A 57,671-nucleotide genomic window follows, 5' to 3' on the forward strand; every position below is an offset into this window, starting at 1 on the left:
TGCCAAATCAATTGATAATGTGCTAATTTTCATGACGGACGTTCCCTTTTAACTGAGTGAGTTCAATTACCAGTTTGGCGCATTGACGCCGTTTTGGGGAGCGTCCATCTCATCACCCATCTTAAATTTCAGCTTAGTCAGCAGTGCAGAGCAAGTTTTCGGAGTATTAAAAAATGGACTTTGTTATATACTTAATTTTATTTTTATTGTTCTATATTTTAGTCAATTATATCCAAAGCATTATTGGGTATTACCCTAAACTAGCTAGAGAATATAAAACGGATTTAATTATTTCTGATTCCTCACTTTTAAAATCAAGCAGTATGTACTTGACGAATGTGGCAGATATTTCTCGTGAGAAAAACAGTGAATATCGGACTTGGCTAAATATTAAATCATTTCAGCAAGGTATATTTATAAGCCAAAAACGGATGTTGATTCTACTATTTCCCAGGAGTTTTTTAATACCATGGGAGCAAATTAGTTTAATAAAAGAAAAAACTAATTTTCTTAAAAATCAATATCTTTATAAAGTCGAATGTAAAAAAGAACCTGTTTATATCATTACGAAATTCGATTTATTAAAAAGCGTAAGTAACAAGAATTTACGAGAATAAATGAAGTCAAATCTTGACTTCACACACCAAAGCTTAACTGAGTTAAATCGCTTTGATATAAGCCATTATCCTCTTTAAAAGCGAAGCGCCTTATATCCTCTTTGTGAATTAGTCTTTAGATTACTAAGAGGGAACAAACTAGGAATGCGCTGAGCGTATACTTTAAACGTAAAACATCGGCGAATTAGATCTCTAATACACGCCGATGTTTATAATTTATTTAAGTAAGCACATTACTTGTAAGGTATTAAGCCTTAGTCTTGTTTGCGGTTAAGACTAATCAAACATATTGCTAAAAGTAACGTTGCAATCATGCCTGAAGCGCCAGCAACACCTGATGGAAGGAATCCATCACGGCCAAAGATGATTAATATAGCATTGGCAAACATAGCAACCACACCAGCTAAGGCAGTAAGGCCGCCAATTGCTTTGCCACCTTTAGCGATAAAAGACAGGCCAAAAACAAGAGCTGCTAATCCCAATAATAATTTAGCTGCGTAGTAAATCATGAATGACAAAGAAACCACGCCACTTATTAAAGGTTGTGCGCCTTCTACGGCACCCGCTACTTTTCCAAATGTAGAAAACAAAGTAAGGCCAATGCTTACCTGCACTATGTTAAGAATCGCGCTAAATGTTATAGCCGACCATCCTAACTGAGCGTTTTGTGCTTGCACCATAGCAGAACCCGCAAAGGCAACAAGTAGAGTGAAAACTACGGCTTCTAGTCCCCATGCATACTGCCTTGAAAAACTAATTTCTGCACTGTAAAGGGCAGTAAAAACGGCCTGTGTTAACGCTAATACCAACAATAAAGATGCCGTAATTAGCATGGTGCGTTTATTCGTAAATTCCATTATGTACCTCTTATAATTTTATATTTTATACTTTTGAAAAACTGTAATAGCTCTCATACTTGGGTAGAAGACAGGTAAAGCTATTTAATTATTTCACTCAAACCTACAAAAGTAATAATTAATAACAAATAAGCTCAAGCTACGGATTTTAATTAAAACTTAAATCGGCAAAGTCGCTTTGATTCAAGCCATTTATGCCTCTAAAAGCGCAGGGTCTCACACTCTCTTTGTGAATTAACTTTTAGATTACTAAGAGGGCATTTTACACGTATTCTAGTAATGGACATAAGCGACTTTTAAAAAGTCACTTATTGTAGTCAGGTAATGCTGTAAAAAGGCTTAAAACCTACTTTGTTAAGATAGAAATATAAAGTGAGACCAATCACTTAATGCTGTGATAGTTTGTTCTGTAGGGGGCGCAACATAGATTAAACCTGCAATTGCAATAATTGAAGCTAGCGTAATTAACTTATTATCGAAGTCAGCTATTTTTAAAGCGGTGCCAAAAGAGCGTTTAATTCTGACATTACTTAAATCTACACTGTAAATTTCATCCAGCAATAAATGAATTAATCCACCTAGTAAAATAAACCCACCCGTTAACCAGGCAAAGACGGCAGCTTGTGTGGTTGATTGGTCATTCAGTTTCCATGTTACTTGAGTCGTTAATAGCGCGCATAACAGTATAAATAGTAAAGAGTGGCAACTACCTCTATGTACTGTGATCCATTCAAAAATTGGTCTAATAATATATTTCATAAATCCGTAAACCAATAATGGCACTACGATTAACTCGATAAAGCTAATTTCAATAATGAGCTCGGTGGTTATGTAATGCAGTACCAGTAATACAGCGCTGAGTGCGAATAAGTTAAAAATAGTATCGAGTGATGTTGAGTTATCTGAATCTATATCTGGTAATAAGCCGCCGATTGAGCCTAAAAACCATAACCAGAGTGCGCCCTTTAATTCAATATGTCCTGCAGATAATAAGGTGGCTGAGGCTAAGCCTGTGATGATTACGGCAGTATTAAGATGAGTATTGAAGTTTGCCATTGTATCTCTTGATGGGAAAAAGTAGGGCATTCTATCAATTGAAAAGTTTATTGTTCAATGTTCTTTAAAAATTGGGCTTAAATAACCTTGGCTCTGCTTATAAATCACTCTCTAGTAGCCATTTTTAGTGCTAACTGCGTTGAAAGAGCTCAATTAACCATCTTACTTTTTAAACTCGTCATAAAATGCAATTTGCCCTCGACCTGTTTCTTTTACGTGGTAGAGCATTTTGTCACCATTGATCATTAATTCGAGTAGCTCTTCACCATCATTAGGGCCTACTGCAATACCAATGCTTGCACCCACGGCGCATGTTTTATTTTGTGAAATATAAATGTCTTGTTGTAACTCGTTTAGCAAAGCGATGGATTGCTCACGCGTTGTTGCTTTGTTGTAGGTATTAACTTGCCTTGCAACAATAAATTCGTCACCGCCTAGTCGGATACATATATCGGTTTCTTGATTAAAACGCTTTTTAAATCGGTGCGCTATTTCAATAAGTACTTTATCTCCGGCTTCGTGGCCGTAGGTGTCATTTATTGGTTTAAACTTATCTAAATCAATCATCATTAGTACAAGGTGCTGATTATGTTTAACGCATTCACGAAGCACTTTTTTAAGGCGTTTTTCTCCCGCGCGGCGGTTAAGTAGGTCGGTTAGTGGGTCGTGATCGGCTTCAAAACGGGTTTGAAATTCGCGTTCTGCGCGCTCAGTTACATCATGTAAAATTACTTCAACTAAGTGTTCTTGATGGGCGCCTCGCTTTGTTTCACGTTGCTCTGTTAATCTAACAAATAAGCAGTGCAACCAAATGGTTTTATGGCCCACTTTACACTCTATATCTAGGGTCGCTTGTGGCGGGTTTTTATCACAACGAATATCTGCAAGCAGGCTTTGTAACTCATCAACGTTATTTAATAGAGCGGGAAAGTGCAAGGTTGATAATTCTTCTTCGCCGGGTACGGTAAAGTAATGTTTAAACGCGGGGTTAAAGGTGGTGATAATATTATTGTCATCTAATAAACAAATACCGGCGCTGGCTTGTTCAAAAATAAGTCTAAATTTTGCTTCTAGTTCTTGGGTTTTTTTACGAAGGGATTGCTCATTACTAATGGTTAGCTTTAACTCATGCATTAGAGCGTTTATACCATGCGTTAGCCTGCTTATTTCGTCTCGCTTACCTTGTTTAAATTCTAGCATTGTCATGGTTTCGGGATTAGTGGGGTCAATTGTCGCAAAGCTGTCTGTTAGGTTTTGAATAGGCTGAGTAAGCCATTTGCGTACAACTAACGATACAAAAAAAGCGATGACGATTGATTGAATCAGCATTAAAAGAAATTCTTTTATAAGTGATGACTTTGCTTGCTGTTCAATAAATTTATCGTCGGGGTATATGGCAAGTACACCTATGAAGGAGCCTTCTATAAAGGGGTGAATTAATTTAATTAAAACAGCTTCATTTTTTTTGTTAGTAGAGCCACTTGCAATAAATAACTCCATTTCGCCTTTTGCGTTTGCTTCTCCTTCTAGGCTTGCGCCTTGCACTAAATCGTTACTTAGTAAGCCATTAATAATTTCTTGGCTTAATTCACGATCGTTTAAGTAGGCAGCTATTGCGGCTGTTTTTCCCATTGTTTGTGCTAACTGCTGCACGAGTAGGTAATTGGTGTTTTTCTTTTCTTTAAAACCCGAGTAATAAGAAAGAGTTGACGATACTAACGTAACTACAATAGCGACAATGGCGATTGATAGAGCAACGCGTACGTAGAGTGCTTGGCTAATTTTTATCAAATGTGTATACCACTTTTACTGCGTCTGTAACCTGCGATTGGGGAATATAGCCAATTGCAAATTGTGATGCCGCTATTTTGTTTAACGCGTCTTCAACGGATGTTGAGGGTGTTGGGGGCTTTGCGCGCCCTGAAAACAATAACCTAGCCCAATAAGCATTAATTTTTTGCTCATCTTTGTTGACCAGTTGTAGGTAAAAGTCATTTTTTAATGTTGATTGCGCCGGCAAATCGAGTGGTTTAGAGGTTTCACCATCAGGGAACGTTAAATAACGGCCCATGTAAATATCAATAACTTCGCGCTTGGACAAGGCGTTAATTGTATTGCTTTTATTTACCACCACTACAAATTCTGTAGATTTTGCATTAACACTAACAAGGAGCAGGCATAGCGGCTGCAACAGATAAAGGAGTACGTTACGATAGCTCATCATTGTTAAAACACCATACTAGCGTTCAAACTTAGCATATGTACTTTGTGGCCTTCGTCTACATCAGCCGGATTACTAAGGCTCCATAACCCCGCGCCTACGGGCTTTATATCAAAGCGGTCTAGTTGGGCTTTTAGCACTAAGCGCTCCGATAGCTGCCATTTTACACCTATGTTAATTGAATGCTGATGAACATAAGGCACTTTTATAGCAGCTTGTGTTGCAAGTGTTAGCTGTTGTATTGGTTCTGAAATTTGCTCGGGTGTGCCTGGTGAAAAAACAGGAGCGTTTACTTGTATAACATCATGACGATTTCTTGCTGCTGAAAAGCTCGTGTAAAATATTGCATTGTTTACCCTATACCCAGCGCTAATATAAGTGCTGAAAACTGAGGGGGCAATTATCCAATCGGATTCTGAAATACCTACTTCAGATTGAATAAGCCAATTATCATGATCGTAGGTAAGTCCAAACGCGGCATATTCTATACTGTGGCCTTTGGTATTAAATTTGTTAGATATAGTCTCTGCTTGTGGCCATATACTTTGTGGGACAGCGTCTAGTAAAGCTAAAAACTCATCTAGTGAGTCTAGCTTATAGTCACCAAAATCAGACTTTGAAAGTGAAAAGCGCACTGTCCAAGAATCCAGTGAATAGGTAGCACTTAAGGTTGTTAAATTATCAAAATCTATAAAAAAGTCTTTGTTGTATGCTTGCAGCTTTGCAGTAGAGCTCCCATAGGCGAGCTTTAAGCGTAAAAATCCTTCATCAATGGCTTTACTGTATTCAATATCCACGCCGTCGTAATTTCCTGCAATGTTTGCAAAAGAGTAGTATTCGTGAGGAGGGCGTATCCATAAGTAGGCGTATCCTACATAAGGATATTCAGAGAGTAAGTAAAGATCGCTATTTAGCCGACCAGCACGGATAGCCCAATGGCGTGAGGGGCGGTAACGTACAAAGGCGAGCTCTAAAAAGTTATCAAGACTTTTAAAGGTATGATCTTGTAAAACGACTTGTACCACGGAGTCCCAGTTTTTTGAGAGTGAGATATTAGCTTGCCCACCTAAAATTGAATCACGCGTTGCTGAAAAGCCTGTATCGTTTTCGTTTAAGTAATTAGATGCAAAGGCGATATCTGAATCGTCAGTGTAACTGAGTGTTAAGGATGCAAAACCGCTAAATTGCACGTCTATTTCATTTGCATAGCTTTTATTAGCAGCAGAAATAACCAATATAGCTATGGCAATTGTACCTCGGAACAACATGTTAGCGCTTATTTTTATGATATAGATAATAAAAAGATAGCACATTTTTTTAAATTACCAACTTTACTAACATACGTTTTTACCATAGGCATTAGGATGGCATGGACAGGCAGCTTACATTCTTTAGTGTTGGTTTTTAATTTAACTTAAATTGTAAATTTAAAATATAACACTATTCTAAGTTTCACATAAAAGAGGCTATTTTAAGTTGCTTTAATTTTTACCTCTCAAAGTAATATTATATTAACTACGTAACGTTATTTATCTTATTTGTTAATTTACAATGTTATATTGTTGCAATAAGCATTTGATATAGTATAACATTCATTCCTATGTAATTTCCCTAAATAGAGTTTTAGTGTGACAACACCTACCGCGATTAATAAAACACCACCAATTGAACAAAAAACGTTTGATAAACACGTTAGCAACACAGGCGCCGCTTTAAACGATACGATGATTGAAGTGAGCTCTTTAAATTTTAATATTAAAAATAACGCTATTTTAAAAAACTTAAGCTTTAGTGTGGCTGCAGGCGAGGTGTATGCGCTACTCGGTGGTAATGGTGCAGGTAAATCAACTACATTAAAAACGTTACTCGGATTTAATAAACCAACTCAAGGCTCTGTAAAAGTAGCCGGTAAAGAGGTTACACAAGCGCTTGATTTTGTACGTGGCAAAACCGCGTATTTGCCAGAGTCGGCAACACTTTACCCGCATTTAACTGCTCGCGAAAATGTTGAATATTTTTTATCACTTGCTGATATTAAAAAATCAGATGAACAAATTAACGCGGCTTTTAATCGTGTTGCATTACAGCGCGATGCGTGGGACCGCCACATGCAAACTTATTCAAAAGGCATGAGGCAAAAAACAGCAATTGCACTTGCGATACTGCGTGAAGCTCCGATATTTTTACTAGATGAGCCTACATCGGGCCTAGACCCTGTTGCCATTGATGAATTTAATCAACTTGTACGCGAGCTTGTATTAACTGGTGCGACTATTTTAATGGTTACGCACGATGTGTATGGCGCGTGCCAAGTGGCAAATCGTATTGGTTTACTTAAAAATGGTGAGCTGGTGGGAGAGTATGATGCGCCCCAAAGTGGGCGTATTGATACCGAGCAAGTACACGCTGCATTTGGGCATCACGCTAATAGAGGTGCTTAATGAGTATAAATAACTTTTCAAAGGTGGTGATTGTTGCCAAAGATGAGTGGCGTTATTGGCTTCGCTCAAAATTAGCAATGACCGTGCTTGCTATTGGTTTGGTGCTCACGGTTGCCTCGGTGATTGTAACGGCTATTACCATGATGGAGCTAAGCCACTCACGGCATGAATTACAGGCAACTAGCGATAAAAGCTTTGTTGATCAACCCGACCGCCATCCACACAGAATGGTGCATTACGGGCATTATGCATTTAGAACGCCTTCACCACTTAGTACGCTTGATCCGGGTATTGATGCCTACACGGGCAACTCTATATTTTTAGAAGGGCACAGACAAAATAGCGCAATGTTTGCAGATAGCCGCCAAGGTACTGCATTAACTAAATTAGGCAGTTTAACGCCTGCATTTATTGTACAGACACTCGCACCTTTATTACTGATATTAATTGGCTACAGCGGTATTAGCCGCGAGCGTGAGTCACAAACGCTCTCGTATTTGTTATCGCAAGGTACATCGGGCGCAACGCTTATTGCAGGTAAAGGATTGGCGCTACTTTCTGTTGTGGGTTTAATTTTAACTCCGCTGACGGTATCGGCTTTATTTACACTTGGCTCAGGCGAAGGCTTACTTGCGGTTGTAAGCTTTGTGCTTGGCTACGCTTTATATTTAATTGTGTGGGTGCTGCTTATTTTACTGGCATCGAGTGTGTTTAGTAAAAACAGCGGAAGCTTTACAGCACTTGCCTTTGTTTGGATTTTACTGTGTATTGTAATGCCACGTGTAGCAAGTACAACAGCCTCCACGGCAGTGCCATCAGCAGGAAAAATAGAAACCGACTTTGCTGTAAAAGCCGAACTTAGAAAACTAGGCGACGGCCACAACACAAACGACCCCGCATTTAAGCAATTTAAACAATCGCTCCTTAATAAATACAACGTGAGCAGTATTGATGAGTTACCCGTTAATTTTAGAGGGCTAGTGGCAAGCGAGTCTGAGGCTAAACTAACGAGCGTACTCAATAAGTTTGCTGAGCAGCGTATGCAAGCTGAACTTAAACAAACACAGGTATCGCGTTATTTTGGTTGGGTTTCACCTATGGTGGCTATTCGGTCGTTATCGATGATTGTGGTAGGTACGAGTATTGAAACCCATCATCGCTTTTTACGCGAAACCGAGCAGTTACGCTTTGATTTTGTGCAAGGGCTTAACAAAGTTCATGTAGAAAAGCTTAGCTACCAAGACGACATGAACCGCAATGCTGATACTGCTGCAACCCAAAAGGCACGTGTAAGTGCTCAAAATTGGCAAATACTGCAAGACTTTACTTTTAATGTAGACAGCTCAAAAGCGAGAGCGCAGCGAAGCATACCTGCTTTTTTACAGCTACTACTTTGGATTGCGGTGCTGTTAGGCGGTATTAAATTTGTAGAGAGGCGTTTGATATGAGTTACCTATTAAAACAGCTTGCGCGTGAATGGCGTTTTTTACTTCGTCAAAAATACTTAGTGGTATTACTGGTGTGTACCTTTGTAATGTCGGGGTTTGCAGTTTTCAGCGGGCTTAGTGAAGTAACACAGCAAAAGCAAACCATTGAGCGCTTAAAAGCCGCCGATTTAACTGACCTAACTAACGTTCAACATAAATACGAAGACCCAGGCTCGCTTGCCTATTACAGTTTTCACTTAACGTATTCATCGCCTTCAAATTTAGCGTTTGCTGCTTTAGGCGAGCGCGATATTTACCCGTGGAAACACCGCTTAAATTTACTTGCCCTAGAGGGACAAATATACGAAAGCGATGCGCAAAACGCAGAGCTAGCGCAGGCAGGTAAAATTGATTTTGTATTTGTAGTAAGTGCATTAGCACCGCTGATAGTTATTTTACTATTTCATGATTTATTTGCTAATGAGCGAACAAGCGGTAGGCATGATTTATTAGTAACTACTGCTAGGTCTTACTTTGCATTATGGGGGGCGCGAATAGCAGTGAGGTTGATTGCAGTAATAGTGTGTTTAATGCTGCCATTTTATATAGGTACATTGCTTAGTCATTCGGCCCTTGCTGATGTGGGGTTTGTTACTTTTATTTGTGTAATTTACATTGCGTTTTGGACTGCGCTCAGTGTGTGGTGGGGTAAAAACGCCAGCAGTGCGCCGCGTGTTGCTTCAACGTTAATTGGTTTTTGGGTGTTAGTTGCTTTTATTATTCCTATTTTAGGCGATTTAGTTATAAACAAAACGGTGCACTCACCAAAGGGCGGCGACATTGTTCTTACTCAAAGAGAGGCCGTTAACGATGCATGGGACTTACCAAAGAAAACAACAATGGATGCTTTTGTTGCTTCAAATCCACAGTGGAAAGATCACGTTGATATGCAAAGCGAGTTTGAGTGGAAATGGTATTACGCATTTCAGCAAGTTGGAGACGAAAAAGCAGGTGAACTTTCACATGCGTATCGTGATGCAGCGCATACAAAGTATCAATTAGCGGGAATTGTATCGTGGTTTTCACCGCCATTGCTGTTACAACGCAGTTTTACACGACTGGCGAGCACTGATGCTTTAGCTGCATTTAGATACGAATACCGTATGCGAGGATTTCATAAAAGTTTAAGGGAGTTTTACTACCCCTGGCTCTTTATAAAGGGTAACCCACCAAAAGCGGCGCTTAAGAATATGCCTAGCTTTAAAAAAACAATGCTTAATGAAATGGATGAGCCTGAAGTTACAGGCGTTAAGCTAAAAGAAAATTTATCAGTTAACTAATTAACAAGGTTTATAATGAATACCAATAATAAAGGGCTAAAGCTCACCTATTTAAGCGCATGCTTAGTCAGTTTATTTAGCAGCCATGCTATGGCAGTTGAGCAAAACCAAAAAGATGACAGCGTTAATAATAGCCCTATTGAAAGATTGGCTGTAATGGGTTCGCGCCAAGCGTATCAAGGTGAATTTAGTGCGTTAGAAACACCGCAATCAGAACTGAAAATAGATTTAGAAGCCCTTGAAAACGCAGGTGCGATAGATTTAAACCAAGCACTTGATTTATCGGCTTCGGTTGCTCGTCAAAATAACTTTGGTGGGCTTTGGAATAGCTTTGCACTACGTGGTTTTGTAGGCGATGAAAACTTACCAAGTAATTACCTTGTAAATGGGTTTAATGCCGGGCGTGGTTTTGGTGGTTCGCGTGATTTGTCGGGTATTGAGTCGGTTGAGGTTTTAAAAGGCCCACGCGCGGCTTTATTTGGCCGAGGAGAGCCTGGTGGTACAGTAAACCTTGTTACCAAACGCCCAACGTTTGATACAAGTGGCGAGCTAAAGCTAAGTGTAGGCAGTTTTGATACCTACCGTGCTGATGTAGATTACACAACGCCCCTTAACGACGATGTAGCAATTAGACTGGTTGGTTTTTATGAAGACGCGAAAAGCTTTCGCGATACGATAGAAACAACTAAACAAGGCTTTAGCCCATCAATAACGTGGAATATTAATGATAATAGCCAACTAATATATGAGCTTGAATACAGCGACCAAGAAGTCCCTTTTGATAGAGGTGTATTAGCTATTGATGGTGAACTTGGTTTAATACCAGAAAGTCGCTTTTTAGGAGAACCAGGTGATGGCCCAATAGAGGCAGATGTACTTGGTCATCAACTAGAGTTTATTCATGACTTTAATGATAACTGGAGCGTGTTATTAGGCGCTAATTACCGAGATACATCGCTTGAAGGATTTGCTACCGAAACCGGTTTTGCAGGAGTTGTTGATGGCGAAATAAATCGTTTTAGGCGTTATCGTGATTACGATGCTACATACCAAGTATACCGTGCAGAAGTTACCGGTAATTTAGAGGTTGCTGGGTTAGAGCATAGTTTAATAATTGGTGTGGACTCTGATAAATTCGAAAATGATCAATTTGTTCTTCGCGTGCGTGGCGATCAGTATATTAATGTATTTAACCCCGTGTATGGTGCGTATGAGTTACCTACGCCAACGGCCAATACCGATAAGTTAGAAGTGCAAGAGTCGTTAGGTATATTTATACAAGACCAAATAAGCCTCACCGATAAGCTAGATATACGTATTGGTGCACGTTTTGATGACTACGAACAAACACTTAATAACCGTTTAGCTGATACTCAATCAAAGCAAAACGAATCGCGAGTTAGCCCGCAGTTTGGTGTTGTGTATGAGGCGAGTGAGTTTGTATCTGTTTATGCCGCTTATGGCGAAAACTTTAGGCCTTTATCAGGCACTGATACAAATGGCGATGGTTTTGAGCCAAATCAGTCTACGTCGTCAGAGGTAGGGGTTAAATTTACTTTAAACGATGGCGCTCTGTTTGGCACCGTTGCTGTATTTAAAGTAGAGCAAGACAATATGCTGGTAGTTGACGATCCTACTGCATTTACTTTTGCTGCAATTGGCGAAGCACAAAGCAAAGGCATAGAAATTGATATAAACGGTGAGCTAACTGATGACGTAAGCCTATGGTTATCTTATGCGTATGTTGATGCAACTATTGAAAACTCATTTTTTGATGCGAACTTTGGCTATACAGTAGAAGCGGGAAGCTCTTTATTAAATATTCCTGAGCATCAATTTAGTTTACAGCTAGTTAAATCGTCTGAGTTATATGGTAAAGCCGTTAAATTTGGTGGAGGCTTGGTTTATGTAGGCTCACGAAACGGCTTTTTTGGTACCGATTTTGAGCTGCCAAGTTACACAACAGCGCGTGTATTTGTTGATGTTGATGTAACTGAGTCAATTGGCATGCGTGCAGAAGTAGACAATCTGTTTGATGAAACCTATTACACTAACTCATTTGCTGATGCGTGGGTTCAACCGGGGACACCGCGTAGCGTAAGGTTAAGTGCGACTTTTAAGTTTTAAACGTACACATTAAAATGAAAAGGCTGCTTTTTTTAAGCAGCCTTTTTTGTGACTTAAGACGTTTAATAATAAATACTAGTGAGTTGCTCTGTCGCCCCAAATATCTTCTAGGCGGCTGTCGCGACCACAACGCCAACGATAGGTGTTGTATCGGATTGGATTGTTTTTGTAATAATCTTGATGAAAGCTTTCCCTCCCTTTTATAGGGTAAAAGGTGCTTGCGTTTAGTATAGGTGTAACCACAGTTTGATTAGGGAACTCGGCAACTACTGCTGCTTTTGTTTTTTCGGCTAATTTACGTTGTTCGTCGTTTTGTACAAATATAGCGCTTAAGTAACTAGGGCCTTTATCGCAAAATTGGCCTTTGGCATCAAAGGGATCAATATTAACCCAGTAATGATCAAGTATACCTTGATAGCTTACTATGGCCGGATCGTAAGTAATTTCTACCGCCTCGTAATGGCCTTTATGATTACCATTGTATGTTGGATTTTTAAGTTTACCGCCAGTAAAGCCCGATATTACATCGGTTACGCCTTCTAGCTTTTCAAAGTCACTTTCCATACACCAAAAACAACCTCCAGCTAAAACGGCTCTTTCGGTTTTAGCTGCATGAGTAAATGTGCTAAACAATATTGCGGCAGATGTTAATGCGAGTGCGAGTGATTTTTTCATAAAATTATCCACCTGAAGTGTGAGTTTAAATACTTATGAAGTTAGACCCGCTAAGTGCTAATACTATTTCATTGTAGAGGCATAGTTTTAGCGGGTTAACTTATATATGGTGCAAACTAATGTGCTTATGATGTTTTATAAACGTAAAGCGGGTATTTAGATCACTTTTTAGTTAGCAGCATTGTTTAATTAGTTTAGCCAAATAAGCGTTATTTAATGGGGTGTTGAATTATGCTGGCTTGTTCATTAAAGTGACAACATTCGAGATATAAATTAGCAGGTGATAAATGAACCAGTTAACTGAAAAATCAATAAGCTGCCCTTATTGTGGAGAAAGTATAGAAGTATTACTTGATGCAGCAGATATTGATGAGCAATACATAGAAGACTGCCAAGTATGCTGTAAGCCTATTTCGTTTGTAGTATTTGAAGATGAGGACGAGTTAAATGTTAATGTTTACAGTGAAGACGAAGCATTTTAACTAGTTGATTAGATAGTAGGCTGCAAAATTGCAGCCTTTTTACTGTGTATGTGTTTGGTTAGCTATTTTGCTCACGCGCTAGCTGGTTAGGGAGAAGTTCTTCTACTATTTCGCGTGCTGGAAGTGTATAGCGTGTGCCGTCAAACATTACTGAGGTAAACTCGTTAATATTAGTAATGCCTGTTAAGGTCCAGCCTTCGCCGCGCTTTGGGCAATATACTGTGGTAGTGGGTTGTATTACTTTAAAATCGTCACTCATTACGTTATCTACTCTTTTTGCTTTAAAGATAATGCTTGTTAATGGGGTATGGTAAGTTAATAATGCCTGCCCATAAAGAGCTAATTTAACTAACCACTTAAATAAAATGTTTAATACCACAAAGCTTGAACGCGTTACGCTGCGTTTAATTACCCACAAACACGCAGCGTGTTTATTTAATATTTTAAACCACCCGCATGTGTCAGAATTTAACGACTACGAAACACCGCTCAGCAAAACTCAAATCAAACAATTAATACAAGATGATATTAGTGCCTACTACGAAGGCGAAGTGATTAGAGTCGCAATTGAACATAATACATCTGGGAAGTTAATGGGTACTTGTGGGCTTTATAATTTAACACCGTGTAAAAGTAGTGCGTTTATAGGATTTGAGCTGCACCCCGACTTTTGGGATAAAGGCGTAATGTTTGAAGTAGTCACCGGTTTTATTGAAACGCTACTTAAGGATATTGCGCTTAAACATTTATCGGCTGAGGTGAGTGCACACAATGCACGTTCCCATAATTTACTTATTAAGTTAGGTTTTAGCTTAAGAGAAAATTCTATTTGGCATAAATCACTTTAACGAAAGACGGCAATTATAAGTGCTTATCTTTTTTCAATCCTGAAAGGTCAACGCCTCCAAGTGTAAATTAAATACAAAAAATAACGGCTTTCTATTATAGTTAAGCGTAAGCAAATGAATTTGTTACCCGTGTTTTATTAAATATTTACGCTTAACAAGGATTTTATATGCTAGAAAAACTATCTCAAGATGCGCTTGTTATTTGGGCTACCATTGACCCAATAGGCACTATGGCGCTGTTTGCTGCGCTTACTTCTCATTTAACAGATCAACAACGTCGTAAAACAGCCTTTAAAACGGTGCTTTATGCTGGTTGCGTACTATTGGGTTCTATATTAATTGGACAGCTAATACTTAATGCGATGGGAATTAGGTTGGTGTCGTTTCAGTTAGGAGGCGGAATTATATTGTTTTTGTTTGGCCTGCAAATGATATTTGGAAACGATTCTAACAAAGCTAAACAAGATCCCGATCACGATATAGCAGTGTTTCCGCTAGCTATACCAGCAACTGCAACCCCTGGCGCTATTTTGGCGGTGATACTACTTACCGACAACCACATACACCCAATTACCACACAAATAGGCACAGCGCTTGTTACACTTGGTGTGTTGGGTATTACACTAATACTGTTGCTGCTTTCGGGTAAAATAATTAAGCTTATTGGTACTGGCGGCGCGTCTATTTTAACGCGTGTGATGGGGATGATTTTAGCCGCGTTTTCGGTTGAGCTTATTATGACCGCGCTTGAAATAAAACAATGGGTTAAGCTCGATTAAATAACTCCTAAACATTTAAAGGAATGCCGCATGGCAATAAAAATAACAAAACACTATTTTATTAATTTAAGTTTAGCCGTAGTCATTTTTGCTATAGGTATTTTAGCCATACGTTATTACAACCATTATGTATCGGCCTATACAGATGTAACAATTAACTCAAGTGTGCTTAATGAGTCGCGCAAAGTGTTTATAAGATTACCCGCTAATTACAATCCTAAAAAAGCGTATCCGTTAATTATTAAAACCGATGGTAACTTTAATTTAGATACATGGGACAAAGCACTTACAAAACAAGCTAAGAGCGAAAAAGGGGATAAGGCTATATTGGTGTCTATTCCTAATTTGTTTTTTACAGATACACGTAATCGCGATTTAGTGCCTCCTTATGCTCGCCAAGATGTAAATACACAAGCGCGCCCAGAGGGCGAAACACTTATAGAGCCTAATGGTGAAGCCGACAAGTTTTTAGCGTTTATTGAAACTGAGTTATTCCCGTATTTATCGGCAAAATATAAGCTTAGTAATAACCGTGTATTAAGTGGTTTTTCGGCCGGTGGCAGCTTTGTACTTTATACACTGCATACAAGGCCTGAACTGTTTAATGGCTACTTTGCATTTAGCCCAGCGGCTTGGTATGACGACATGACAGTGGTTAATAATGTAGAAGCGTTTTTAACTACCCAAGCTAACAAAGTTAAGGCGCCTACTTATTTATATCTTTCGGTGGGTGGAGCAGAGCATCCGTTAATGTTAAAAGCGTTTAATAATTTAGAGTCAGCTTTAAAAGCAAATCCTAATAATAACCTTGCGTGGCAAAGCGCTATAAACGAAGGTGCTGAGCATTCAGATAATCCACCACTTAGTGTATCAAAGGCATTAGCTGGTTATAGTGCGTTTATTAAAAAGTAGGTTAGATAGGTTTAAGTGGTAACTGTATGCATATACAGTTACCACTATTTTGTGTATTTAGAATGCTCAATCAGCTTTATAGTACTTTACTTAGTTTAATATTATTAACGACTTACAAAGGGAAGTTGGTTTAAGTTATTTTTGACAGGAAATACACGCACTGTTTTTATATACAGTGTTTAACTATTGAGTTAGAATACAGTCAGTACCTATGAGCATATACACATCTATTTGTTACTGCTTTTAATCAGCCTTACGCCTTTGTGATCAGCAATAATCAGTGTAAGTACTTTGCAATTTCAATATAGTTTCACCATCTTTTTACACTCTTAATGCAATTAATATAGATTAGCTGGTGGCTTTATAGCAAAAGAACACATCATACTAAATGTTGCTATAACGCTAAACTTAGCAATAGAGTTAAATTAGAAAAAAAGTAATCAGTAAGGTAGTGCAAATAATAAAGCGGGAGGTTTAGATAAAAAAGAGCATTTATAAAAATGCTCTTTTTTAAGTTACTACTACTTTGCTTTGGTCGGTTTAAAAAACAATACCAGTGCAATTATAAATGCTGAAACGCCACAAATTATAAATACGTTTTTCTCACCACCAGGTATGTACTGCATAAATGAGGTAAAAAACTGACCCGAGAATACAGCCATCGTAAAGTACGATAAGTTACGGCCGCGTACTTTCACATCACTGAGCTCTACCGTCATATGGTTTAAAAGCGGGATACTAAAACCAAATCCTATACCTATTAATATTGCGCCTAAAATTAAAAGTAGAGTGCTTACTTGTGTAAAACAAATATACGATAAACTAAACGCTAAAAAGGCAAATGCCAAAACCTTGGGCTCACCAAGCTTCTTTGTTATTTTAGGCATAAAGCCTGCGGTAACTACAGCCACTAAAGATATAAATGCGAGTAGTTGGCCTATTTGTGATTCGTTAAAGTTTTCTTCGTTCATTGTAATGGGTAGTAACACAGTAGACGTAAAAAATATGGTCATCGCGAGTGTTGAAATTACATAAACGCTTTTTAACGAGAGACCATTATTAGCTTTGTGGTGTAGATGTTCTGACACTTCATCGCTATTACTAGCCAGTGAGTTTTTACTTGGCACAAACAATAAAAGCATGGCCAAAAATACCCACGCTATTAAATAAAGTGAAAATGGCAGCGCCCAAAATTGCGACGCTAATAATCCGCCTAAAAATAAAAATATAACACCGCCTAACTCTATCGCCATGCCTTGTTTTGCAATCATGCCAAGGCGTGCTTCGCCTGTGTACCAAGCAGAAATTAAAACCGTACAACTTGCCATTACCACAGCAGTTATACCGCCGAGTAAAAATCGATTAGCAAATACAAGCGTTGGGCCTTTTAAAAAGTAAGCACTGGCACCTGCAACCCCATATAAAAATAACCCAATTACTAAAAGTTTATAAGCTCCGTATTTATCTATTAATTTTCCTGCTAGCGGCGCAAAAACCACAGCGCCTAACGATGGCAACGTAATTAAAAGTACAGTGTTATCGGTTATACCTAATCCTTGTGAAATACTTACTAAACCTGGCGCAAGTAGGGTTCCCACCATAATAGTTAAGCTGGCGATACACAGTAATGTAAAGCTACCCGCTGTTTTTAACATACCCATTTTTACTCCTTAAGTTTTAAGCGATTACTTTTTAGCAAATGAATTAAAAATGCCACTTAGCAAAATAAATATAATGCTTACAGCAACAACGCCAGGCCATTGATAAAGTGCAAATGCTTTAACACCAACCATTGAGCCAACAGCGCCTCCAATGTAATAACCCAGCATGTAAATTCCATTTATGCGACTTTGCGCAGTGGGGTCAATACTAAAAACACGCACTTGGTTAGCCACTTGCGCACTAAATATGGCAAAGTCGATTAGAATAATGCCAATAACTAACGACGCTAAACTGCCATTAAACAAACCTGTAATAGCAAAGCCGATTGCCGCAAGCGTAAGTGCAATCATAATTAGAGCTTTAGATCCCAGTTTGCTGACCCATTTACCCGATGACTTAGCCCCAATTACGCCAGCCAATGCTATTACACCAAATAAACCGGCTTGTTGAGCGTTGTAGTTAAATGGCTCGTTACTTACATAAATTGCAAGTGTTGCCCAAAGCACGTTAAATGATGCAAACCAAAATGCGCCCGAAAGTGTAAAGTGCTGCAGTGATTTATGTTTAATAAACAACGCCAACGTACTTTTAATGAGAGGCCAGTAACGCAAATTAGTGTGTGGCTTATTGCCAGGTAAAAACACGCGCAGTAATATACCAAATAATGCTGCGAGTACTGCCGACATTAAAAATACACTTCGCCAACCAAATTGCTCACCTACAAACCCACTTAACGTTCTTGAAAGCAAAATACCGATGGTTAAACCCATCATTAATGTGCCTAACGTGGCACCTTTTTGCTCGCTCGATACAAGCGATGCTGCAAAGGGTATTAATTGCTGGGTTATATTGGCGCTTACACCAATTAAAAATACCGATATAAGTAATAAAGGTAAGTTAGGTGCAAGCATTGCTGCACTACAAGCCACTACTAATAAGCTCGACAAAATAGTAATTAAATGCCTGCGAGCAATCGAGTCACCCAAAGGAGAAATAAATAATAACGCAAACGCGTAACCAATTTGTGTAAGCGCGGGAATACTCCCAAGCTGCGAATCAGTTAAATTAAATTCGTTCGCTATAAGCGGTAAAATAGGCTGGTTGTAGTACAAGTTTGCTGCTGTTGCTGCAATTGCAGTGGTCATTAGTAATAAAATAAATCGACTTAATGACTGATTTTGTTTGGGTTTGGTCATAGCTGTCTTGTGTTGTTAACTCATATAGCTATGGTATGAGTTCTTTACCTATAACAAAAATGATATTATTTTATAGAATCTATGCAAATAATGTATTTAAGGTGCGTAATGGATATTAAAACATTAAAAAGTTTTGTCAGCGTGGCTAAGCATCAGAGTTTTTCAGAAGCGGCCAAAGAGCTACACACCGTGCAACCTGCAATAAGTAGGCATATTGCACAGCTCGAAAGCGAGCTTGATGTTGTGCTGTTTATAAGAAATTCACGCGATGTTGCAATAACTCAAGCGGGTGAGCAGCTATTAAAAGATGCACGCGCTATTTTGGCTCTAGCTGACAAAGCTAAAACTCAGGTTAAACGTGCCCACAACGGGCAGGTAGGTACACTTAATATTGCGCACTTAAGCTCGGCATGTTTAACCTTTATGGCAGCACTGGTTCGAGAATATAAACAGCAATACCCAAGCGTGCACGTTACATTGTTTGAAATGACTGCAACTGAGCAAATACATGCGTTTAAAAACGATTTAATTGATGTGGGTTTTTCACGGCCTTTACCTGATTCAATTAATGATGAATTTGTAAGTCATACTATTTATGTAGATTCATTGGTGGCCATCGTTAATCAAAACCATGCGCTGGCAAATTATAAAAATATTGATTTAGCTAAGCTAAAAAATGAACCCTTTATTATTTTTAATAGAGAGGAAGCACTTGGTCTTTTTGATGAAACCATTTTGCAATGCAAACAAGCTCATTTTTCACCGAACATTATTAGCCAACCTAGGCATATGCAAACATTAGTTACTGAAGTGGCTGCTGGCCTTGGTGTGGCAATTGCGCCTTATTGCGTACGTAAATTATATAGTGAAGGGTGCTATTTTATAAAACTGAGCGACGTACTCACGCAAATCCCGGTGCTATTACAAATTAAAAAAGCAGATACCAATGCGGCTGTTAATGCATTTGTTGAAATAGCCTTAAATGCAAAATTGAGTATTGAAAAAAGTATGGCGGAATAAAAAAAGCCCAGTTAAAAAAGTTAAAAGGGCTAAAAGGGTTGTGCTTAGGGAAGTTGTAGTCGTTTTTAAACTTATATTTAGAGCTTATATTTAGAACTTATATCTAAAACCAAATGCTATACCGTCGTCTTCCGACTGCTCCATTTGTGCTTGTTGATCGTCGTTATCACTTTCGAAGTCACTAAAGTCCTTACGCGCTTCTATGTAGGCAATAGTGGCTTCGTCAATTAGGTAATGAAGGCCAATAACAGCAAACTGACGCTTAAATACATCGTCAGGATCGGCGTTAAAGTTTGGCTGAATTACGTAATCATCGCCGGCATCAAACACGTTGTAGGCAATAAAAGGGCGAAAGTCGTTATCAAAACGGTATGATGCAAATGTTTCTATACCTATTGCGTCTTTAATTAAGCGACCAATATTATCTGTGTCGTGGTTTTTGTTTTTATTTATGTTGGCAGCAACGTAAAGGCCGGGCTTATCAATGTTGCCCCACATAATGCCTGCACCGTAAATTAAATCTTCAACATTGCGAGTAGAACCATCGCCAAACGTTAAATCAAACTCGCCACGGTTAATGCCCGCTGTAAGCGTGAGCATATCTGTAGGGGTATATGTTACAGATGCACCAAATGTGTAGTTAAATTCAACTTCTTGGGCTGCACTATCGCCAGAGTTCCATAGCGTTTCGCATTCTTCTTCTGAAATATCGCTTACGTCACAGGTATAAAATTCGCTGTTTTTAAGCTGCGCTTGTACTGCAAAACTAAAATCGTTATAGCTATTGCGGTACTGCACTAACTTATCACCACGGCCAGTGCCATTTACAGCGCCATCGTCTTTGTTATAGGTGTAAACGCCAGCTGCATTACCATCCCATACAAAGCTATTATTTGTGCCATAAACTACGTCGTACCATGCACCCCATTGTTTACCAATGGTAAGTTGACCATACTTTTCATGTGAAAGGCCTGCGTAACCTAAACGGTTATACAAAAACTCGTCCTGAATTGACTCAAAACGATTGTTATAAATTATATCGCTACTGCCTACAGGGTTTACACCCCATTCTACGAGTGCAAGGGCAGTCCAATCTTTCTTGAGCTTTCGGGTAAAGCCAAAATTAATGCGCGAAGTACCGTTAACAACTTCGGTTTCGTTTTGTGTGTTAATTACACGCACATCAAGATATCCACCTACTTTTAGAGTGTTTTTATCATCTTTGTATAACTCTACCGCTGAAACAGCGGGTGCTAATACAATACTTGCGCTAATCAGTGTCGCTAATTTTTTGCTCATCTTGTGTGTTGCCCTGTGTAAATTTCAGTGTTTTTACGTAGGTAAAAATTCAGGTTCGAAGATTAACAAAGCAATAAACGGCTAAAAAGTGAAAAAAAATCAACAAAATTGAACGGCAAACTTAATTGACATTCACTTGAGGTTAATTTTGTTTTTCAGGTGTTGCTGAGGTTTGTTTTTTTAGTTGTTTTGTAGGTAAAAAGGATTGGTAATAGGTGGTGTGTAAAAATTCTAATTTGAATTAATTTCATCTTGGTTAAAAAATAGCGACTAGTGCAAAAGCTCTAAAAGTGCTTTATTTTCATAAATATAACTTTTTATTGTTACTGCGTGTACAAAAATGAGTTAAGTAAACACACAAACACGTTAAAAGTGTTTTTACTCTAATTCAGTATACGTAATTCTAAACTCCCTAGACGTATTAAAGTGAATATATTGATGAATTTTTACTTGTGTAAGCTGAATAAAAATTTACAAAACCATTTAATTTAATCTGTTATTTGAGTTACCCACTATACAGTGCTAATAAATGGCTAAAACGCGTTAGTTTGCCTTTAAACTTTCATAGAAAAACAGGCCATTTTGGTTTAAACTGCGCGCAATTTAAATACATCATTACTCCTTTGGAGGGTAGCGCTATTATTAGTACAGCTAATGTCACCATGCAATTTGGTGCTAAACCATTATTTGAAAATATCTCAGCAAAATTTGGCGACGGAAACCGTTACGGTTTAATCGGTGCAAATGGTTGTGGTAAATCAACATTTATGAAGATTCTAAGTGGTGAGCTCGAAGCGTCTTCAGGTAATGTAAGTACTGATCCAAATGAACGTGTTGCTAAACTAAACCAAGACCAGTTTGCCTACGAAGAATACTCAGTAATTGATACTGTGATCATGGGTCACAAAGAGCTGTGGAAAATAAAACAAGAACGCGACCGTATTTACTCTTTACCAGAAATGAGTGAAGACGACGGTATGAAAGTAGCCGATCTTGAAACTGAGTTTGCTGAAATGGATGGTTACTCTGCTGAATCTAAAGCAGGCGAGCTTCTATTAGGCGTAGGTATTGGCACAGACCAACACTTTGGCCCAATGTCAGAAATTGCACCTGGTTTTAAACTACGAGTGCTACTTGCACAGGTGTTGTTTTCAGACCCAGATATAATGCTACTTGATGAGCCTACCAATAACTTGGATATTTACACCATCAAGTGGTTAGAAGACGTGTTAAACCAACGCGACTGTACCATGATAATCATCTCGCATGACCGTCACTTTTTAAACTCTGTGTGTACTCACATGGCCGATATTGACTACGGTGAGCTACGTATTTACTCAGGTAACTACGACGAATACATGTTTGCAGCAACGCAAGCACGTGAGCAGCTACTTAGCGAAAACGCGAAGAAGAAAAACCAAATTGCTGAACTTCAACAGTTTGTATCACGTTTCTCTGCTAACGCATCTAAAGCTAAGCAAGCAACATCGCGCGCTAAACGTATCGACAAAATTCAGTTAGACGAAGTTAAAGCGTCTTCACGTCAAACACCGTTTATTCGTTTCGACCAAGAAAAGCAGTTATTCAGAAACGCGCTTGAAATGAATAACTTAACGCAAGGTTTTGACGACAACACGTTGTTTTCTGGACTTGAAGGTTTAGTAGAAGTTGGCGAACGTATTGCTATTATTGGTGAAAACGGTGTTGGTAAAACAACATTACTTAATACATTGGCAGGGCGCTTAGCACCTAAAGCCGGTGAGTTTAAGTTCTCAGAAAATGCGAATATTGGTTACTACGCGCAAGATCACGCAGATGAATTTGCAACCGACATGAACTTGTTTCAGTGGATGGAACAATGGCAACAAGAAGGCGACGACGAGCAAGTGGTTCGCAGCTTCTTAGGTCGTATGCTGTTCTCTCAAAACGATATTAAGAAGTCAGTTAAAGTAATTTCAGGTGGTGAGCAAGGCCGCATGCTGTTTGGTAAAATTATGATGCATAAACCAAACATATTGCTAATGGATGAGCCAACCAACCACATGGATATGGAATCTATTGAAGCGCTTAACTTAGCACTTGAAGCCTACGAAGGTACATTAATGTTTGTATCGCACGATCGTCAATTTGTATCATCGGTAGCTACCCGTATTTGGGAAGTTAAAGATGGTAAAATCATTGACTTTAGAGGCAACTACGCAGAATACCTAGCGAGTAAAGAAGCTTAATTAGCTATTTACCCGTTAACCCTAAAAAGCCATGTTTAAACATGGCTTTTTTGTTTTTGTAGCTTTGTATTAGTCGCAATTAATATGGCTTTGGGTATAATACCCGGCTTAAACAGGACATAAGTCCGCTATTTTAAAAATATATTACTGAGGAGTATTTATGACTGTTGGCATTATTATGGGTTCTAAATCAGATTGGCCAACCATGGAACATGCAGCACTTATGCTAGAGCATTTTGGCATTAAGTACGAAACTAAAGTCGTGTCTGCACACCGCACTCCTCAATTACTTGCTGATTACGCAAGTTCAGCCGCAGAACGTGGTATTAAAGTTATTATTGCTGGCGCTGGCGGCGCTGCGCATTTACCTGGCATGGCAGCTGCTTTTACGTCACTTCCTGTACTGGGCGTGCCTGTAAAATCAAAAGCATTAAATGGTGTTGATTCACTTTTATCTATTTGCCAAATGCCTAAAGGCGTTGCAGTGGGCACACTTGCAATTGGTGAGCCGGGCGCAGCAAACGCAGGTTTACTAGCCGCACAAATTTTAGGGTGTCAAAATCCAGAAATTTTTGCAAAAATTGAAGCGTTTCGTAAAGCTCAAACCGACACTATATTAGCTAATCCAAACCCTGCAGAGTAATAATGAATATTTTAATATTAGGTGCAGGGCAACTTGCACGTATGATGAGCCTTGCAGGCGCGCCGCTTAATTTAAACGTGGTTGCATACGATGTAGGCAGCAAGCAAATTAAGCATCCGCTAACTGGTGAGGTTTATAGCACGTCACTTGAGCAAGCAATATTAAACGCTGATGCAATTACTGCAGAGTTTGAGCACATTCCTGATGACGTACTAACACTTTGCTGTAACAGCAATAAGTTTTACCCAGGGAAAGCCGCTATTAAAACCGGTGGCGATCGCTCGCTTGAAAAAGCATTGCTTGATAAAACAAACGTAACTTGTGCGCCGTATCAATTAATTACTGAAAAAGCGCATCTTGAACACGCAGTTAAAACCCTAGGAAAGCCACTTGTTATTAAAACATGCCAAGCGGGTTACGATGGAAAAGGCCAATGGCGTTTAAAATCGGATAGTCAAATAGACGAAATTTGGTCACAAATGTCTGATTTTATTGCATCGGGCACCGAGCTTGCGCCACATACAATTATTGCTGAAAAAATGATCCCGTTTGATCGTGAAGTATCTATTATTGGTGCGCGCGATAAACACGGTAATGTTGCTATTTATCCGCTAACAGAAAACGAGCACACAAATGGTGTGTTAACGCTTTCTATTGCCGGTAAAAATAATCACTGCGTTGAAGCGCAAGCAAACGATGCATTTACAAAAATAGCAAACGAGCTTAACTACGTTGGCGTATTAGCAATTGAGTTTTTTGATGTACAAGGCACGTTACTCGTTAACGAAATTGCACCGCGTGTACATAACTCAGGCCACTGGACGCAACAAGGCTGCCATTGCTCACAGTTTGAAAACCACATGCGTGCTGTTGCAGGTTTGCCGCTTGGCAATACAGAGCTTAAACACATTACCGCGATGATAAACGTACTAGGGCAACCTAATATTCCAGCTGACGTACTTAAATATGCAGATGTGACTAGCCATTGGTACGGTAAAACTGCAAAACCAGGTCGTAAAATGGGCCATATAAACGTATCGGCCACTAGCATGAACGACCTAGTAGATAAATTAGGTGAGCTTACTGAATATTTACCTGAGCAAGACTACCCTGGTATTTTAAAAGCGGCGGCAAATTTAATCCTTCATTAAATGGCTAACCGTTTTATTAAATGCCGAGCTTGCTCGGCATTTTTTTGTACTTAAAAAAAGCGCAAGGTTACCTAGATTGTGAAATAATGATTGAGTCTAAAATTTTACAGTGAAATTATTTAATGAAACTTAAAGCAATTTATAGCGCACTACTTGTTGCCGCTTCTTTTAGTCCTTTTTTTAGTAACAGTGCATTTGCATCAGACTCTCTTCGTGTTGCTACTTTTAATGTAAGTATGGATGCAACTAATCACACACCTAAAGGTGAGCAAGTTAAAAGTGATGCTTTAGTTAATGCACTTAAAGCAAACCACCAGCAAATTAAGAATATAGCGGAAATTATTCAACGTGTTCGCCCTGACATTATTTTACTTAACGAATTTGATTACATCCCAAAAGAGCAGGGAATTGAATACTTTAATAAGCATTATTTAAATGTAGGTCAGCAAAAACAAGCCGCTATTAATTACCCTTACTCTTATATTGCCCCTGTAAATACAGGCCTAGCTACCGAGTTTGATTTAGATAACGATGGCAAGAAAAATGGCGTGATGGGCGATGCACAAGGTTTTGGTTTTTTTGAAGGCCATTACGGTATGGCTATTTTGTCAAAATACCCAATCGATTTTGATAAAGTAAGAACCCTTCAAACCTTTAAATATAAAGACATGCCAAATGCACAAATGCCCGTAATGCCTAAAACAGGCGAAAACTGGTATAACGTACAAGAATGGCAAGCACTTAGACTTAGCTCTAAATCGTTTTGGGATTTACCTATTAACGTAAATGATAAAACCATTCATGTTATTGCATCTCACCCAACACCCCCTGTATTTGACGGTGAAGAGGATAGAAACGGCAAACGTAACCACGATGAAGTAAGGTTAATTGCCGATTACGTTTCAAACGCTAAGTATATTTACGATGATAAAGGCGAAAAGGGCGGTTTAAAAACTTACTCTCGGTTTGTTATTTTAGGCGATTTAAATGCCGCACCAGAGGGCGATAAAGCCCGCACAAATACCACCGACCAACTACTTAAAAACCCATTGATAAACGCTCACTTTGTTCCAAAAAGTGAGGGCGCTAAAGAGCAGTATGCTGTGCCTTATGCACAAAATTACAGTGCTAATTGGCAAGCGCGTGTTGATTACGTTTTACCGTCAAACTACGGCTTAAAAGTTAAAGACGGTGGTGTGTTTTGGCCAACTAAAACGAGCAATGAATATCGTTTAATTAAAGACAGAAACGCATCGAGCGATCATCGACTGGTGTGGCTTGATTTAATAGTTGAATAACGCCTATTAACAGGGGATGCGCTAGTAAACTGAGCTTTACCCTGTTTAATGGCTATTTATCTTAAAAAATTGCAATAACTTGAGTGCTTCTGCTTAAATACGGCTTAATTATAATAACCGTATAGAAGCACTATGATTTTTAATTTTTCTTCATCTAAAACGTTAGTGGCCTTAGCTGTTGCCTCAAGTGTCATGCTTGCAGGTTGTAGCGCGACCGCTAACACCTCATCAACACAGCAAAGTGCTTTACCAGCAACATCGGTTGCTGCGGTTGTAAACACGCCAGCAGATATCGGCTCACAAAAAATAACGCTAGAACAAGCAATGGCCGATCCCGATTGGATGGGCAATCAGCCAGAGAGCGCTTATTGGGCTAGCGATTCGGCTACTATTATTTATGCTCAAAAAGAGCAAGGTAATACACTACGCGATTTATTTAGCCAATCGGTTACTAGCCAAACAGCAGAGCAGGTAGCACTTAATAAACTTCATACTGTGGGTTCAAATAAAGCTGTTTATTCAAAAAATAAAACAATGGCGGCCTACACGTTTAAAGGCAATGTGTTTGTTAAAAACCTAAAAACCGGTGAACTTAAACAAATTACAGCGACATCAGCAAGCGAATCTAAACCACAATTTTTAAATAATGGCGATTTAGTTTACCGCCAAGGCAATGTATTTTTTAAAGTTGATTTAAAAACAGGCTTAACGAGCGAGCTTGCTAACTTAAAACTTGCTGATGAGCCAAAAGGGATTGAAGAGCCAAGCACGTATATTGCTAAAGAGCAGCATAAATTGATTAAGTTTGTGGCGCTTCAACAAAAAAATAAAAAAGATAAGCAAGCACGTAATGAGCAAATTAATGAACAAAACAATTCAATTGCTAACACGGCTTACTACTTAGGTGATGGTAATAAAGTTGCAGAAGCACAGCTTTCGCCAAATGGTGATGCGCTGTTAGTCGTTGTACAAAAGCAAACAGATTGGCGCGGTGATGGCGATATTATGCCTAACTACATTACAAATGACGCCACTATAGAACCTAAAAAAGCACGCCGCCGTGTAGCCGATGCTAAAGAAGAAACCTCAAAGCTTGTGTACATCAATTTAACTAACAAAGAGCAAACATCACTTAGCTTTAATACCTTACCGGGCTTTGATGAAGATGTTTTAGCCGCAGTTAAAAAAGAAAATTATGCACGCAAAGGTAAAACATATAAGTCTAAAAAGGCGCCTCGTGGCATTAACCTTATTATGGACTGGGGTTTTGAGCAAAGCCCAATAGTATGGAGCGATGACGGCTCGCAAGTAGCTGTCATGCTTGAAGCATGGGACAACAAAGACCGTTGGCTTGCTACCGTTGATTTTAAAAACAACAAACTTGTGTCGCAACATCGCCTGCATGACGATGCATGGATTGCTTACGCATTTAACGACTTTGGGTGGTTACATAACTCAAACACGCTTTATTACCTATCGGAAGAGTCAGGTTACAGCCAGCTTTATAAAAAGCCTGTAAATGGTAGTGCAACCGCACTAACACAAGGCCAATTTGAGGTTTCTAACTTAACGCTTACCAGCGACGACAGCGCAATTTATTACAAAGCGAATGTTGAGCATCCAGGGCTTTACGAAATTTACCGCGTTAACCCGCAAACAGGTAATAGCGAGCAAGTAACTGACTTAAATGGCATGACTGACTACACGTTAAGCCCAGATGAAAATAAGTTACTCCTTAAGCACTCTACAATTACTATGCCTAATGAGCTTTACGTAGCAGATGCCAAAGCAAATACAAAAGCAACGCGCTTAACGCATACTGTGTCGGATGAGTTTTTAGCTAAAAAGCTAACAGCCCCTAAAATTGTTGCCGTACCATCGAGCCATACTGATCAACCAATATATGCAAAAGTATATTATCCAGCAGATTACGTTGAGGGTGAAGTAGGCAAAAACCGTAAAGCGGTTATTTTTAACCACGGCGCAGGTTACTTACAAAATTCACACATGGGGTTTTCGGTTTATTTTCGTGAATTTATGTTCCATTCATTGCTCGCTGATGAAGGTTACATAGTAATGGATATGGATTACCGCGCATCTAAAGGTTACGGGCGTGATTGGCGTACTGCGATTTATCGTCAAATGGGCACGCCTGAAACACAAGATTTAGCCGATGGCGTTAAATGGATGGCGCAAAATGCCAACGTTGATACCAAAGCCGTAGGCACTTATGGTGGCTCTTACGGCGGTTTTATGACCTTTATGGCATTGTTTACCGCGCCTGAGTTATTTCAATCGGGTGCGGCACTTAGACCTGTTACCGATTGGGCGCATTACAACACAGGTTATACGGCTAATATATTAAACCACCCTGATGTTGACCCGATTGCGTATGAGCGCAGCTCGCCAATTTATTATGCTGAGGGTTTAAACAAGCGTTTATTAATTAACTCACCAATGGTTGACGATAACGTATTTTTTCAAGATTCAGTGCGTTTAGTGCAGCGCTTGATAGAGCTTGAAAAACAAAACTTTGAAACAGCTATATTTCCTGTTGAACCACATGGTTTTGTACAGCCTTCAAGCTGGTTAGACGAATACCGCCGTATTCATAAGTTATTTAAAGAAACACTTTAATCTTTAACTCTTAAAGTATAAAAACAAAAATGCCGCATTAGTTTAGTTAACTAATGCGGCATTTTTATTGGATTGAACAAAATCTAACTTTATTTTTGCTTTTTAAAGTTCTTTTTAAAGAGCTCTATAGCCAATGGTATGGCAAGCAGAGTCCCGCCAATAACACCAATTAAATGTGCATCAATAGCTACAGTGGAGTTAATAAGCTTTCCTATATCAGCATTAGGGCCGCTAAATTGTTCAAACCCTATTTTAATCCATACGCCTATGAATAATAAATAACCCGATTTGAGCCCTACAGTTATATCTTTAACCGCACCCCAAATAATTACACCATGTAGTAGGGCACTTAATCCGGTATAAATATGTATGCTTGGGCAAAACCAATACACGCCGAGTCCGCACCACAGTGCTAGCGCAGTTGTATTAAAAGCGTAGCGAGTAGGTGATGTGTATTCGCCATGTAAAAGCCATATTAATAAAACACCACTGGCATTTAATCCCAAATGAGCCCAATTAGCATGAACAAATTGGCTTGAAAAGATTCGCCATAGTTCACCTTCATCAATTAGACTTCGGTTAAATTCAAGTAAATTATTTAAATCAAATGCAGCAAAAATGGTACTAAAAAGCAGCAGAATAATAGGCGGTAATATATAACGAGGTTGAATAGGTAAATTAAGCATTTTATTATATTTTTTTAGTCAAAATTTTTGCATATTGTGCCCGTTTAACTTTAAGATGCCAAATACAACTACGTAATTAAGTGTTTTTAGTATTTTTATGCATTTTAAACTTAACTCATTATTTGCCATTGGACTGTGCGCAGTATCGCTGCCTTCATTTGCACAGCAAGCAACTCAAATTGAAACTCGCGAACCTGAAGCCGCTACCGGATTAATCCATAAAGAAGTAGTGCAGGGTAATAAATACATGGTTGCTGCGGCAAATCCATATGCCTCAAGAGCCGGTCAACGAATTTTAGCCCAAGGTGGCAGTGCCGTAGATGCTGCGATTGCTACTCAACTAGTGCTTACTTTAGTTGAACCGCAATCGTCAGGTATTGGCGGTGGTACATTTATGATGTATTACAACAAAGCTAACAATAAATTGACTAGTTTTGATGGCCGCGAAACAGCACCTGCAAATGCAGACGAAACACTGTTTTTAGATAAGCACGGCAAAGCCGTTAAATGGATTGAAGCCGTAGTAGGCGGACGCTCTGTTGGTGTGCCTGGTATTTTACATGCCTTTGCAAGCGCGCATAAACAATACGGTACATTGCCGTGGGAAGCGCTTTTTAAACCGGCTATTGAACTTGCAGAGCAAGGCTTTGTAATTTCACCGCGTTTACATGGCTTATTAGCACGCCAGTTAAACCCAGGCGTGTTGAGTATGCCGATTATTAACGAATACTTTTACCCGAATGGTAAGTTAATTGAAGTAGGTAGTGTTAAAAAGAATCAACCGCTTGCTGATTTATACAAAGACATTGCAAAGCAGGGCATTGATGCATTTTACAAAGGCGAAAACGCTAAACAAATGGTTAATGCTGTACAGCACTCTAAAATAGCCCCTGGTAAATTAAGTGTGCAAGATTTAGCAGATTACAAAAGTAAAGAACGCGAAGCGGTATGTATACAATACCGTGCTTATAACGTGTGTTCTATGGCGCCACCAAGTAGTGGCGGTGTAGCTGTGCTACAAATGCTTGGCCTACTTGAGCATAAAGATATGAGCGCACTTAAACCAAATGGCGAAAAGGCGATTCATTACTTTAGCCAAGCTTCGCGTATTGCATTTGCCGATCGCGATATGTACATGGGCGATCCCGATTTCACGCAAGTACCTACAAAAGAGCTATTAAACAAAGATTACATTGCATCACGCGCTAAATTAATTACCGAAACAGACCAAAAAGCCGTAGCCGGTAATCCAGTAGGGTACCTAAGTTATGCAATGGATGATTCATACGAGTTACCTTCTACTTCTCATGTCTCTATTGTAGATAGTAAAGGTAATGCAGTTTCGATGACTAGTTCAATTGAAATGGCGTTTGGCTCCACGGTTATGGTTAATGGCTTTATTTTAAATAACCAACTAACTGACTTTTCGTTATCGCCACGTAAAAACGGCAAGCTAGTAGCAAACCGTGTAGAGGCTGGTAAACGCCCGCGTAGCTCTATGTCACCGGTAATGGTATTTAATAAAGATGGCAGCTTACGTTTAATTGTAGGCTCACCTGGCGGTAGTCGTATCATAGATTACGTTGCACAAGTTGTTGTGGGTGTTATTGACTGGAATTTATCAGCGCAAGACGCTATTAACTTACCACGTACAACAAATCGTAACGATTACACCAGCCTTGAAAAAGGCACAGCCATTGAAGCCATTGCGCCTGAACTTACTAAACGCGGCCACAATGTACGTATTATTGACTTAAACTCGGGCTTACACGCAGTTGAAGTTAAAAATGACAAACTTTACGGTGGAGCTGATCCGCGCCGTGAAGGTGTTGCGTTATCTGATTTAACTGATAATAACGCCACTATACAATTTTAAATTATGTATAATATGCATGCGAGCAGTGAAGCCCGCATGTATTTTCTCTCAATGGTCTGACTAGCTTAATTGTCGTTGCAATTAAACCTTTAACACTGATAATGACAGATCATAACTTAAGACTCCGTTAAAGCCTGGAAATATGACAACTAATACTGATCCTAACTACTTATATATTCATCATTCTGGCCCTGGCCTAATTGAAACACCGCTATTAAATAAAGGCAGTGCCTTTAGTAAAAAAGAACGCGAAAATTTCAATCTTGCTGGTTTACTTCCTCCTCGCTTTGAAACAATTGAAGAGCAAGTTGAGCGTTGTTATCAGCAATATTCTAGCTTTACCGACAACCTTAATAAGCATATTTACTTACGTGCGATTCAAGATAACAACGAAACACTTTACTACCGTTTAGTGCGGGATCATCTTGAAGAAATGATGCCAATCATTTACACGCCTACAGTTGGGGATGCTTGTGAAAAATTCTCAGACATTTATCGCAGCGCGCGTGGCTTATTTATTTCGTATGAAGACAGATACCAAATTGACGACATTTTACGCAACGCTACCAAAGGTAAAGTAAAAGTTATTGTTGTAACCGATGGCGAGCGTATTTTAGGCCTTGGCGATCAAGGTATTGGCGGCATGGGTATCCCAATTGGTAAATTGTCACTTTACACTGCGTGTGGTGGTATAAGCCCAGCATACACATTACCTGTAATGCTTGATGTGGGTACTAATAACGAAAAGCTTTTAAACGATCCTATGTACATGGGTGCACGCCATAAGCGTATTGCCCAAGACGAATACGATGAGTTTTTAGATTTATTCATTAAAGCGGTTAAACGTCGCTGGCCAAATGTGTTACTTCAGTTTGAAGATTTTGCACAACCAAATGCAATGCCGTTACTTAAGCGCTACCGCAATGAAATTTGTAGCTTTAACGATGACATTCAAGGTACTGCGGCTGTAACGGTAGGTTCTTTACTTGCAGCGTGTCGCGTTAAAAATTCAACCCTTAGCCAACAAAAAGTAGTTTTTGTGGGTGCAGGCTCTGCTGGTTGTGGTATTGCTGAGCAAATTATTAGCCAAATGGTTTTTGAAGGTATTAGTGAAGCTCAAGCGCGTAGCCAAGTATTTATGGTTGACCGTTTTGGCCTACTTACAGAGGGTATGGAAGGCTTACGCGATTTCCAACAAGCACTTGCACAACCTCAAGGTTCAGTAAGTGATTGGACTTACAGCGGTGAATACGCATCACTTCTTGATGTTATGCACTGTGCACAACCAGACATTTTAATTGGTGTTTCAGGTCAACCAGGTTTGTTTACTGAGCAAGCTATTCGAGCAATGCACGCCGGTTGTGAACAGCCAATTATTTTCCCATTAAGTAATCCATCTAAGCAGGTAGAAGCGCATCCTGCTGATGTGATTAAGTGGACTGACGGTAAAGCACTTGTTGCAACAGGTAGCCCATTTGATCCGGTAGAACACAACGGTGAAATTTTTCCAATCCCACAATGTAACAATAGCTATATTTTCCCGGGTATTGGTTTAGGGGTTATTGCCGCTAAAGCGACACGCATTACAGATGCAATGTTAAGTGTGTCTAGCGAAATGCTTGCAGAGTCGTCGCCACGTGCAAACACAGGTAAAGGTAGTTTATTACCAGCCCTTACGGAAATTGAAACGCTAAGTAAGCGTATTGCATTTGCCATTGCTAAAAAAGCAATCGAAGAGGGCGTTGCTCTTGAGATTACTGATGATGCGTTATGGGCAGCAATCGACAAAAATTACTGGTTACCAAAATACCGTAACTATAAACGTTGTAGTGTTTAATAACGGTACCCGTAATTTAAAGTAAATGAAGCTGTACGTTAAGTTACAGCCATTAACAAAAAACAGGCAATTGCCTGTTTTTTTGTGCTTGTTCATATTTAATTAACCACGTAAGGTCTTTAATAGCATTTACAAAATTAAAGGATCGACTTAATGAAAACACTGACACTCGTTTTAGGTAGTGCACTGGCTTTTAACGTACTTAGTTTTGATGCACTCGCGGCAGCGACTCCCGATGCTCCTCATATTTATGTTAAAGGCGAAGCTACTCTTACCACAATGCCAGATTACGTGCAGCTTAGCGTAGGTATTACCGAAGTTGATAAAGACTTAATTGCTGCTAAAAATAAAACCGACTTAACCATCGCTAAAGCAATTAAGCTCGTAAAAGAAATTGGTGTTAAAGAGGGAGATATAAACGCCGGGCAAATCTCAATAAACCGTGATAGCCAATATAACCGCACTACCGGTAATCAAGAATTTAAAGGCTTTAAGGTTTCTCGTACATTAACTGTAAAACTTAGCGATATAAATAAATACCCTGAATTACTACAAAGCTTAGTTAACAACGGTATTAACGAAATTAATCAAACGCAATTTTTAGCAAGTAACTACAACGAGCTGCACAAAAAAGCGCAAAAGTTAGCAATTAAAGATGCACGGGATGCAGCAAAAGAGTTTAGTGAAGATTATGGCGTGGATTTAAAAGGATTGTACAGCGCATCACTGAGTCCACTCAATGTGCAGTCGCAGCCTTATATGCGCGCAGAAAAAGTAATGATGGCTGATAGCGCACCAAGTAACTATGTACCTGATGCCTACCATGCTGGAGAGATTAAAGTAACGGCTTCAAGCTATGCCGTGTACTACATAGATTAAATTTATTTTTGGTGGTGCTCAAAACGTGCCACCAACTTCTCACCTTGCTCTTGGCTAATGCGCGCTATTGAGTTAAGCATATTAGTCACTTCGCGTCTGTCGTATTCATTAGTTACATGTTCATTTATGTCATCAACGATCGCATTTAAGTAATTAAATAAACTGTTTCGTGCATCGGTATCTTTATGGGCAATAAACAAAATATTTTTAAATGCCTCAAGCACATTTGTCATTACGTATGCATCGCCTTTGGCGTAATTACGCAGCGGTGTAAAGTTGTCGTGTAATAACTCATCAAAGCTTGTTTCATGAAGGTATAACAATGGGGCATTATCACTGTGCTTAAACGAGTAGTTAATATCGTTAATTGAAAGTCGTTGAATAAGTAAAATACTCAGCATATCAATTGATTTAACCGCAGTACCGGGATCGTTGATACCCGGGCTCATTGCCTTAACTGCAATTTCTGATATTTGCGTTAACCCATAACGGTAATGATCGCTAATGTACTCCTCTATATAAAAAATAAAGCAGTCGAGAATTTTATTTATCAACTCTTCATCGTTTGATATGTCTTTATTACACTTTAAAAACGGATAGCCTTTAACTGTAAAATAGCCTTGGTTAACAGAGATATAAACCTTTATATCTTGCTCTGCCAAAATGGCACACAGCTTATCGGTATGTACGCCTTTATAATACCCTTCCGTTTTACTGCTAACCGAATGCCACTTGCTAAAGTCTGGAAAGTCTTCAACTGGGTTCTCTTGTTGTCTTAGTATTATTGTTTTAATTTCGTTTTTAGTTTGGCTAAACAAGCCATTTAATACGTTATCAACCTGAATGGCGCGAGAGATTGAATGTATAAAAAATACAAATAAACCTAATGAAATCAAGCCAAAAATAAGTGCAAACAGTACACCAATTGAAGGAATAGCCGTACTGCCACCTTCAAGTTTATTAATATTTATAAGCATAATAATTGAGTAAATTATGCTGCCTAAATAAAATCCCAAAACCATTTGGTGTGATTTACGCGTAATAAGCCCAGGCACTACGCGGGGCGATAAACTCGCACTGGCCGAATTTAAAACCACCATTACCATCGAAAAACTAAACACAGTAAGCGAAATAATACTCCCCGCTAAAGTGCTTAAAATAGTACGCGCGTTTTCGGCGCTATCAACAAGTACAACCGATATAAACGATTTCAGCTGCTCAATAGGGGCTAAATATTCAACCGACATAGTTATAATGGCAAATACTAAAAAGCCCACTGAAAGCATAGAAGGGTAAAAGCCAATACTGTTAATCATTTCACGGTAACTGTCGGCTACTTTGCGAGGTACAAACATAAAATCCTTATGTGATTTTCTACTAACTTAATACCCTTAGCTTAGCATAGGCATTTATTAAACTTCTGATAATGCTGCTCAAATTTATATGTTATTATCACGCCCACAATAATAAAGCGCATGCTTATGCGATAAAAATAACAGGAAAACGCCGTGATCATTTCAACTTATGCTGCATTACTTGCATTCTTTTACATTTATTTGAGCTTTAACGTAATAAAAGTGCGCCGCGCGGAGCAGATATCACTTGGTGATAATGGTAACGCAACGCTGCAACGTGCTGTGCGTGCCCACGCTAACTTTATGGAGTACGTGCCAATTGCTTTAATTTTACTTTTTTTGGCAGAGTACCAAGGGCTTGCTAGCCATTACTGTCATATATTAGGTGGTGCGTTATTAGTAGGGCGTGTGTTTCAAAATTTAGGCATAGTAGAAAAAAGCCTGAAATATCGCCAAATTGGTACTATTACTACATTTTTAGTGATTATTGTTAGCGCCTTTGTATTGCTAGTAACACGTGGCTAATTAAAGAAAAGTTAATGAGCAAAATATTTATAATAGGTTTACCGCGTACCGGCACTACTAGTGTGTGCCACGCATTTTTAGAGCTTGGTATTACAACGGCGCATACCGCGTATACTAATGCTTGTTTTGAAAATGCTAACGCGATTGCCGACACTCCCATATTTAATGACTTTAAAGCGCTTGATATTCATTACCCAGACTCTAAGTTTATTTATTTAGAGCGCGAACCTGGTGCATGGCTTGTATCAATAAAACAGCTTTTAACGCGTATGCACACTAATTTAACCCGTGCAGACGGGGGCTTTAATATTCATATAAAACGCTGTTATTTAAATACGTTTAGTGAGCTTTCGCTTAATAATATTAGCGACGATAGTTACTTAGCAGACTGTTATAAAAAACATTTTAATGATGCTCAAACGTATTTTAATAACCGCGACAACGATTTTTTATCCATTGATATAGCAAAGCCTGATAGCTATAAAAAGTTATGCAATTTTTTAGCGTTAAAAAGTGATAAAACTGATTTTGAAAAAATGAATATGGGCGGCAAAGTTACCGCGTGGAACGATATTAAACACCCGTTAAAAGTTGAATCTACGGCTAAAGGGCGGATAGATAAATTACTGCCTTACAAGATTTTTTAAATCAAATACGTTAAAATCCCCGCATTATTATTTAAGTTGTACAGAACATGTTTGAATTAAAATACCACACCCCATTTGAATGGACCGAAGTTGTCCTTGCTGACTTTAATACTTTTTTACAAGATCACGCCGCTGCAGAAAAAAAAGCATCGGGTATGGCTATGTCTATGCTTTCGCATTATCCAGACAAACGTAAATTAGTAAAAGCTATGACCGACTTAGCGCTAGAAGAATTAATACACTTTAAACAAGTACTTAAATTGCTTTTAGAGCGCGATGTAAACCTAGGTGACGACAAAAAAGATCCGTACATAAAACAAATACGTGCACTATTTAGACACGGTCGTGATGGTTTTTTAATGGACCGATTACTAGTAGGTGGTGTAATTGAAGCACGTGGCCACGAGCGTTTTTCTTTAGTTGCACAAGCACTTCCTGAGGGTAAAGAAAAAGACTTTTATGTTGCTATTGCTAAGTCAGAAGAAAAACATAAAAACCTATTTGTAGAACTCGCTTACGAATACTTTGAAAAAGAAGAAGTTGATGTTCGTCTAGAAGAGCTGCTTATAGCTGAAGCTAAAATTTGTGAAAGCATTCCGTTTACAGCCGCTTTGCATTAACTAAAACTAGCGTAAAGCGTATTTTCACTCGCTTTGCGCAATACACCTCTGCTCTTATTTCTTTGTTAACCTCTTCATGAATTGTTGATTTGCAATTTGCGAATCAAAATAATAAAAAACATGTTTATACATCTTAATCCATTGATTATAAATACAAAAACCCTTGGTCTCATACTTGCTACCTATACAGTAAGCAAATTGAGGGAAAGGCTTATGTTAAAATTTATTTTTATACTATTACTAATATCTTTTACCGCTATGGGCAGTGAAAGTCATTTAGATTATATAGAAAATGCAAATGGTGAGCGGGTACAAAAAGTATCGCACTTAGTTAAATGGACGCATACTCGCTTTGTGTTTACCCGTGATATTTCTCGTATTGCACTTGGCCACGAAACAACACTTGATGTGAACGTGGTAAATGGCCGTGAGCTACTAATTTTAGCTAAAAAGTTGGGCCGTACATCTATGATGGTGTGGTACGACGATAAAAGCTCTGAAACATTTTTACTTGGCGTAACCGAAGACTACAGCGTACTGGAAAATGCCTTAAACGATATTCATCCTGACGTACAGCTAACCATAGCGCCTGATCGCCATGCTGTTGTATTACGCGGTGAAGTACCTACTATAAATTATCGTCATGCCGCTTATGAAGCTGCAAAAAACTACCTTTATGCCAGTAGCTCACAAGCATCACAACCTGTTATTACCTCAAATCCTAACCAAGGTATGTTTAATTCACTTGCTCAACGCTTGCAAGGTTTGGGTAACGCAAACGGCGGTAGCTCTCAAAACTCGAGTAAAGTCGCTATTATTAATTTAATAAAAGTAACTCAAGCACCCAAGCCAAAAGAAGAGCGTATTAGCGAAGTGATTAAATCAATGGGCGCAGATAAAGTGACCATTAAGCGCATCTCGGTTGATGAGTTATCAAATGACGACAACGATGTGTTTTTACTTTCCGGCTCTGTAAAAAATCAGATAGAGCTAGTGCGCTTATTAAATACAATTAATAAGTTATTCGAACCAGAGCAAGCATTACAAACTCAGGGTTCTCCTCTTGATCCTAATAATTTAATGGGCGGCGCAACGCAGGATAAAAGTTCAGGTATTGAAGTACTTGCCAACGAGTCAGGCGGTTTAATAAATGATGCTACCTCAGGATTAAATTTAAGCAATGTGAGTTCTAATATTGCAAGAGCAACGTTGCTGTCAGTGGCTGGCGGTAAAGTTTTATCAAGTATTGAAGTTGAAGACTTACCGCAAGTGCGTGTATCGGTGCAGCTATACGAAGTAAATCAACGTAGGTTAAAGCAATGGCGCCCAGATATTAGCGTGCTCTCTAATGGATATGAAAAAGAAGCGGGCTTATTTGGCCGTGACGGTATGACTAATCGTGAATCTGGCTCTGCAACAATAGAAAATGCGCTGCAATTAATTGGTGGTCAATTAACTAATAACTTACAGCTTTCTACCTCACAGTTTGCCATTGATATGTTGTTTTCATTACTTGAACAAGAAGGTATTTCTCGAACGCTTTCTCGCCCTACAATAACAGTTTTAGCCGGTGAAAGTGCCGTGTTTAAAGTCGGTGGTGAAGTACCCGTACCTACAAGTTATAGCCCATCAGGAATTACAAGCGGTCAGCAAGGTAGTAGTGGGTCGGTGTTTAGCGGTACAGAATTTAAATCATTTGGAGTTGAATTAAATGTACGCGCCATGGTTGACGACAAAGACAGAATAACACTTGATCTAAACCCAGTAATTTCATTACCCGATACCACGTTAACCGCCGAAATTGCACAAAGCACAGGCAGCAGTTTAAACAGTAGTGCATTTAATACACGCAGCATGCAAACATCAACACGTTTAAAAGACGGGCAACCTCTTATTATTGGTGGCTTAATTAGCACCGATAACAATGCAAGCCACGACTTTGTACCTGATGGCAACGGCAATAGCATGCTAGGAAAGTTAAGCGAAACAACCAGTAAAAGTGAAAACAACCGCGAGCTTATAATTGTTGTAACTCCAAACCTGGTGCGTGAGCCAATTAATACATTACGTTCGTGGGAGCACGCAAATATAGACACCCAGGTACTTAGCTATATACAGGAGCAAGGGCTATGAAAATATTTTATATTATTTTACTGCTTACTTTATCGGGTTGCGCTCATATTGATTACAAGCCAACAGTAAATCCTTACAACGCGCTCGGTGACATCGTTAAAAAATACCAATTAAATGCCCAACCATTAAAGTGTGAAGGTATAAATGCAAGTAACTGTTTAAACCTAGTGCATGAGGTGAATCAGTTAATGCTTGAACACCCCGATAACACGGCAATACTGTCTATATCGGCTTACGTACTTTATAAAAGTGGCCGTGCTAATCAATCTCAACAAGTTATAAACACATTACTGAATAAAGCTAATCCACCATTAAATGCAATTACTTTAGGGGTTACGTTAGCAATAGAGCAAGGTAATTTAGCTAAAGCAAAAAGCATTGCTCAATACGGCGTTGATGTTTTTGGTACACATGCTTCACCATACCTGCAAATGGCCTCTATACATTATGCTCAGGGCAGTTACGTTATAGCTTCAAACTACTTAGAGCTTTCGGTTAAGTTTGGTTTAAATAGCACCGCCTATTTTTACCATAAAGGGTTAATTGAAGAAGCGAATACCAATAATTTATTGGCCTGTGGCTACTATGAGCAAGTTTTACGTGCAGAACCCACGCATAAAAAAGCACTTGCTAGGCGCGGTAAACTCTCCGTTTTAGGTAATTGTTATTCTTAAGGCCTTCGGGCCTTTTTTATACCTACAATTTGGCATTATTAATACCAATCTGCTTATATATGGGGTCTATTTAACATTAAGAAAATTACGCTAGAACTAGGCAAAAATTTTTGTATCTAGTTGTTCTAAATAAAAAATTTTTAACGACGTTATAGTGCAATTTAATTCGTTAAATTGATCAAAGATTTATGCAGGTTGGTATAAGGAGCCAAAACCACTTTATTATTTATCAAAAATAGGAGTAAAGCTTACGCTCATCCTACGTTTTATACATAACCTCACAAGATTGCTTTTAATATTTCCCCCTTACACTATCCATCAGTTTTAATAATACTTTCAATAACGTAAACCTAGCATTATTTATCTAAAATATTTTTAATATTGATTTGCATTTTGCAAATCAAAAATGAAAACATCTAATAAACAATAACTATTAAAAACATAACTAACTGTATTTAATGGTTATTTATAGCTGGCATGGTCCTCGCAATATGTAAAGTGAGCATAAGCTCTTCTAATTTAAAGGCTACGATTATGAAAACTATTAAACATAACTTAAATAGCAAAAAGCAAAAAGGTTTTGTACTAACGTCAGAGCTAATCATTCTTTCTACTTCAATGGTAGCAGCACTTGTAATTGGTTTATCTACATTACGTGACTCGGTAACCAGCGAACTTGAAGATGTAGCTGAAGCAATTGGCTCACTTGACCAAAGCTATGTATTTGACGGCATGATTAACGCCGAAGGCACTGCTGAAGTGTCTGGCTCTGGGTTTGTGGATTCAGTTGATGTGTACGCAGGCGATGGCAGTTCATTCACTTTTGTTGCATCAGACTTTAGTGAAAGTGCCGCACTTGTTAATGCAACACCAAGCGGCGATGCTGCAACACGTACAGCAGCAGGCGGTTCGCAAGGTAACTAACGCAAGGTACCCAATATAAGGCAACCAGGTTTGAATACCAAGCTTAAGGCTCACTGCCACAAAAAGTGTGGCAGTGAAAGTTACTCTGGAGGAATATTATGAAAAGTAAAAGTAACAAAGGCGCAACCACTGCGGCTCTCACATTACTCATCACCTCTGGCATGTTAGCTTCGGCTTTGGGTATTAGACAGGTAAACGATGAAAATAGCGTAACAGCTTGGGTAGTAAACAAAAATATGTCTGCCGGCCAAACTGTAACCGTTCACGATGTAGAGCAAAAGAGTATAGATCCAAGTAACTATTCAAATATTGCACTGAGCGTTCAAAATCCACGTGCATTAATAGGTCAAAAATTAGCAACTAATAAAATGGTTGAACAACCCTTATTCGACACCGATTTTATTAGAGAAAAAAGCCAAAATTTATCAGAAGCCATTCCGGCAGGGCGTGTTTTATATACTTTAAAACTAAACACCTTAGATATTCCGCTTTCGCGCATACACAAAGGTGACCGACTCGACATAGTCGCTAAAACAAATCGCTTAGTAAGAACAGTTGCCCGTGATGTACAGCTTATTGGTGTTTCAAAAGGTCCTAAATCGCAAGCCGCTAAAAGTGGCGTAATGGATAACTTAGCTAAAGAGTCTAATTCTGCTACAGGCGGTGTTTCGTTAGTCCTTGCGGTACTTCCAAAAGATGTTTATTCGTTGGCGGGTATAGATAACGCCGACAAAGTTTCAATTATTGTGCATAGCGCTTATGACATTGAACAAGGTCGTTTGCAAAACTTTTCACGCTTACAAACCAGTCGCACAATCGAAGTGGTTAAAGGTGTTAAAAATGAAGCTGTATATGTAGCTAAGTGAGTTTTTATGTTTAATTTATCAAGCAAACATGAAGAAGTTCAAACCAGTTTAAGTACCTTTGAAGAGCTTAAAAAGCTATTGCACGATGCTGTTATCGAAGAGTACGAACAAGAACCAACCGCGCTTTTATCAAGTAATGTTCTCGAAAAAATCTCTGCTTTGTGCAGTGAAATTCCACAATTTAATCAATCTTCATTTAACCAACATCAACAAGATCAGGTTGTTCAGGCTGTATTTGATGAAATTCAAGGCCTGGGACCTATTGCACAGTTTATGCTGGACGATCAGGTTAGTGATATTTTAATAAACGACACGCAAGATATATGGATTGATAAACAAGGCAAACTACTTTGCACAGCTAGTAAGTTTGATGACGAACGCCATTTACGCCGATTTGTTGATCGCTTACTTGATGGCTGTGGTCGCCAAGTAAATGCGCTTATGCCAATTGTTGATGGCAAATTAAAAGATGGTAGCCGAGTTCATATTATTGTACCGCCTGCGTGTACCAGCGCCGCGATTGTGTCTATTCGTAAGTTTAATCATAAAAAAATAAACGATGACTTTTTAGTTAATAACCATTTTTTAGATAAAAAAATCTTATCATTTTTAAAAAGCGCAGTTAAAACAGGCGTTAATATTTTAGTGTGTGGCAATGCAGGTGCAGGTAAAACGTCATTATTAAATGTTCTTGCTAACTCAATTAACCCAAATGAACGTGTTGTCACCATTGAAGAAAGTGCTGAGCTTAATTTGCATCACAACCACGTTGTGCAATTAGAAGCCCACGACACAAACAGCGATGGTAAAGGTGCAGTAAGCCTAAGAGATTTAGTAAAAGCAGCCCTAAGAATGCGCGCAGATAGAATACTTGTAGGTGAGGTACGCTCAGGCGAGGTAATCGATATGCTCCAAGCAATGAACTGTGGTCACCAAGGCTCAATGACGACCATACATGCTAACAGCGCAAATGATGCCGTTATTCGTTTATCTACTTTAGTGCAGTTACACAATGCACAACTGAGCGATACCCATACAAGTTCGCTAATCGCGTCGAGTATTCAACTCATAGTTCATGTTTCTCGCTCAACTAATGGCACCCGAACTCTAAAAAGTATTGGTGAAGTTAAGCGTGTTAATGGCGGCGCACATTTTAGCCCGCTTTATAGTATTAACGAAGCTGAGCCTGTACAAAGTGAGTTAATAGATAACTCAAGTGTTATTGAGTTTATGAAAGGCCAAGGGGCAAATGCAAAAGAATTAAAAGCATTACTGCACAATAACCCGGAGGCTAACAATGACTAAACTTGATTATTTATTAGCTATTGCGGCGGTTATAACCTTTGTACTTGCAACTAGTGTGTTGGTTTCTTTGTATGCTAAAAATAAAAGCAGCCAAGGCACTAAAAAAGTAGATATTTTAGAAGAAAAAGACGTACTTACTCTGTCACTACGAGTGCTAGGCTTAAACATAAGTAACGCCTGGTTTATAAGCATGGCGTGCTCGCTCTCTAGTAGCTCATGGTTTTTAGCTAAATTATATTATCCAGAGGCATCAACCAGCGCGTTTATTATTTCAATCGTGGTTTTTGTAACCTGTTTTATAACTGTGATTGACTTGGCTCATTATAAATTAGCAAAATTTGAGCATCATTTTTTAGAATTTATTGAAACCGTACAATCGTGTTTAAGCACTGGGCTATCGCTACAGCAATCAATGCAGTTTGCTGATGAACATGCAGACCCATATATAAAAAAACAAAGCACCTTACTAATACAACGCATGAGCATGGGTAGTGATGCCGAAACGTCGTTTGCCCCTTTAATTGAAAGATACAACTGCGAAACCGTAAGATTGTTTGCTCATAGCATCATTACACATACACAAAGCCAGTGTGATTTAACCGATATGCTAAAAAGCGTATGCAACATGATGTCGCTTAGGACCCTCGACCGCCAACAGCTAAAAGCTAAGCTTTCTGGCACTAAATACGCTGCTGTATTTAGTGGTTTTTTACCTTACGCACTAATTCCTTTATTTAGCTATACCGATCCAAACTGGTTTGAACCATTATTAAACGACCCTAATGGTATTGCATTTATAACGGTTGCGCTTATTTGTCAGCTATTTGGTTTTTTATGGCTACGCCTTAGCTTAAGGGTAACATTATGATTGATATACTTTTACTTATCGGACTTTTAGTAAGTATGGGGTCATTTATCCATATTCATAGGCAATCTCTTAAAGTTGAATTAGATAAACCCGATACTAAAAACATTAATTGGTATCCGCTAATCATCATCTCTAAACGTCAACTAAGACAAGCAGGAATTCAAATTAATAAAATATTAATAAGCCTGTACTGCTTCAAAGTGGCTGCTACTTTTAGTGCATTTACGGTTATAGAACTAACAGGTTATGAGCTGAGCCAATCGATTAAATTATTACTGTGTTTTATGTGTTTTTTTGCACCAGAATGTTGGTTTTTATTACGTAAAAACCAACGTAAAACCGTTATAAATAATAGCTTAGAGTTTTTTTTACGGGTGTTACTGGTTTACATGCGCGCTGGATTTTCACTAGAGCGCTCATTTGCACTGGCGGTTGATCATGGATTAAGTCAAAAACACCCATTATACAAAGAGCTAAAGTTATTTTTATTCGAACTAAGCGCAGGTAAAGATCGTGAATTTGCATTTAATTCACTTTTTGAAAGAACTGGCGTATTAGGAATTAAAAAGCTCGCCAACTTAATGTTAATAGGGTCAAAACTTGGTACGCCACTTATCCAAGCAGTAGAGGCTCAACTTGAAGGCTTAGCTCTAAAAAAGAACATTTTACTCGCTAAAAAGGTAAACAAAAAAGCGATGCACACAACCTTTCCCATTATCTTAATTTGTTTTCCGATGTTTTTGGTATTGGTGTTTTTTCCCGCAGCATTACAAGTAATGAACGTACTTAAAATGCTTGTAGAAGTGTTATAGGAGCCTGATATGAAAAAGCATTATCAACAAGGGTACATACTAACTATTGAGCTTATATTAATTATAACAATTTTAATTATTGGCTCAATTGGTGGGGTGATTTTAGTAAGGGATGCCCTTATTAAGCGCCATCAAACTAAAGTAGATAATCAAATTACTGTAGTTGATGCTAATAATAGACCACTCGGTATTGCAGTAAGTTTTGATGAGCACCAAGCACCACTCATATTTTATACAGACCGTGGAGCAAATAACACGTACAGGGCATTAATAGGCATACGAGATGATAGGTTTACCTCGCGAGAAGCTGTTTATTACGATGCTCCGAATTGCCAAGGTAATCCGTGTTTAAAGGGCTTAAGCGACGAAGCAACAGACAGCCAAGGTGTGAGCAAACTAAATAATACCGGTAATGTAAGTTATATAAATGCGCTGCAGCAAGGTCCAAATTATGCAATAGGGCAGTTAGGTAATACCGTTATTGGTCAGTTATTAAGAAGTACGCCACAACAATGCCCTGCTAATAGTGAACAAATTCTATCTCGTTATGTATCACAAAAAGTAGTAACAGGCTCACCTTGTGAAAGCTTTGAAATAGATAAGCAACCGGCCGACAGCAGTTGTTTAGTTGGCTTGACCGCTTTGGGTCGTCCACTTGTAGGAACCGACGGTCGAGAGTTGGCGCTATCATGTGACACATGCCAAGCAGGGTACGAATCGCAAGGCGACATACTTGATTTATATTTACCCGAAGTAGAATCCCTCTTAAAAGATGCACTTAAAGCGCTTAAGTTTGTTCTTATAGGAACAAACTTTGATATAGAGCTTGGCACTATATGCTGCCCAGAAGGTACACGCTTAGAAGAAGATGAAAACATTGTAGAGACACTCGTCTTCACTATTTTACAAACTACATTTGAGCTCGCCGGTATTGATTTAGTAAATAACCTTATTATTAGTGAAACACTGAGCTTAATAGGGATTGAGCCAGGCATTACATATTGCAAAACATCACTTAATTTAGTTAATGCAGAACAAGTAATTAATATCACCACAGGCGAACCTGCACTTAGTAGCTTAACACCACCATTTAAAGTTTTACTGCCAGTACATAGCAGCCAAAACAGTACAACGTGGATACATACTCCCCTAAAAGGGGAAGGAGAACGTCAATGAACGCCTCAAATATATTTACCTCACATGCTAATGTAGCAGATACACAAACTGATGAAATATCAACAGAAATTAAAGAAACGCTAACACTACTAAAACAGTTTTATGACGTTGCAATTGTTAAATTTATCGATTTTAGAGAGGTTTATTCAGAGCAGTTAATAACCTGCAACGATAAAGAAAGCGTCGAAAATGAGTTATTAAGCTATCAACAACGCTGCACACAAGAAAAACTATATCTATTTGAAGATACTTTTTTTGATGATGTATCAAACAACACGCACAAATTAATTCGTTTTTATGCACAATATCCAATTTATAGTGTCACTAATAAATTAATTGGCGTAGTGCTGATGGCCGATTTAGCACCTAAAACATTAATAGGTTCACAAAAAGATCAGTTTATTTCATTTTCTCAGTTATTACAGACTCAGTTAAATAAAAATTCAGATTCAGTAAGTAATCAAAGTACTAAGCCTGAGAAAAAAAATTATGGTGAAAAGTATATTCATGTATTTAGTTTAGCGCCCGTCGCATTTTTAATTGCATTAGTATTATGCTCATTCACTGCATTACTTCTTTATACTATTGAAAAAAAAGAGCTGCAAAGTAATTACAATCAACAAACCCAGCAATTACGTAAAACGTTATTTAATGCATTAGAGCGATTTGATAATCAAGGATTGTACATATCTCAAAAAGATTTAGTTATTGCAGGCTTTTTACAAAGCCAAAATAATTATACAAAAGAGCAGCTTAGTAATTTAGTGCAGAGTCAGGTTTCACAAAATTTAACTTACAAAGGGTATGTTGTGTTTGATTCTGAGTATAACCAGCTTGCACTTTGGTCAAAAAATAATTTTGATTTAGCCGCGTATGGGTTTACAAACTGGTTAGAAAAATTTAATAAAAGAGCGAATAAACAAGCAGTAGAAGTATTTACGGTTGCTGATACGGCCTTCTTAATTTCTGAAATAAAAATAAAACAAGGCTCTATTTATACACTTACAGCATTTGATTTAAGTAAGTTTTTAAAAGCCGTTATTGGAAAATTAAACACTGAAAATTATAACGTTTTTATAGCAACACCACAGTTTACTTTAGGAAAACAAGGAGAAGTAAACCCGAGTATAATTAAAAATAGTATTAGCGCTTTAAGCAGTCGTTTTCCTCCTACTTGGCGCTTGCATGTGCAACCAATGAATAAAATAGTACGACCACAAATAACTAAATACAGTTTAATTAGATTAGGGTTAATCTCTTTTTGTGTATTCGCGTTTGTGTATTATTTTTTACGTTTGCCAGGGCGTTTACACAGTGAAATAAAACAAAAAAATCAGTTAATACTCAATAGAGAAGAGCTTTTTTCAAGTTCTCTGGATGCATTGCCGCATGGGTTTGCTATTTTTAATAGCCACGAATTTCCTGTGATTACCAATAATGCTTTTAATCTTTTATTTGCACAGGTGAATAAACAAAACAGTCAGCTATCGTATAGCCAGCTGATAAGTATTGCGCAGCAGCATAATATTATAAATCACTACCACGAACATCATAAGCTTGATGATGACCGTAACCAATTAATAGATATAGGTTTTACAGACGGGAAGTGGATAACTGTATTACAAAGACATACAGATTTTAATGGTTTCGTTTGCTACTTTAGAGATGATACAGAGGCACATCAAAAAGAATGTTTACTCGCTGATGTTCTCGAAAAATCAAAACAGACAAATCAATTAAAAGAAAAATTTGTTACAAGGCTTAGTCGTCAGTTAAAAACGCCTTTATCATCTTTAAAGTCATTAGTTGAAATATCTAAAGATCCAATAAGCTTTAACGAATTCAAAAACAATGTGGGGAATATTTCTGATGCATGCGACCAGCTCGAAAGTGTAATTCAACAACTCGTAAATATAAATAAATCGGAAATAGGTAAGTTAAAGCTTCAGGCCAAAAACGTAAACCTAAATCAAATGATCAATAATAACATGTCGATTTTAGCTAAAGAGGCTGAAAATAAAAGAATCGTTCTTAAAAATAATATTACGCCTGAATTAACGGTCGCAAGCGATGAAAAGTTAATTTCTCAATTGGTTATTCAATTAGTGACTGAGGTTTTGGATTCATCAAATAATACAACGCTTTCAATTAACGCTCAGATTAAAAATGAAAGTAAACGTAATTACTTATACCTCGATTTTTCATTAAGTAATTTTATCGACAGTAGTAACTTTATAACTGAGCTTAAAAGTATATCGGGTGATGATATAACGCGCTTTATAGATGATAAAGACGTGTCATTAGAGTTAAAGTTTTTTATTTCAATATTTAAAATGTTAGGTGGTAAAGCGATAACTGTAAGTAGTAACGCGAATAAATCAACGATATCACTTTCTATGTTGGTCAACATAGCAACCAAACAAGGTAAAGACAATGAGCAAGAAGTACCAAGTAGCTCGTTAACAAATAATGATTTAGTAAAAGCTAGTTTAGTAACTAACAAACACCAAAACACGCTATTACTGGTTGATGACGATCCTCTTGTTGAGATTGTAATTAGAGCGATGCTAAAAAATGAGAATATTAAAATAGATTACGCGCGCAGTGCAATAGAAGCGATGTTGATGGTATCGCAAAACAGTTACGACATTATTTTAATGGACATAGTAATGCCAGAATTGTCGGGAACTGACGCTATGTTAAAAATTAAAAAACACAGTGACAATTTGAAAACTAAAATAATTGCGCATACATCTACACCCGATACAGGTTCAAAATACGTTAACCAGGGCTTTGATGACATGCTATTAAAACCAGTAAAACAAGGTGTATTAATAAACCAAATAACACGCATTTTAAAAGATAAGTCGTTATAAATTAGCGTATATTACTGGAACAGTAATGAGGTAAAACATGAAAAACACTATTGAAAATATGGCTGAAGTTATCGAGTTTAAAGTAACGCCAATAAATAAAACTAAACGACTGCTTTTAGTAGATGATGACTTGCTAATAGAAATAGTAATTAGAAAAATGCTTAACGAAGAAAATATTTTAATAGATTTCGCATCAAGTGCTATAGAGGCGCTAATTATGGTTTCTCAAAATATTTACGATATTATTTTAATGGATATAGTAATGCCGCAATTTACAGGCACCGACGCAATGCTGAAAATAAGAAAGCATGCTGACGCATCAGCAACAAAAATTATCGCTCATACATTTAGTGAAAACGAAAATAGTGATAACAAGTATGTGAAGCTTGGGTTTAACGGCCTGTTATTGAAGCCAGTTAAGCAAAGTGTATTAATAGAAAATATTAGATATTTCTTGGAATGATAAATTGAAACAGTAGGGCGGTTAACTATTTTTTATTTATAGCTTACTAAAAAATTAAATTATAATTTTTGAAAGCACTAATATTTATTAGTGCTTTTGCGTATATGAACCTTTAATGTATTTAAATTTGTAAAAGTTCTTTAATAAGAATAATTATTTCAAATTATTCCTTCAAAGTATTACAAACTACGCTTTTGTAATTGTTGCATGTATACGAGTCATCGTTTCACACTTCTTAAAGCGGTTTGATAATCACAATTATTAAACACTGCAATATTATAAAGTCAGTAAATTTATTTAGCCTAGAGCCCACGTATCACAGGGGTTTAACTTTTAAAACATTAAGATTTTTTAATAACTAATAAATACTCATATTGGGACGGAATTTGCTTTATAAGGCTATATTCTAATTTTATAGTTTACTAAATATTATAATTTTTAAAGTTAAAGAGGCAAAATTATGAGCAAAACACAGTACGTTACAGTAGAAGGTCATCAAATTGCTTATCAAGAAATGGGACAAGGAACACCTTTATTATTGATACACGGAATACCAACCAATAAATTTTTATGGCGAAATGTGATGCCAAAACTTGCATCAAAATATCGAGTAATAGCGCCTGATTTACTAAACTTTGGTGAATCTGATATGCCAATTAACACCGATGTATCTATAAATGCGCAATGTAGAATAATGTGTAAGTTTTTGGAAGAACTCGGTATTTCTAAAGTTAATATTGCTGCACATGATATTGGTGGTGGTGTTGCTCAATTAATGGCTGTAAATCATCCGGATAAAGTAAACGGGTTGGTTTTAATTGATAGTGTATGTTTTGACTCTTGGCCAATACCAGAATTTGAACCTTTGCTAGAACCAGGTGTAGAAGAAAAAACAACTGTAGCTGAATTTGTGGATACATTAAGAGATTTCATGCCCAAAGGTGTTTACGACTCGAGCGTAATGACTGAAGAGTTGATGAAAATATACTTAGCACCATGGAGTAATGAAAAAGGAAAAGCCGCTTTATTTAGTAACATGCGCAGGCTCAATAAAGAATATACCGAAGCTATTACAGGCGATCTTAAAAGCTTACCTCATGAAACACTCATAATATGGGGTAAAGAAGACAAGTTTCAAAAGCCAAAGTATGCGCCAATGTTAGAAGAAGCAATTCCAAATTCATCATTGATTTGGATAGATAAAGCCGCTCATTGGGTTATTGATGAACATCCAGATAAAGTGTCTGAGCTTATTAGTGAATTTATGAATAATAAAACATTCTAGTGAATTACTAGGTTTATTAAAAAGCTATTTGTTTCAATACGTTAAGTTTGATTGGGTAAAGTGGCGAATAGGCAATCATTGTAATACCGCTTGATTATATTAATAACCAAGCGGTATTTTTATATGTTCAAGAAGCTAATACCGTAAATGGGTAAGGCACTAACTATTAAGATAAGTAGGTTAATGCTTATTAAATAGTCAAAATATCGCGTTTATACGTTAATTAATGAAGGTGAGTAACTTGGTTATGTATTTATTTATGCTATTTAACATAATATAAATTATAGGTAGTTAATGTATATATAGAAAGAGCGCTTAAATGCGCCCCTACTATGTCCAATACTAGACGGTATCGGACATTAAGTGATTTTATTACAATAACAAGTATTACTAATACAGATACTTTATTTATCAATTTGTTTAATCAATACTAAGTAAACGCTCAGCTGTATATTCGTTAGTAATTAATCCACTGATCATGTTTGACCTTACTGCGCCCAAAATGGCTAACACTTTTTCTTCACCAGCAGCTATCGCATAAATCTGTTTGTTAGCATTTGTTTTTAATGGCGTACTTGCTACACGCTGATTAACTGTGCAATCTAAAAGCTTACCGTTTTTATCAAACACCCAACTAATCATTTCACCAACAGCACCAAGATCTTGTAGCTCTTTAAGTTCTTGCGCATCAATAAAACCATCTATATGTAATGGCGACTTTTCACCTAAGCTACCAATACCCACAAATGTTACATCGGCATCTTTAGCGAGTTTTAAATTACCGGTAATATTTTGTTGTGCGTGTAACTGTTCTTTTTCTTCAATGCTTCTTGGTAAAACTGGCAATGGCATTGGATAATGTTTTGCATTGGTGTGTTCGGCCATTCTTACTACAACATCATAAGGTGAAGCCGACCCATCCAAAGCCATATTACCTAGCATGGCTACAATTTTATGTTGCGGACAATCAACGGTTCTTAGCTCATCCACACATGAACGTAAAACTCGACCGGTTCCCATAGCAAGTACTTTGGGTTGTTCTGATTTTAAATGACGTTCTATTTCTGCCGCGCCAGCTTGAGCCAAACCTAATGTAGATGAAGGTTCAGATGGATCGCTCGGTACAACTTCACACGAATCTAACCCAAAACGGCTTTTTAATTTTTCAGCTAAATCCATACATTTGGCAATCGGGTGGTCAAGTCTAACTTTAATTAATCCTTGGCTCACAGATAATGCGACCATTCTTTGTGCAGATTGACGAGATATATTTAGCTTTTTAGCAATTTCATCTTGTGTGTTACCACCAACATAATATAACCACCCTGCTCTGGCTGCATCATCTAGCTTTCTAATTTCTGTATTTGATAGCTTTACCACGTAAACCTCTTAAAATAGAAGGAAAACTAAGTCCTTATTTTCATTACATAATTTTAATTATATGTGCTGCTATATAAATTATTTTATTAATTTGGGAGTATCTATTTATCAATAACGTTTTTGTTATTTATAGTTGTAAATATACCATTCCTTAATAAAAAATACCTAGGTTTCATAGGATTATGTAATTAGAATTTAGTTAATAGCACCCTTATAAAGGTGCTATTTAAGGTAATTAAAGATTGGCTCTAGCGAATTGTTAGACCGTTATTATCAAACTTTAATACTTTATCAGCCGGTGCGCTTAGGTAAATACTGTCGCCATATTTTAACGGACAATCACCATCTGCTTTTACTGTTACGGTCCCTTTGCCTTCAATATTTATATGTAAAAAGCTCTCCGATCCTAAATGTTCAATTACACCTACAGTTCCAGTCCAAGTACCTTGCTCAGTAGAGAGTGTTATATGCTCTGGTCGTATACCAATACAACTAACATTCGCATCTTCATTTTGTGGAACATCTATAAAGTTCATTTTTGGAGAGCCAATAAAACCAGCTACAAATTTGTTTACAGGATTTTTATAAAGCTCTAAAGGTGTGCCTACTTGTTCAATAATACCAGCATTAAATACCGCGATTCTATCTGCCATTGTCATGGCTTCAACCTGATCGTGTGTAACATAAACCATTGTTGTAGCTAAACTTTTATGTAATTCAGATATTTCTAAACGCATATTTACACGTAGTGATGCATCTAGATTTGAAAGTGGTTCATCAAATAAAAATGCCGATGGTTGGCGTACAATTGCGCGCCCTATCGCTACACGCTGGCGCTGACCGCCCGACAATTGTCCAGGCTTTCGGTCTAAATAATCGGTCAAATTAAGGATTTTAGCGGCGTTAGCAATTTTACTTTCGATTTCTGCAGGGCTTACCTTGGCTCTTTTTAAAGGAAAAGCAATATTGTTACGCACTGTCATATGCGGATACAACGCGTAGGATTGAAACACCATTGCTAAGCCTCTTTTTGCAGGCGGTGTTTTTGTAGCGTCAATGCCATCAATTTCTATATTGCCACTGGTTGTATCTTCAAGACCTGCGATCATACGAAGTAATGTAGATTTACCACAGCCCGACGGACCGACAAAAACGATGAACTCACCGTCTTTAATTTCTAAGTCGAGCGGTTTAATTACGTTTACTTCATCAAAGTTTTTAGTGACTTGTTTTAGTGTGATGCTGCCCATGTGTATTCTCCTATTTTACTGCGCCGAAACTTAATCCACGCACTAATTGTTTTTGACTAAACCAACCAAGTATTAAAATTGGCACAATGGCCATGGCAGATGCTGCCGATAACTTAGCGTAAAATAACCCCTCAGGGCTTGAGTAACTGGCAATAAATGCCGTTAAAGGTGCAGCATTTGCAGCGGTTAAAATAAGTGTCCAAAACGCTTCGTTCCACGATAAAATAACATTTAGCAATAACGTTGAGGCTATACCTGGTAAGGCTATTGGCAATAAAACATGAAATATTTCTTCACCAATTGTTGCGCCATCCATACGTGAAGCTTCAAGTATTTCGTTTGGTATTTCTCTAAAGTAGGTGTACAGCATCCATACCATTATTGGTAAGTTAATGAGTGTCATTACAATCACTAAACCTAATTTTGTATCGAGTAACGCAAAGTCACGAAACAATAAATAAATAGGAATAAGTACGCCTACTGGCGGTAACATTTTGGTTGAAAGCATCCACATTAATAAATGCTTTGTTTTTTTAGTTTGTACAAAAGCCATAGACCACGCAGCAGGTACCGCAATTAATAAACCCAGCAAACTTGAACCTAGCGATATAACTACAGAGTTCCAAAAATGTGTAAAGTATGGCGAGCGCGACAGTACATCTCGGTAATTTTCGAGCGTCCAATCAAACGCATATAAGCTTGGGCTTGCTGAAATTGCTTCGGCTTCGGTTTTAAAACTGGTGATTAACGTCCATAAAATTGGAAAGAAAATCATGCCGCTTATTGTCCATGCTGCAATGGTATAAATTAGTTTGGAACGACGGCTATCTTTTATAGTCATTATTAACCCTCCAAGTTTTTGCCTATTAAGCGCATTAAAAATATAGCGACTATATTTGCAATAATAACTGCAACTATGCCCCCTGCCGAACCGCCACCTACATCAAATTGAAGTAGTGATTGCGTGTAAATTAAGTACGTTATATTGGTCGACGAATAACCAGGGCCGCCACTAGTTGTAACTAATATTTCAGCAAAAATTGACAGTAAAAATATAGTTTCGATTAAAATAACCGCAGTTACAGCTCGCGATAAGTGCGGTAAAACGATGTAAAAAAACTTACTAAATGGGCCTGCTCCGTCCAAATCAGCCGCTTCTAATTGCTCGCGGTCTAAAGATTGTATAGCTGTGAGTAATATTAATGCTGCAAACGGTAACCACTGCCAAGACACAATTATGATGATTGAAAATAACGGTATTTGAGCAAAAAAGTCGATAGGTTCAAAGCCAAGCCAAATCGCAAAGTGTGCAAATAAGCCATTAACTGGGTTCATTAGCATGTTTTTCCATACCAATGCCGACACAGTTGGCATTACAAAAAATGGGGCTAGTACCATAATGCGAACGTAGTTTCGTCCCCATATTGCTTGGTCTAGTAAAATAGCTAAGCCAATACCACCACAAATAGTGATCAGTAAAACCCCAGTTACTAGGTAGAGCGTGTTAAAAAATGATTCAACAAAAGCCGGATCAGTTAGGAAAAATTCATAGTTTAAAAAGCCTACAAACTCTTTATCCCCTGGAACGAGTAAGTTGTAATCAATAAAAGAAAAATACAGTGTCATACACAGCGGAACTATCATCCAAGCAAGTAATAAAATTACACTTGGAAGAAGCATAAACCGAGCAAGCGTGCGCGAGTTAGTTGTTGCCATAAAGGTGACCTTAAAAAAGCCAATTCTATTTACTTGTTAACTATCAAGTGAAAATCAGAAACCCTTGATAGCGTTTATAACTAACAAGTAAATAGAATTGACATAAAATATTGGGTAAGTTTGAGTACTTACCCGCCCATTACATGCTATTTAGGATAGCGAGCTTTACGCATTGTTCGCTCAACGAGGTGCTGAGACGTACTAAGCGCTTGCTTAACGGTCATTTGGCCAGTTAATGCTGCTGAGAATTGTTGCCCAACAGCTGTACCAATTCCTTGAAACTCAGGAATAGCAACAAACTGAATACCTACGTAAGGCACCGGTTTAATGGTTGGATTTTTAGGATCTGCAGATTGAATAGAATCTAAGGTAATTTGCGCAAACGGTGCTGCGTCCATGTACTTTTGATTACTGTAAAGTGATTTACGTGTACCTGGCGGTACTTTTGCCCAACCTTTTTTGTCGGCTACAAGTTGAGTGTATTCTTTAGATGTTGCCCAGCTAATAAATTTCATTGCGGCATCTGGTTTTTTGCTGCTTGCCGGTACGGCTAAAGTCCAAGACCATAACCAGTTACCGCGTTTACCTAGGCCGTTATCTGGTGCAAGTGCAAACCCGACTTTATCGGCAACTTCTGAGTCTTTTTTGTTAGTAACAAATGCGCCTGCAACGGTTGCATCAATCCAAATACCACATTTTCCGGTTTGAAATAGTGCAAGGTTTTCATTAAAACCGTTTGCAGATGAACCAGCAGGACCAGATTCTTTCATCACATCGACATAATACTGAAGGGTATTTTCCCACTCTGGGGTATTAAACTGAGGTTTCCAATTTTCATCAAACCAACGCGCACCAAACGAATTTGCCATGGATGTAATAAGCGCAACGTTTTCGCCCCAACCCGCTTTACCACGTAAACAAAGACCATAAACACCTTCTTTTTTATCGGTCATGGCTTTGGCAGCTTTGCGTATAAAGTCCCATGTTGGGGCTTTAGGCATTGTCAGCCCTGCTTTTTCCATTAAGTCAGTGCGGTACATGACCATTGAACTTTCACCATAAAATGGTGCAGCATAAAGCTTGTCGTTAATCGTTAAACCACTTCGAATTGCTGGGATTAAATCGTCTAAATCGTAGTTTTTACCTAAATTATCCAGCTCTTTTAGCCAATTTTGCTTGCCCCAAATAGGTACTTCATAAGTACCTATGGTCATAACATCGTATTGGCCGCCTTTTGTTGCAACATCGGTAGTGACACGTTGGCGAAGAATGTTTTCCTCTAGAGTAACCCATTTTAGGTCTATATCAGGGTTTTGGCTGGTAAAGTCACTGCTTAATTCTTTCATGGTGATCATGTCACCATTGTTAACAGTCGCTATTGTAATTGTTTCTTTTGCCGCAGCGCCCATGCTTATAAAGCCACAAGCGAGCATAATTAATTTATTTTTCATCGGGTATTCCCCATACACGTTATGTTTTAACAAGTGCTATTAAATTTCAATCTATTGCCAATTCTATTTATGGCAGTTTTAACGCATAAAACTGCCCGCAAAGTGCCTTTTTAGGTCCTTTGTTTAAATAGTTAGACTAGTTGGATAATGATTTAAAATTTAACAGATATTTCAGAAGTGAAGCCGTCAAATCCTTTACCGATTTGGCCGCCCGAATTAACACCTTCTTCTTGGTTAACATACTCAACTTTTAAAAGCGTTTTATCGTTAAACCAGTAACCTGCGGCTACTTGAATACGCTCTACTGTGTTGTCTGTTTGTTCAATTAAGTCGGAAGTGTTTTCGGCTTCTGCATAACGAGCCGCTACATATAGCTTTTTAGGAATAATATATTGTTGTGCTTCAAACACGAAGTACTCAACCGATGAGTCGCCTTCTATTACACTGTTTGAATCAAAAGTAGTGCCATTTTCATCTGCTATACCGTTTGTACCAAAGTAGGTAATACCGGCAACTGCATTACCAGCGGCATCTGCGAATGTGTAGTCATCAGATGATTTACCAACCATAAAAATTAAGCTAGTTTCGTCAGATGGTTGATAAGCTAAGTTAAGCTGGATGATTGATTGCTCAAGCCCTGGCATTGCGCCAACGTGAGTGTCACGCTCGTTTGAAGGTGACGCCGAGAAATTATAGTTTTCACCATCGCCAAAGCGATAGTTTGTTGTGGTTACACCATCAAGACTGGCTACACCGTTTTCAAAACGTAACTGGTCGCCTTGATTCGCCTTTAATAAGTTTAAGCCTGCTTTAAAGCCACCTTCAAATTCTAGAGTACCTTGAAGTCGGTAGTTATAACCTCTGTCCTCTTGAAACGCTTCACCAAAACTAGAAGTCGTAATGTGACCTGTAACATTATAAGCACGTACTACACCACTATCGAAAGTTTCGCTGTAACTTAGCTGTGCGCCGTTTTCTGCGGTTGCGTAATCGGTAATACCATTACCAATAAGTGCATTATTTTGGTTATCTGCGCCGTCTTGAAAACCTTTAAATTGAAATGGTGAGCCACCAATATTACCCAAACGCAGTGTTAAATTTGCGTTTTCTTTTGGTGTGCCATATAGACCTAGTAAGTCAAATTCAACACC

Annotated in this window: 50 protein-coding genes (1 of these 50 running past the window's edge); 32 read left to right on the forward strand and 18 right to left on the reverse strand. The window is 38.2% G+C overall.

Annotated elements, in window-relative coordinates; genetic code table 11:
- Positions 1–173: 173 nt before the first annotated feature.
- The gene (locus I6F44_RS13515) at positions 174–617 is read left to right on the forward strand and encodes a hypothetical protein (RefSeq protein WP_121954017.1); all 444 of its coding nucleotides are present in this window, start codon (positions 174–176) and stop codon (positions 615–617) included.
- Between the two features lie 254 nt (positions 618–871).
- Here the strand turns inward: I6F44_RS13515 and I6F44_RS13520 are convergent, their stop codons facing one another.
- The 5 genes from I6F44_RS13520 to I6F44_RS13540 form a co-directional block, all read right to left on the reverse strand.
- Positions 872–1,474: a thiamine biosynthesis protein ThiC gene (locus I6F44_RS13520; RefSeq protein ID WP_121954018.1), complete on the reverse strand. Its 603-nt coding sequence runs from the start codon at positions 1,472–1,474 to the stop codon at positions 872–874.
- A 354-nt stretch (positions 1,475–1,828) separates the two neighbouring features.
- Positions 1,829–2,530: a metal-dependent hydrolase gene (locus tag I6F44_RS13525; RefSeq protein WP_024593761.1), complete on the reverse strand. Its 702-nt coding sequence runs from the start codon at positions 2,528–2,530 to the stop codon at positions 1,829–1,831.
- Between the two features lie 162 nt (positions 2,531–2,692).
- Positions 2,693–4,321: a sensor domain-containing diguanylate cyclase gene (locus I6F44_RS13530; protein ID WP_121954019.1), complete on the reverse strand. Its 1,629-nt coding sequence runs from the start codon at positions 4,319–4,321 to the stop codon at positions 2,693–2,695.
- Positions 4,308–4,754, reverse strand: coding sequence for a hypothetical protein (locus I6F44_RS13535; RefSeq protein ID WP_024598374.1), 447 nt, complete (start codon positions 4,752–4,754; stop codon positions 4,308–4,310). The genes I6F44_RS13530 and I6F44_RS13535 overlap by 14 nt, the downstream gene beginning before the upstream one ends.
- A gap of 2 nt (positions 4,755–4,756) precedes the next feature.
- A complete protein-coding gene (locus tag I6F44_RS13540) occupies positions 4,757–6,019 on the reverse strand; it encodes a hypothetical protein (RefSeq protein WP_197173948.1) in 1,263 nt (420 codons plus the stop codon).
- 456 nt (positions 6,020–6,475) lie between these two features.
- Between I6F44_RS13540 and I6F44_RS13545 the strand changes: the two genes are divergently transcribed.
- The 4 genes from I6F44_RS13545 to I6F44_RS13560 are packed head-to-tail and all read left to right on the forward strand — an operon-like array spanning position 6,476 to position 12,086.
- Positions 6,476–7,192 carry an ABC transporter ATP-binding protein gene (locus I6F44_RS13545; RefSeq protein ID WP_121955512.1) on the forward strand — a complete coding sequence of 239 codons (717 nt, stop codon included), beginning with the start codon at positions 6,476–6,478 and terminating at the stop codon, positions 7,190–7,192.
- Positions 7,192–8,640 carry an ABC transporter permease gene (locus I6F44_RS13550; RefSeq protein ID WP_197173950.1) on the forward strand — a complete coding sequence of 483 codons (1,449 nt, stop codon included), beginning with the start codon at positions 7,192–7,194 and terminating at the stop codon, positions 8,638–8,640. Before I6F44_RS13545 ends, I6F44_RS13550 begins: the two co-directional genes overlap by 1 nt.
- Complete coding sequence (locus tag I6F44_RS13555) at positions 8,637–9,959, forward strand: DUF3526 domain-containing protein (RefSeq protein ID WP_121955510.1); 1,323 nt, start codon at positions 8,637–8,639, stop codon at positions 9,957–9,959. The genes I6F44_RS13550 and I6F44_RS13555 overlap by 4 nt, the downstream gene beginning before the upstream one ends.
- Positions 9,960–9,974: 15 nt before the next feature.
- On the forward strand, positions 9,975–12,086 hold the full coding sequence (locus I6F44_RS13560) for a TonB-dependent siderophore receptor (RefSeq protein WP_197173951.1): 2,112 nt from the start codon (positions 9,975–9,977) through the stop codon (positions 12,084–12,086).
- A 75-nt stretch (positions 12,087–12,161) separates the two neighbouring features.
- Here the strand turns inward: I6F44_RS13560 and msrA are convergent, their stop codons facing one another.
- Positions 12,162–12,761, reverse strand: a complete 600-nt coding sequence (gene msrA, locus I6F44_RS13565) for a peptide-methionine (S)-S-oxide reductase MsrA (protein WP_197173952.1) — start codon at positions 12,759–12,761, stop codon at positions 12,162–12,164.
- A gap of 287 nt (positions 12,762–13,048) precedes the next feature.
- Between msrA and I6F44_RS13570 the strand changes: the two genes are divergently transcribed.
- On the forward strand, positions 13,049–13,243 hold the full coding sequence (locus tag I6F44_RS13570; protein WP_024593951.1) for a CPXCG motif-containing cysteine-rich protein: 195 nt from the start codon (positions 13,049–13,051) through the stop codon (positions 13,241–13,243).
- Positions 13,244–13,301: 58 nt separating this feature from the next.
- Here I6F44_RS13570 and I6F44_RS13575 read toward each other — a convergent pair whose 3' ends face one another.
- Positions 13,302–13,502, reverse strand: a complete 201-nt coding sequence (locus tag I6F44_RS13575; protein WP_002962626.1) for a hypothetical protein — start codon at positions 13,500–13,502, stop codon at positions 13,302–13,304.
- Positions 13,503–13,608: 106 nt separating this feature from the next.
- On the opposite strand from I6F44_RS13575, the gene I6F44_RS13580 reads away from it, so the two are divergent.
- From I6F44_RS13580 to I6F44_RS13590, 3 genes are all read left to right on the forward strand, one after another.
- On the forward strand, positions 13,609–14,091 hold the full coding sequence (locus I6F44_RS13580; protein ID WP_197173953.1) for a GNAT family N-acetyltransferase: 483 nt from the start codon (positions 13,609–13,611) through the stop codon (positions 14,089–14,091).
- A gap of 167 nt (positions 14,092–14,258) precedes the next feature.
- Positions 14,259–14,870, forward strand: a complete 612-nt coding sequence (locus I6F44_RS13585) for a MarC family protein (protein ID WP_024593948.1) — start codon at positions 14,259–14,261, stop codon at positions 14,868–14,870.
- Between the two features lie 30 nt (positions 14,871–14,900).
- Positions 14,901–15,782 (forward strand): alpha/beta hydrolase, encoded by an 882-nt coding sequence (locus I6F44_RS13590; RefSeq protein WP_010552777.1) that lies wholly within the window; start codon positions 14,901–14,903, stop codon positions 15,780–15,782.
- Between the two features lie 521 nt (positions 15,783–16,303).
- Here the strand turns inward: I6F44_RS13590 and I6F44_RS13595 are convergent.
- Both I6F44_RS13595 and I6F44_RS13600 read right to left on the reverse strand, forming a co-directional pair.
- A complete protein-coding gene (locus I6F44_RS13595) occupies positions 16,304–17,443 on the reverse strand; it encodes an MFS transporter (RefSeq protein WP_197173954.1) in 1,140 nt (379 codons plus the stop codon).
- 24 nt (positions 17,444–17,467) lie between these two features.
- Entirely contained in the window at positions 17,468–18,640 is a 1,173-nt protein-coding gene (locus tag I6F44_RS13600) for an MFS transporter (protein WP_197173955.1), read from the reverse strand.
- Between the two features lie 108 nt (positions 18,641–18,748).
- On the opposite strand from I6F44_RS13600, the gene I6F44_RS13605 reads away from it, so the two are divergent.
- Complete coding sequence (locus tag I6F44_RS13605) at positions 18,749–19,660, forward strand: LysR family transcriptional regulator (RefSeq protein WP_197173956.1); 912 nt, start codon at positions 18,749–18,751, stop codon at positions 19,658–19,660.
- A gap of 90 nt (positions 19,661–19,750) precedes the next feature.
- Here I6F44_RS13605 and I6F44_RS13610 read toward each other — a convergent pair whose 3' ends face one another.
- Complete coding sequence (locus tag I6F44_RS13610; protein WP_197173957.1) at positions 19,751–20,959, reverse strand: porin; 1,209 nt, start codon at positions 20,957–20,959, stop codon at positions 19,751–19,753.
- A 638-nt stretch (positions 20,960–21,597) separates the two neighbouring features.
- Here I6F44_RS13610 and I6F44_RS13615 point away from each other — a divergent pair.
- From I6F44_RS13615 to I6F44_RS13635, 5 genes are all read left to right on the forward strand, one after another.
- Positions 21,598–23,187, forward strand: a complete 1,590-nt coding sequence (locus I6F44_RS13615; RefSeq protein WP_076915491.1) for an ABC-F family ATPase — start codon at positions 21,598–21,600, stop codon at positions 23,185–23,187.
- A 160-nt stretch (positions 23,188–23,347) separates the two neighbouring features.
- Entirely contained in the window at positions 23,348–23,830 is a 483-nt protein-coding gene (gene purE / locus I6F44_RS13620) for a 5-(carboxyamino)imidazole ribonucleotide mutase (RefSeq protein WP_002962540.1), read from the forward strand.
- 2 nt (positions 23,831–23,832) lie between these two features.
- Positions 23,833–24,981 (forward strand): 5-(carboxyamino)imidazole ribonucleotide synthase, encoded by a 1,149-nt coding sequence (locus I6F44_RS13625; protein ID WP_197173958.1) that lies wholly within the window; start codon positions 23,833–23,835, stop codon positions 24,979–24,981.
- Positions 24,982–25,103: 122 nt separating this feature from the next.
- Positions 25,104–26,279: an endonuclease/exonuclease/phosphatase family protein gene (locus I6F44_RS13630; RefSeq protein WP_197173959.1), complete on the forward strand. Its 1,176-nt coding sequence runs from the start codon at positions 25,104–25,106 to the stop codon at positions 26,277–26,279.
- 132 nt (positions 26,280–26,411) lie between these two features.
- Positions 26,412–28,916 carry a S9 family peptidase gene (locus I6F44_RS13635; protein WP_197173960.1) on the forward strand — a complete coding sequence of 835 codons (2,505 nt, stop codon included), beginning with the start codon at positions 26,412–26,414 and terminating at the stop codon, positions 28,914–28,916.
- Between the two features lie 89 nt (positions 28,917–29,005).
- On the opposite strand, the gene rrtA is transcribed toward I6F44_RS13635, so the two are convergent.
- Positions 29,006–29,602: a rhombosortase gene (rrtA, locus tag I6F44_RS13640; protein WP_076925974.1), complete on the reverse strand. Its 597-nt coding sequence runs from the start codon at positions 29,600–29,602 to the stop codon at positions 29,006–29,008.
- A 97-nt stretch (positions 29,603–29,699) separates the two neighbouring features.
- Here rrtA and ggt point away from each other — a divergent pair, with 97 nt between their 5' ends.
- From ggt to I6F44_RS13655, 3 genes are all read left to right on the forward strand, one after another.
- Entirely contained in the window at positions 29,700–31,478 is a 1,779-nt protein-coding gene (gene ggt, locus I6F44_RS13645) for a gamma-glutamyltransferase (RefSeq protein WP_197173961.1), read from the forward strand.
- 142 nt (positions 31,479–31,620) lie between these two features.
- Positions 31,621–33,315 (forward strand): NAD-dependent malic enzyme, encoded by a 1,695-nt coding sequence (locus I6F44_RS13650; protein ID WP_170070897.1) that lies wholly within the window; start codon positions 31,621–31,623, stop codon positions 33,313–33,315.
- 153 nt (positions 33,316–33,468) lie between these two features.
- Positions 33,469–34,194, forward strand: coding sequence for an SIMPL domain-containing protein (locus tag I6F44_RS13655; RefSeq protein WP_024598391.1), 726 nt, complete (start codon positions 33,469–33,471; stop codon positions 34,192–34,194).
- Positions 34,195–34,196: 2 nt separating this feature from the next.
- On the opposite strand, the gene I6F44_RS13660 is transcribed toward I6F44_RS13655, so the two are convergent.
- Positions 34,197–35,549: a DUF2254 domain-containing protein gene (locus tag I6F44_RS13660; RefSeq protein ID WP_197173962.1), complete on the reverse strand. Its 1,353-nt coding sequence runs from the start codon at positions 35,547–35,549 to the stop codon at positions 34,197–34,199.
- A gap of 153 nt (positions 35,550–35,702) precedes the next feature.
- Here I6F44_RS13660 and I6F44_RS13665 point away from each other — a divergent pair, with 153 nt between their 5' ends.
- The 14 genes from I6F44_RS13665 to I6F44_RS13730 all read left to right on the forward strand — a co-directional run bounded on the left by I6F44_RS13665 (position 35,703) and on the right by I6F44_RS13730 (position 50,723).
- Complete coding sequence (locus I6F44_RS13665; RefSeq protein WP_197173963.1) at positions 35,703–36,074, forward strand: MAPEG family protein; 372 nt, start codon at positions 35,703–35,705, stop codon at positions 36,072–36,074.
- A gap of 14 nt (positions 36,075–36,088) precedes the next feature.
- Entirely contained in the window at positions 36,089–36,721 is a 633-nt protein-coding gene (locus I6F44_RS13670) for a sulfotransferase (protein WP_165735145.1), read from the forward strand.
- A 47-nt stretch (positions 36,722–36,768) separates the two neighbouring features.
- Positions 36,769–37,341 (forward strand): tRNA-(ms[2]io[6]A)-hydroxylase, encoded by a 573-nt coding sequence (locus I6F44_RS13675; RefSeq protein ID WP_007586685.1) that lies wholly within the window; start codon positions 36,769–36,771, stop codon positions 37,339–37,341.
- 213 nt (positions 37,342–37,554) lie between these two features.
- Entirely contained in the window at positions 37,555–39,474 is a 1,920-nt protein-coding gene (locus I6F44_RS13680) for a pilus assembly protein N-terminal domain-containing protein (protein ID WP_197173964.1), read from the forward strand.
- A complete protein-coding gene (locus I6F44_RS13685; protein ID WP_024609062.1) occupies positions 39,471–40,148 on the forward strand; it encodes a tetratricopeptide repeat protein in 678 nt (225 codons plus the stop codon). Before I6F44_RS13680 ends, I6F44_RS13685 begins: the two co-directional genes overlap by 4 nt.
- A 534-nt stretch (positions 40,149–40,682) precedes the next feature.
- A complete protein-coding gene (locus I6F44_RS13690) occupies positions 40,683–41,072 on the forward strand; it encodes a hypothetical protein (protein ID WP_010552792.1) in 390 nt (129 codons plus the stop codon).
- A gap of 98 nt (positions 41,073–41,170) precedes the next feature.
- Complete coding sequence (locus I6F44_RS13695; protein ID WP_197173965.1) at positions 41,171–41,938, forward strand: hypothetical protein; 768 nt, start codon at positions 41,171–41,173, stop codon at positions 41,936–41,938.
- Between the two features lie 6 nt (positions 41,939–41,944).
- Positions 41,945–43,243, forward strand: a complete 1,299-nt coding sequence (locus I6F44_RS13700) for a CpaF family protein (protein WP_197173966.1) — start codon at positions 41,945–41,947, stop codon at positions 43,241–43,243.
- Positions 43,236–44,111 (forward strand): type II secretion system F family protein, encoded by an 876-nt coding sequence (locus I6F44_RS13705; RefSeq protein WP_197173967.1) that lies wholly within the window; start codon positions 43,236–43,238, stop codon positions 44,109–44,111. Before I6F44_RS13700 ends, I6F44_RS13705 begins: the two co-directional genes overlap by 8 nt.
- Complete coding sequence (locus I6F44_RS13710) at positions 44,108–44,923, forward strand: type II secretion system F family protein (RefSeq protein WP_024589372.1); 816 nt, start codon at positions 44,108–44,110, stop codon at positions 44,921–44,923. The genes I6F44_RS13705 and I6F44_RS13710 overlap by 4 nt, the downstream gene beginning before the upstream one ends.
- A gap of 9 nt (positions 44,924–44,932) precedes the next feature.
- Positions 44,933–46,099, forward strand: coding sequence for a hypothetical protein (locus I6F44_RS13715; protein WP_197173968.1), 1,167 nt, complete (start codon positions 44,933–44,935; stop codon positions 46,097–46,099).
- Entirely contained in the window at positions 46,096–48,975 is a 2,880-nt protein-coding gene (locus I6F44_RS13720) for a hybrid sensor histidine kinase/response regulator (RefSeq protein ID WP_197173969.1), read from the forward strand. Before I6F44_RS13715 ends, I6F44_RS13720 begins: the two co-directional genes overlap by 4 nt.
- A 37-nt stretch (positions 48,976–49,012) precedes the next feature.
- Entirely contained in the window at positions 49,013–49,438 is a 426-nt protein-coding gene (locus tag I6F44_RS13725; protein ID WP_197173970.1) for a response regulator, read from the forward strand.
- Between the two features lie 460 nt (positions 49,439–49,898).
- On the forward strand, positions 49,899–50,723 hold the full coding sequence (locus tag I6F44_RS13730; protein WP_197173971.1) for an alpha/beta fold hydrolase: 825 nt from the start codon (positions 49,899–49,901) through the stop codon (positions 50,721–50,723).
- Positions 50,724–51,143: 420 nt separating this feature from the next.
- Here the strand turns inward: I6F44_RS13730 and I6F44_RS13735 are convergent, their stop codons facing one another.
- The 6 genes from I6F44_RS13735 to I6F44_RS13760 all read right to left on the reverse strand — a co-directional run.
- On the reverse strand, positions 51,144–52,103 hold the full coding sequence (locus I6F44_RS13735) for a sugar-binding transcriptional regulator (RefSeq protein WP_002960874.1): 960 nt from the start codon (positions 52,101–52,103) through the stop codon (positions 51,144–51,146).
- Between the two features lie 248 nt (positions 52,104–52,351).
- Positions 52,352–53,353 carry an ABC transporter ATP-binding protein gene (locus tag I6F44_RS13740; protein WP_197173972.1) on the reverse strand — a complete coding sequence of 334 codons (1,002 nt, stop codon included), beginning with the start codon at positions 53,351–53,353 and terminating at the stop codon, positions 52,352–52,354.
- 10 nt (positions 53,354–53,363) lie between these two features.
- Entirely contained in the window at positions 53,364–54,194 is an 831-nt protein-coding gene (locus I6F44_RS13745; protein ID WP_024589367.1) for a carbohydrate ABC transporter permease, read from the reverse strand.
- A gap of 2 nt (positions 54,195–54,196) precedes the next feature.
- Positions 54,197–55,069, reverse strand: a complete 873-nt coding sequence (locus tag I6F44_RS13750; protein WP_165728623.1) for a carbohydrate ABC transporter permease — start codon at positions 55,067–55,069, stop codon at positions 54,197–54,199.
- 146 nt (positions 55,070–55,215) lie between these two features.
- The gene (locus I6F44_RS13755; protein WP_197173973.1) at positions 55,216–56,520 is read right to left on the reverse strand and encodes an ABC transporter substrate-binding protein; all 1,305 of its coding nucleotides are present in this window, start codon (positions 56,518–56,520) and stop codon (positions 55,216–55,218) included.
- Positions 56,521–56,672: 152 nt separating this feature from the next.
- Positions 56,673–57,671, reverse strand: partial view of a hypothetical protein gene (locus I6F44_RS13760; protein ID WP_197173974.1) — the 3' portion only. Its footprint extends 330 nt past the window's final position; 999 of the gene's 1,329 nt are visible here — the last part of the coding sequence; the start codon falls outside the window, past its right edge; its stop codon occupies positions 56,673–56,675.

The sequence above is a fragment of the Pseudoalteromonas sp. NZS11_1 genome (assembly GCF_015864275.1).
GTDB lineage: Bacteria > Pseudomonadota > Gammaproteobacteria > Enterobacterales > Alteromonadaceae > Pseudoalteromonas > Pseudoalteromonas arctica.

What these genes read in the sequence shown, in the direction of transcription:
- I6F44_RS13525 (WP_024593761.1), bottom strand. Translation starts at nt 2,530, where the DNA reads ATGGCAAACTTCAATACTCATCTTAATACTGCCGTAATCATCACAGGC.
- I6F44_RS13630 (WP_197173959.1), top strand. Translation starts at nt 25,104, where the DNA reads ATGAAACTTAAAGCAATTTATAGCGCACTACTTGTTGCCGCTTCTTTT.
- I6F44_RS13660 (WP_197173962.1), bottom strand. Translation starts at nt 35,549, where the DNA reads ATGTTTGTACCTCGCAAAGTAGCCGACAGTTACCGTGAAATGATTAAC.
- ggt (WP_197173961.1), top strand. Translation starts at nt 29,700, where the DNA reads ATGCATTTTAAACTTAACTCATTATTTGCCATTGGACTGTGCGCAGTA.
- I6F44_RS13680 (WP_197173964.1), top strand. Translation starts at nt 37,555, where the DNA reads ATGTTAAAATTTATTTTTATACTATTACTAATATCTTTTACCGCTATG.
- I6F44_RS13705 (WP_197173967.1), top strand. Translation starts at nt 43,236, where the DNA reads ATGACTAAACTTGATTATTTATTAGCTATTGCGGCGGTTATAACCTTT.
- I6F44_RS13725 (WP_197173970.1), top strand. Translation starts at nt 49,013, where the DNA reads ATGAAAAACACTATTGAAAATATGGCTGAAGTTATCGAGTTTAAAGTA.
- I6F44_RS13590 (WP_010552777.1), top strand. Translation starts at nt 14,901, where the DNA reads ATGGCAATAAAAATAACAAAACACTATTTTATTAATTTAAGTTTAGCC.
- I6F44_RS13585 (WP_024593948.1), top strand. Translation starts at nt 14,259, where the DNA reads ATGCTAGAAAAACTATCTCAAGATGCGCTTGTTATTTGGGCTACCATT.
- I6F44_RS13595 (WP_197173954.1), bottom strand. Translation starts at nt 17,443, where the DNA reads ATGGGTATGTTAAAAACAGCGGGTAGCTTTACATTACTGTGTATCGCC.
- I6F44_RS13750 (WP_165728623.1), bottom strand. Translation starts at nt 55,069, where the DNA reads ATGGCAACAACTAACTCGCGCACGCTTGCTCGGTTTATGCTTCTTCCA.
- I6F44_RS13695 (WP_197173965.1), top strand. Translation starts at nt 41,171, where the DNA reads ATGAAAAGTAAAAGTAACAAAGGCGCAACCACTGCGGCTCTCACATTA.
- I6F44_RS13570 (WP_024593951.1), top strand. Translation starts at nt 13,049, where the DNA reads ATGAACCAGTTAACTGAAAAATCAATAAGCTGCCCTTATTGTGGAGAA.
- I6F44_RS13605 (WP_197173956.1), top strand. Translation starts at nt 18,749, where the DNA reads ATGGATATTAAAACATTAAAAAGTTTTGTCAGCGTGGCTAAGCATCAG.
- I6F44_RS13690 (WP_010552792.1), top strand. Translation starts at nt 40,683, where the DNA reads ATGAAAACTATTAAACATAACTTAAATAGCAAAAAGCAAAAAGGTTTT.
- I6F44_RS13610 (WP_197173957.1), bottom strand. Translation starts at nt 20,959, where the DNA reads ATGAGCAAAAAATTAGCGACACTGATTAGCGCAAGTATTGTATTAGCA.
- I6F44_RS13710 (WP_024589372.1), top strand. Translation starts at nt 44,108, where the DNA reads ATGATTGATATACTTTTACTTATCGGACTTTTAGTAAGTATGGGGTCA.
- I6F44_RS13545 (WP_121955512.1), top strand. Translation starts at nt 6,476, where the DNA reads ATGATTGAAGTGAGCTCTTTAAATTTTAATATTAAAAATAACGCTATT.
- I6F44_RS13535 (WP_024598374.1), bottom strand. Translation starts at nt 4,754, where the DNA reads ATGATGAGCTATCGTAACGTACTCCTTTATCTGTTGCAGCCGCTATGC.
- I6F44_RS13740 (WP_197173972.1), bottom strand. Translation starts at nt 53,353, where the DNA reads ATGGGCAGCATCACACTAAAACAAGTCACTAAAAACTTTGATGAAGTA.
- I6F44_RS13540 (WP_197173948.1), bottom strand. Translation starts at nt 6,019, where the DNA reads ATGTTGTTCCGAGGTACAATTGCCATAGCTATATTGGTTATTTCTGCT.
- I6F44_RS13730 (WP_197173971.1), top strand. Translation starts at nt 49,899, where the DNA reads ATGAGCAAAACACAGTACGTTACAGTAGAAGGTCATCAAATTGCTTAT.
- I6F44_RS13715 (WP_197173968.1), top strand. Translation starts at nt 44,933, where the DNA reads ATGAAAAAGCATTATCAACAAGGGTACATACTAACTATTGAGCTTATA.
- I6F44_RS13685 (WP_024609062.1), top strand. Translation starts at nt 39,471, where the DNA reads ATGAAAATATTTTATATTATTTTACTGCTTACTTTATCGGGTTGCGCT.
- I6F44_RS13580 (WP_197173953.1), top strand. Translation starts at nt 13,609, where the DNA reads ATGTTTAATACCACAAAGCTTGAACGCGTTACGCTGCGTTTAATTACC.
- I6F44_RS13675 (WP_007586685.1), top strand. Translation starts at nt 36,769, where the DNA reads ATGTTTGAATTAAAATACCACACCCCATTTGAATGGACCGAAGTTGTC.
- msrA (WP_197173952.1), bottom strand. Translation starts at nt 12,761, where the DNA reads ATGAAAAAATCACTCGCACTCGCATTAACATCTGCCGCAATATTGTTT.
- I6F44_RS13520 (WP_121954018.1), bottom strand. Translation starts at nt 1,474, where the DNA reads ATGGAATTTACGAATAAACGCACCATGCTAATTACGGCATCTTTATTG.
- I6F44_RS13670 (WP_165735145.1), top strand. Translation starts at nt 36,089, where the DNA reads ATGAGCAAAATATTTATAATAGGTTTACCGCGTACCGGCACTACTAGT.
- I6F44_RS13745 (WP_024589367.1), bottom strand. Translation starts at nt 54,194, where the DNA reads ATGACTATAAAAGATAGCCGTCGTTCCAAACTAATTTATACCATTGCA.
- I6F44_RS13625 (WP_197173958.1), top strand. Translation starts at nt 23,833, where the DNA reads ATGAATATTTTAATATTAGGTGCAGGGCAACTTGCACGTATGATGAGC.
- I6F44_RS13515 (WP_121954017.1), top strand. Translation starts at nt 174, where the DNA reads ATGGACTTTGTTATATACTTAATTTTATTTTTATTGTTCTATATTTTA.
- I6F44_RS13560 (WP_197173951.1), top strand. Translation starts at nt 9,975, where the DNA reads ATGAATACCAATAATAAAGGGCTAAAGCTCACCTATTTAAGCGCATGC.
- purE (WP_002962540.1), top strand. Translation starts at nt 23,348, where the DNA reads ATGACTGTTGGCATTATTATGGGTTCTAAATCAGATTGGCCAACCATG.
- I6F44_RS13555 (WP_121955510.1), top strand. Translation starts at nt 8,637, where the DNA reads ATGAGTTACCTATTAAAACAGCTTGCGCGTGAATGGCGTTTTTTACTT.
- I6F44_RS13575 (WP_002962626.1), bottom strand. Translation starts at nt 13,502, where the DNA reads ATGAGTGACGATTTTAAAGTAATACAACCCACTACCACAGTATATTGC.
- I6F44_RS13720 (WP_197173969.1), top strand. Translation starts at nt 46,096, where the DNA reads ATGAACGCCTCAAATATATTTACCTCACATGCTAATGTAGCAGATACA.
- I6F44_RS13635 (WP_197173960.1), top strand. Translation starts at nt 26,412, where the DNA reads ATGATTTTTAATTTTTCTTCATCTAAAACGTTAGTGGCCTTAGCTGTT.
- I6F44_RS13655 (WP_024598391.1), top strand. Translation starts at nt 33,469, where the DNA reads ATGAAAACACTGACACTCGTTTTAGGTAGTGCACTGGCTTTTAACGTA.
- I6F44_RS13650 (WP_170070897.1), top strand. Translation starts at nt 31,621, where the DNA reads ATGACAACTAATACTGATCCTAACTACTTATATATTCATCATTCTGGC.
- I6F44_RS13600 (WP_197173955.1), bottom strand. Translation starts at nt 18,640, where the DNA reads ATGACCAAACCCAAACAAAATCAGTCATTAAGTCGATTTATTTTATTA.
- I6F44_RS13550 (WP_197173950.1), top strand. Translation starts at nt 7,192, where the DNA reads ATGAGTATAAATAACTTTTCAAAGGTGGTGATTGTTGCCAAAGATGAG.
- I6F44_RS13700 (WP_197173966.1), top strand. Translation starts at nt 41,945, where the DNA reads ATGTTTAATTTATCAAGCAAACATGAAGAAGTTCAAACCAGTTTAAGT.
- rrtA (WP_076925974.1), bottom strand. Translation starts at nt 29,602, where the DNA reads ATGCTTAATTTACCTATTCAACCTCGTTATATATTACCGCCTATTATT.
- I6F44_RS13755 (WP_197173973.1), bottom strand. Translation starts at nt 56,520, where the DNA reads ATGAAAAATAAATTAATTATGCTCGCTTGTGGCTTTATAAGCATGGGC.